This is a genomic window from Nitrosovibrio sp. Nv6 (assembly GCF_900110495.1).
Taxonomy (GTDB): Bacteria; Pseudomonadota; Gammaproteobacteria; order Burkholderiales; family Nitrosomonadaceae; genus Nitrosospira.
On sequence record NZ_FODX01000007.1, the window covers coordinates 57,672 to 113,612 of the forward strand.

Below are 55,941 nucleotides of genomic sequence, written 5' to 3' on the forward strand. Positions count from 1 at the left end.
AATTCCAGAGGCGATGACGCGCGGAAATTTCTGCACACTGCATTCGTGGCTGAAGGAAAACATCTATCAGCACGGCTCAAGTCTTTTCCCGCACGAGCTGATCCGACAGGTGACCGGCGAAGATTTGTCGTCGGAGCCCTTTCTTGCGTACTTGAAGCGGAAATATTTATAGAGACTCCGCCAACGAGGGCGCCGGGCGCACTCAGCTTCATCCCACCTATTCAGTGTGTTGCTCTACGATTTTCTCCGTCGAGTTTAAGAAATCCAAATCGCCCGAAACACGGATACGGATACTGTAGTAGTCCCCGACTGGACGGACAAGGCGACGGCGGTGGGTAGTGCTGAGAAGACGGCTAGACGGAGAATTGCGGCCGGAAGATGGTGGGCGCTCATACGCGCTATTTATTATTGATAACATATTTTATCAACTGCTTCCAACCCCCCATTTTTGTAGCCCCCCAACTACAGCTAGTTCTAGCTTGACTCGGGAACTGGGGAGTCCGAGACAAATGGAAGATTGATCGCGTGTCTACGTCAATCTGAGGTACACCTCAAACGGACAACGCCGCCTGACACTTTTCCCCTCTTTAAATGTCAGCTTAAGATTAAGATTGATATTAATTGACAGCAGGAAGCGAAGGTCATAGAATCTAACCTGACATTAATTGAGGGAAGAGGGCCATGACCAGCCAGAGAATCGGATACATCCGGGTGAGTACCCTTGATCAAAACGCTGAGCGCCAGCTCGACGGGGTTCACCTCAATAAGACGTTCACCGACAAAGCGTCAGGCAAGGATACAAACAGACCGCAACTCCAGGCTGCTCTAAATCACGTCCGTGCAGGGGATACGCTTGTTGTCCATTCGATGGACAGGTTGGCGCGCAATGTCGAGGACATGCTCAGGCTGGTCAGGGAAATGAACGACCGCGGCGTGTCGGTTGAATTCATCAAAGAGAACATGAGCTTTACCGCAGGCAGCGAGGATCCACGCTCCACCCTGATGTTTACCATGTTGAGTGCCTTTGCACAGTTTGAACGCTCGCTCATCAGGGAAAGGCAGCGGGAGGGAATAGCCCTGGCAAAAGCCAAGGGGACGGTCTACAAGGGCAGGAAGCCGGCGCTCAATGCGGAACGAATCGCTCAGCTGCGAGAACAGGCCGCAGCAGGAGCAAACCGGACAAAGCTGGCAAAAGAGTTTGGCATCAGTCGCGAGACCCTTTACCAATACATTCGGTAAACCGTCGGAGCAGTCTGCGTTCGTCTAGAATTTCTCCTGATCCCTTCCATACTCAAGATGATAAGGGCCTGCTGGCAACCCTTTTGGCGGTAGAAATACCTGGTTGTTCGCCTGCCGTGCCAGCGGCTGATAGTCAGTTGCCATGGCGTTCACCGCTGCTGCGATCGCCATGCCTATCAATCCCCCTCCGGCGCCTCCTGAACTCTGTACCACTTTTTCATTGGCCTGCCACAGCACCATCCCGGTGCGCGCGTCTCTCAACTCATAGTCCATCTCAACAGCAACGGTCGAGGCAAGAAGAATGTATTTGCTGCTCCAGTCCTTGATAGTGATATAGAGCGCAGCATCGGCGCCAAACAGTTCATGCAAGCGCTGTGTTGCGAGCAGATGAATGTGTCCCGCCTCCGCCAGTCCGAAATCTTTCAGAACGAGGTCCGTCAAGTAGACGGGAAATACGTAATAGCCGCGTTCGGCCAAAGGCCTCGTGATGGTGGAGACGAAAACCGGGGAGGCGCTGATTTCCGTTGTGTCGTTGAGTACCGGCACCACCACTATCGAACGTGGCTTATGCGCATAAAAAGCAGACATATCCTTCTTCTCGGGTTGTATCGCGCAACCCGAAAGTAGGGTGAGCATACAAACCAGCACTGCTATCGCGGCTCTTGTCATGGCTGAGCCTCCGGTGTTACCGCCGCTTGAGGCAGTGCTTTTTTCGTTGACTCGGCCTCCTTTTGTTTGACCCGCTCAATCAGCTTGGTCATGAACGCACTGGACTCAGGGAAAAGCAGTTTTTCCTTCTCAAAAGACGCGATTGCGCCCTCCCGGTCACCGCGTTTAAACAGAATAAAACCATAATCCGCATAGGCGCCCGGCGGAACCTTAAGCTTCTGTTGCTCCGCCGTGCGGATCGTTTCCAACAAGTAGACGTCAGCTTGTCCGTGGTCCTGCGTGACGTACCGATTATGGAGCCCACTTTCCAAGTCTCCCCAATGGTAAATGGATGGTCCGGCACACCCCGCCAAAGCGGTCGCCATGATTCCAAAGCAGCTTCTGAGAACAACTTGCTTTACTGCGGCCATGCAGCCAGATTGCGTGGTTGTCATGGGTTCCCTATTGTTTGGTATTGCGGCGGCTATCGAGATTCACCGTCACGCTGTTCATCATGTTGACAATCGCGGCATCGATCGCTTTTCCTTCCAGTGTGGAGTCAAAACCGGTAGCCCCGCCAAACCCGAATGTGCTGCTGGACGACAGATCAGCCTCGCCTGAGCCTTCCTGTGTGTAAAACACCTGGCCCGTCTTGGGATCAACCAGTCTTAATACGACGCGGGCACGCGCACGTTGCGTTTTGCTCTTGCCAACCAGCCATGTATTTCCTGTTGTGTCCCGCCCCAGTTCGGCAACGGAACCCATAATTAACGCATCCACGCCTATCATGTTCTGTTTGAACTGCTCCTGGCTCAGCCCCATGAGTTCAGCCTCGGCTGCAAGTTTTCCGACGTCCTGCCGCTCGACAACATTGAAACGCTGGGTTGCCATGAGATGGCGTGCCAACAAGTCAGAGGCCTGTTTGCCAATACGGTCTCCGGATGCGTCCGTGAACAAGCCGCTTCCATAAATGGATTCATTCGTGAAGCGGGCGATCCCTACTGTCAATCGTTGGTTTGCGGGTAACGGATTCACTGTGACGCGCGGCCCGGCATCCTTGACCCCTTCCTGAACGGTGCGACTGGGGCTCGCGCAAGCAGCCAATGTCAATGACGCGAGGAAGATCATTATTTTTTTATTCATAGCGGGACCATAGGTTGTTTGAAAGTGGATTGCGCGGGGGCAATGTGAGTAGCGGTGCTTCTGTAATAAATGGGATTCTGAGAAGGAGACTGTACGACTATCCCGATAGCAGGCATTCAAAGAACAGGGCTGGAAAAGCGCTCAATCAGCGCCTTCTACGAGATAGTTTCAAAATAGGGGATTTATCCTGCCAGCCGATGCCCCTGCTATCAGTTCATTCCAAAAAAAGCTCTTCCTCATCCATTCAACCATTATCTTACGGATTTTGGTATTAATCACCATTGGACTTAGGTACACCTGTCAGTCCGTAGGGGTATTCCTGCATTTGTGAGAATGGCATACAATTGGACTTGTCAGGGGCCGCATTGGTTTGGGGCTGGCGCGAATTGAACGCGCCTGAGTTCTCAAGTCAATCGCGGCCTTTGCGTTTCTTGGAACCACCGTAGAACTCCGCGCGTTAGGGAAATGGCCGTTTCATGCTGCGCGACAACGTGCGCCAGAATGTTTGTGACTTCCCGGTTGGAGCCCTCGCCCGATTGCTCTCACGATCCCCGGATACTGAAGTCCTGACCGATGGGGTGGGCAATATTTCCGCTCGCTTCGTCCCGATGTAGGGGCACATAATGTGTATTAGTTTGGAAATCGGACAGGCAATGTCAGATTCGAACTGCCGCTAAATGTCGGTTTGCGACCTTCGCGATAGACAGAAAAGTACCAATTGCGGTAAATTGCTCATACCGGTCAGATCGGATTTATATCGAGACGAGAGTATTGCCGATCCGGTAGTAAATGCTGTTATCCTTCGTCGATGTCACGGGACCCGAAGGTGGAATGTCGGACGAATCAGTGGGCGAAGGTCCGCCAGCGTCCGGTGAGAAAACTTTCAATTCAAGTTTTCCTCTGAATCCCTTCCCTGATTGCAGATCGATATGGAATAGGTTTTCATTAGAATTAACGCATTCACTGAGGGAGCCCTTTTTTTCGCTCCAGTCCATATCATCAGTCGTATAGCGCAGGGACCAACCGGCTTCTTCTTTTCCCACTGTAACCGTGATGGTGTTGCGGTATAAGTATTCTACATCACTATGCTTATTCCAAAATCCGTTACCAATCACGTAGTCAGTCGCTGATACAACGATATCCACACTGAAAACTAAAGGGAAGTCCTGCTTGGTTTTATTTTCCGTGTCTAGAAAAACGGAGAATAGCTTTGGCGGATTGGCATCTGGATCCAATGTCTCATCACGAGTTCGTAATATGGCACTGCACATATCACGGTGGCGCTCAGACAGCTTAAGCGAAAATGTCCCGCGAGTCGCCACGGTGGATTCGATGTAATAAGAAACATACACTATTTGATTGTCTCGTTCCGCCTTTTTCTTCACCGATGGTGGAAGAGGTAATTCATCCACCTTCAACACACCATCCACCCGAACATTCCCAAATAGGAAACGTATTAGATTCTGATAGCCTTCTTCCGAATTGACAATACCATAGGGGCCGCTGTGGCTCCTATTCACAAACGCACGCGGCGCGCCCTGTACGGTAGCATTTTTTATCAATACCAGCCCGTCGCTCATCTCGCCAGCAAACCGACGCGACCATCCCCAAGCCACGTCATAATCCTTGTAGTTCGTGCCCACTAGACAGAAAAATCGCTCGGGTGTAAATTTCCCATCAAGGGTATCAACGCGCTCGGCGTTGTTTGGCAAGTCAAGATATTTTGCCATTGTCTTGCGATTAAAATTCCCAAGTGGCACGTTTAAACCAGATTGCCAGCCAAGTGAACTAGCAAAACTACTAGATTCAATCCCATTATGGGGTGTGCCATACGTGAACACCTTCCTCACCAACTTACGATCGCTCTCCGTGCTTATGGATTTATTCTGCAGAAAGCAGCGACAGATCAAGCCGCCCATAGAGTGTGCCACTAGATAAACCTGGAACTGCTCCCACAAGTTTTCATCACTACCGCAAACCTGATCACGTATTTTGTGTATTAGATCCTTGAGCCCCCTAGCTGTCTCAATCATGGAAAATGTATTTCCGCTTCCAAAATCTTTCTCTATCGCTTCATAATAGCGATAGATGATGATGCTCTTGGCAGGTATGCGTTCCGAAGTTTCGCTACCGGCCAAATAAATATCACGGTATTTATAGTCTTTCATCAGGCGAATGAGAGGTGACTCAAAAATATGCCGATAGCTCCTTTTTTTGGTTGGGTCGCTCGGGTCTGGCCGTGACTTGGTTGCTCCATCATTAAAACCCATGTAGGGGGTGGAGACGGTTTCAGTAATTTCCCTGTCTGTCATCGCGTAACCACGTACGTAGATTATGGGAAAGTATGGTGGCTTAATGGGCATGAGATTATATTTTTCCGCGATTTATAAAATAACTTATTTATGTATAGCAATTAATAATACTAATGAAACCTTTAAGCCTTAAATTTCGTTATAAACAGGGGAGTTTGTTTCATTGCTACCATTGCTTCTCGATAAGCAGCATAGGTCAAGGCTAGGCGGGGCTTGGCAGACGCTTCATTAAGTGGCTCAATACTCAATACCGCCGGCTGCTACCTTAAGCCTTACATACGTAGCCTTTTCTCTCGCGTCGGCCTGCCGTACGAGACGCGGCCCCGGATATTGAAGCCCTGACCGACAGGATGGGCGCTATTTCCGCTCACTTCGTCCCGATGCAGGGGCACATAATGCTCGTATTTCTCGTTCCAGGCCGCAATCGTCTCAGGGGTCTCTAATCCGGCCTCTGTGATGATTTTCCTCGTTTTGGTGGTTATCCCATCGACCAGTGCCGATACGCGCTCCAGCGCCTTGTCGCGGCCCCTTTTTTTTGCATCGCTGATGATCTTCGCGGATTCGGCGTTACTCATGCCCGAAAGTGCCGTATTGTCGCCCTCGAACGGCTTCACACCCGACAATGCGCGCAGTTTTTCCACCGTGCGAACGTAATCCTTCACGGTTGGGGTCTGGCGCAGCTTGGCTATTTCCTGTTTCAACACGCGCCCGAGCGATTCGTCGGCAATGCCTCGATGTCGGCCTCGGCATCGCGCAGCTCGCGCCGCGTTCGGACGTACGCCTGCACGTCGGCGTCCTTCGCCAGCTTGTCGCGCTGCGCGGTCAGCACATAGGTTTTGCCCTTCAACTGCTGCTCGGTCGGATTGATTTCGCGCATGGCCGCGTTGCGCGATGGGGTATGACGTGCATGCAGGTAGCCCTCGATCTCTTCATATTCCAGCTTCTCATCATGGATGGCCTTGATGAGCGGGTCGCGCATGTCCTGCTCGAAGTCGTCGGTTCGGGCACGGACCATGCCGGAGTACCGTTCCTCGGCCAGTACCGCATCCTGTGTCTCGGGTACCAGCACGGCACGCTTCTGGATATCGCGTAGCGGCATGAAGCGGTCCTGAAAATTGTAGATGAGGGTGTCCACGATGCGGTCCATGCGGTCCCGGAGGGGAGCGGCAGCTTTAGCAGGATTAGCCGCAGTGGAGCGGGAAAATGCGGAACCCGAATCGTCGGGCTTGATCCCGTCCTTGACAATTTGGACCATTTGCGCGAATCTAGGCGTAACGCCAGCGGGCGGAATACTGGTCAGGTTTGGGGAACCAAGCCTCTCCGCTATCCTTTTAGACGCTGGCGTTGCTATTTCCACCGCTTGCAGCGTGTATATCCGGTTGCCGCCACGTTCCGGCGCGTGAAATCCTTCACCAGCATTTCCACATGCAGGATCTCGCCCTTGAACTGCCAGCCGGAATAGCTGGTCTATATTGGCTATTGCCTCATAGTGCGCAGCTCGTGAAACAGAATGGTCCATCGCGGTGGCGTCCAGCATTTTCCCGAGCGATTGCTTGGTCACGCTCGCAACAATACCTGTTTCCGCGTTCTCAAGCGGTTTCCCAATAAAGGACTCAGCGACGACGTTAAAATCGGGACTTCTCCTGGGCACTTACAAACTCGATGATGAAGATCCTGTCGGAAGGCCAATCCTTCAATCCGGCACGTATCCTACCGTCCCCGCAACTCTCGCCTTCCTCTAACAGAACAAGTTTGTACTCTACGTCATCTCTGTTGGGTACCACTGCTTCCAGCATTTCCACCCGTCGAAGAATGTTCATTTCAGGAACTTCCTTTCCATTTGCAGGAGTCGTTTTTCAATGTCCGTTGCCTCAATTAATTTACCGATTCCTGTCAGAATATAGGCTAGCCTTCCCGCTTCGCTGGTATCCATCGCTCCACCTCGTGCTTCACGATACACCCGTGCCATCTCACGGCGTATGTCCTCAAGCTCGTTCAGCCTGATTTTTGAGGGGGTAGGGGTACATGTACCGCTTGTGGCATCAATGGTTACAGCCTGATGTTTTGCACTTTCTATTTGCTGTTTCATTCGGTTTCCAATCGAAAGTTGACCACCGGTCGCCTTCTCGTCAAAAAAACCGGCGTCAGTCTGTTGCTTAGGCGCTATAGCCAGCGCATCTGTAGGCAGCAGTGTCATTCAGGTCGAGGCAATACTCTGCTGCAAATCTTTGCTGTTTTAGTGTCAGCTCGATGAATCAGTACGCTTCGCCGCAGAACCGAACCAGGAGAGCAGTTCGGGGTGCGCAACAACGTCCCCTTTATGGTGGGTACCTAGTTGCGTGCCTTTTCCGACTTGAGTTGCGTGCGTGTTGCACAGCTTGTTGCGCGCTAGATTGAGCAACAATGCGGCTTTGGTGGCGTCCCGTTGCGTGGCAGTTGCGCTACCAGTTGCGCTATTAACTGGCGGTTGTTGCGCAGTTGCGTTGCTAGGAAACGCAACATGCAACAAGCTCTGTTCTGGAGCGACATTCATTCGCCTTTGCTCATCCTCCGATACTCGTTAGCGCTCCTATCTGTATCCTTTTTTTGAATCAGGCCCTTCTCTTTCGCCGTCCACCAAGCGCGCGAAACGGTCGATTTATGAATACCCAGCTCAGCGGCAATGTCTACCTGCGCCAACCCCTCGTTCGCAAGGGCTGCAACTCGGCGGTAAGTGGCCTCTACTAACGATTTCCATTCCCATTTGCTCTTCTTCTCCTCGCTGACCGTCAGTTTAACTTCTATCGGCTCAACGTCGGGACCGGACAGGTGCCTCGCTTTCTCATAGTGGATCTCAAAGCAAGCGCCCTGGGCTGGATCATAGTCTGACGGTCGGCGAAGGGCTATAACTACGTCCAGCAGGTCTTCACGCTTTGAGGTGCCGCGTTGCTGCCCATTTTTGCCGCTGTGATGGATGAAGAGAACGCTTCGACCGAGTTGTCGCTGAAGTAACGCCCACTCAGAAACGCTCACCCAACTTTCGGCGTCGTTCTCGCGTGCGCTGCCGCGCACCAGGCAAGAAAGGTTATCAATTACTATCAGCTCCGCATCCGCCCGGTCAGCAGCGTCACTAATGGCTTGTTGACCTGCATGTGTTGAAAGGTCAGGCATTGAACCTTGCTGCAGGTCAGGGGTGATGATCGTCAGGAACCCCGATTCCGGCTCTGCCTCGTTTGAGGCGACGATGGCGCTGAATCGCTCTTGTAGTGCTGGCCCCGGCATTTCTCCGTCAACCAGTAACACACGCCGCGGCTTATCTGCTTTCCAGCCAAGGAACTCACCGCCACACGCCACCGCATAGCTTACACCCAAGCTGACGTGAGTCTTTCCTACTCCACGCCAGCCGTAAATCATGCTGAGGCTTTGCGTCATCAGCCAGGGGGAGAGGATTGTTTCACGAGTAGGAAGCTCCATAGCAATAAAGTCATGCAGCCCAACCGCGTGTAGTGGCCTATCACACGGGTTCCTGGGTATCTTCACTGCTGCAAACGCAGCCTTGGCCGCAGGTGACGCGTCCACGGCCTCAAGCGGATTTATCTTCATTTATCCCCTCCTACGTCAGCACTTTGCGGCGGCTTGATGAGGGTAACGACGGGTGCGGTGCCAATGAGGTCGAGCGCAAACGTCACGAGCAGGGATGGGTTTGCCAGCAGGATTTCCTGGACAAGAGCATCGACCCGGTGAGCTTCCTGGCTGCCGTAGATTATCTGGACCGGTAGGCCAGCAAGGAACCTGAAATCGAGCTCTGCGGGATTCGCATCTGCGGGAATAATGATTCGAGGATAGGCTCGGCCCAGGTTCCAATCAAACGAGACTATCACTTTTCTGACGGGCACTTTTCCGGCTTCCCGGATCGCCATAAGCTGCTTGCCGTAGGGCGGCAGTCGTTTATAATTACGGTTCAGTTTGGCTTTAAAATCCGCCTCGGTTGCCGCCGGGGCGTTTTCGTTTGTGCGAATCATTTCGGCGCTCATATCTCGCACCCCTTGCCCTCTAGAACGCCACCTAGCCCTCTGACCATTGGACCTGCGTAATCTCGGTCTGCATTAAGCGTCAAATTGCACATCAGTTTGCCTTTCCGTTCACCAATGCACGGATTGCAGAAACCGACCACGCGAGTCGGCCATTTATACGAACAGGGCGGAGAGGCCCGTTTTCCAGGCACGCCCAAACCCTAAGGGTTTGCGGTTTCCGGTTTAAGTAATAGGCGGCGGTGCTAGTTGGTACTGTTGGACGAGTAATTTTTTCTAACGGTGGGAATAGCTCAAGAGGTGGTGGTGTTGCTAGAGATGGCGGGAACCGACCAATTACCGCATGCGGCGCGGGTACTACCTCAAAAGATGGTTCTGTTGCTGGAACTGAAGCCTGCTGAACAACCATCTCTTCCCCAGGTTGAGCTTGATCAAAAGGGGGTTCCGATACTATTGGCGATGGCGAGGGAACCGCCCTATTTTCTAGCGGTGGCACTAGCTCAAATGGTGATAATGCCTCAAAAGGCGCGGGTTGAACGATCAACTCTTCCCTAGGAGAATATTGATCATAGGGAAACGCGGTTCTCAGCAGGGAGGACGGTTGAACAATTACCTTTTTCATTTAGGAACCCTCTTTTCCGTTGAAAGAAGATGCCTATTTTTTCGCTTTTAATTGAGTGGGGAAAATATGGCGGAATTCGAGGGGAATTGGGGGTAATTTGGTGGCAAATCCGCCGGGGCAGTAACAAAGAGTGGGGAAATTTGGCGATTATTCCAAATTGCCATCTAGCAAATATTTCTTCTCTCTTGATCTAGCAGGCAGATTATCAGCTAATTTACGATGGCAGCGGGCCAAATCCCAGTTCGCTATCCCTCGACTCAGAAACCAAATGCCCGCTTTGTATGGATTGAATAGCCTGCGACCAGCCCGAGCTTCTGCGAGCCCGTTCCTTTTGGCGTGATTTGCCCAGCCTTTCCATTTACCGTCGGCTGGAAACATTTTCTCCAGCACTTCCATAGGCACAGAGTCAAACAAGGCGGCTAGTTCTTCCGCAAGATCCTCCTTGAGAGAGTTTGCCGCGCCGGCAGTTCCATTCTCGCCCGTTAGAGTTTTGCCGGGATTGTTTTCACCAATTTTTTGGTCGAGAACGTTTACAGTGGCTAAACCGGCTTCCGGTATGCAGGAGTCCTCATCGAGGACAGGAACGGCAGGCCGCGCGAGAACGCTATTGTTCGGAGCAATACTGATGTCATGACCGGGGAAATGTCGATACTGATACTGCTGCGTTCCAACGGGCATCCCGGTAGAATTTTCAGGCTCGTTTTCAGTGAACCACTGGAACCCTTCCATCACCATGGACCTCGTGTAGGCATCCATCGGTGGGGAGAGAGTCAGTCCATCATTGTCGTGCGGAGGCTCATGGGAAATGATATCTACCCGATCAGCTTGCCATGTCTTCACGAACTCGTCATATATGACGAACCAACCAGCTGGGAGGGCTGCCGTAGCCGCAATGCTCCAAACAGCGTAACTTGCGATAGTAGTCGGAAAAACTTCTGTCACCGCTGCTCGAACGCGCTTAATACGCGTCACAACCTCGTCCCATTCGACTGGATTTACCGGCGACGAAAACGCCCCCCGGACACGGTATGCCTCCAAAGCCCAGTTCCTCCGGAAGACATCAGCGCCGAAGGGATCATCTCGGGTAAAACGCTGGACCAAAATATCCGGCCTAAATCGGGGCGAGTTCGTTACATATGGTATCGCTCTTACCGGAAGCACCTCCCGTCCCTCAACCCAGAGGGTTATTCGTCCGTGAGTCATATTGCTCCTTTTGGCTCCTGTCATAACGCGCCTTAAAACACCAGCTCTAACAACGAAGTGGAGGAAACGGTTTTTCACTTGCTAATACAGAACAAGGATAGGGCGAGGGTGAAATCCTATCCTACTATGCGTAAACCCTCTTTGGCGGGCAACACAGACTCGATCCCCGCCTGTTCTAATATCCACGCTTCAATCTTGACGTGCCACAGGTGGAGCAGGTCAAGTTCTCGCTGTATGTAATGTTTTTCTGCGATTGCACTCGGCTTGTGACCCATTATCTGGGCAACTATGCCGGCGGGAACTTCTACCCACTCGGCTAATGTCCCAAAAGAACGGCGTAAACCGTGCAGGGACAGTGCAGGGAGAGCGGCGGCACGCAACGCCCTGTTGTGAGGATTACGGGGTTCCTCAAGCCTTCCGGACGCGGCCGCAGGGCTACTGAAAACAAATTCATTGCGTCGCGGTAGCGGCGCTATTAAATGCTCCACGTATGGCGTTAACGGTATCGTACGCTCCCCTTCAACCTTATCGCGGATAGTTAAACTCTTCCATTGAAAATCTACATCCTGCCACCGCAGCGCAGCCAGCTCGTTTCGCCTTGCACCCGTCAACAGCAGGGCCTGTAAATATCCGGCGATAATTGGGTTCCCGATTCGTCTCACAGATTCAAACCATGGCCGAATTTGAGCCCTCCTCAAGCTGTCATTTTTCTTGACTTTGGCTACGGGCACCTTCTTTTTTACCTCATCGGATAGGCAGGGGTTGGATTTCACGGAGCGGCGATACTCCTCTTTCTTGGTACACCAGGTAAGGAAAGCACGGAGAACGCTGAATGCCTTAGCGGTTGTAGCAGGGGCATGGGTGGCCTCTTTTTCTAACCAGGCTGCAACGACCTCCGCATCAACATCGGTAAGACGTATCGTCATAAAAGGTACAAGTACACCTGGTCGAGTTATCTCCGGTTCATTCGGTCTGCGACCACGAGTACGTTTTACTCCCCCTTCCTGCAAAAAATATCGCAGGTGCCCTAGGTGCCTTTCGCCCCACTCCGGTTTCCCGTCTTTCATTGATGCGCTACGCTCAGCCATATATGCCTTCCACGCCTCAGCAACAGTTACTGATCGGCTTTCTTTCTCCAATTTCAGTGCGGTTGCTTTAGCTTCTTCCGCCGCACTCCTGTCGGCTTCCACTTGACGTGGGTCATGGCCTTGATCTATGAGCACTTGAAGTCGGCGAGCTTCGGCTTGCGCCTTGGCAATGCTCCAGGCGCTCACATCCCCAATCGTGATGCGGATTGATTGTCCTTTTATCTTCGATTGGAAAACGTAGCGCTTCCGATGCGAGTTGGCCGTTGCACGTACCCCTAGCCCGTGCACTTCCTCGCACCAGAGAAAGGCTTGTGCTGTCCCCATTGGGCATTGAAAGCTTTGAAGCCTTCCCGCTGTAAGTTTTACCTTTGCCATCAACCCGACGTTTGTAACCGATTTGTAACCGCGTTTTCAGTATATAGCGGAATACTTATCAACGCAACGAAGGAGCCGTATAAGTCTAAGTTGCTGTTAAATCGAGGAATATGGTATTGGCAGAATAGAGATCAACAGAGATAAATCCGAGAAACATCCTTCTCCTAAGGGGTAGGTCACACGTTCGATTCGTGTTCAGGGCGCCAAATTGACCCTGTTAAACAAAAAGTTAAAAAATATTTTAATGCGTTAAACTTGGTGAATTGATCTCCGTGCAACTATAGTGCAACCTTACAACTCTTTTAACTAGATGAGGAGTTGTAAGAAAATGACTATTCAATTAACAGCACAGCAAGCAAAAACTGCACGTGTCAACGCCCAATTGTCGCGAGGTCGTGTGGCAAGCGATTTCGGCATCAACCGTTCCTACCTTTGCCAATTCGAGTCAGGCAAGTTACTGTTTGACGATGCAACCCTTAATCGTCTTCGCGATTATTACTCCAAAACTGATGCAGGGCTTGACTCAGGAGCGCATGTATCTTCCACGCAACGAGGTCATGGGTCTCATGGCCAGAAATTACACCATCATTGAAGAGCTCCAAGGTCATGGGGTTGGTCTTGCCAACCACAGCCGAAAAGATAACAAAACTACGGTACGCGACTTCGTGGGACTTCGGTTAAAGCTATTTGTCGTAACCTCCGCTGGTTTTGCTGTTTAGAGCTCGAGTTGGTGTTTTCAGGAGGAATATTCGGGACGTTAGGCATATCCTCTATACACTCAGCTACTTAGCATGTATAAACGTCCATCTCCTTATAGTTTGTACGGGACAAGTAGTGTCCCGTACGGTCCCAGTACCGGCAGTGTGCTTGGAAGCTCCAATGTCGCGTTGTGATTGATGATGCCCCAAACGTCCCGTTGTCCCATAACAAGCTTTAATAAAACCGTCTACCGCTGCAAACCTCGTTTCAGTGTGTAAGCACATTCAATAAAGAAAGTCCGACCCGTAGCGGTAAACTCGTGTAATCCGGCCTAAAACTGAGAAGCTTAGATCAGCCCTGAGTAATTAGCGTGCCATCGCTTTTTATAATCCGTTAAAAGCCCTCCTTGATTCGCGAAGGACACCTAACCGGTTAATGTTTATAATCTTATCTATTTTAGGCCCCGATTAAGAAGGGTTGATTATGGCTATATTTGCCACTAAGTAGTGCTCAGGGAGAGATCGTGAAAATAGATGAGATTGCAAAACAATTAAAAGGAAAAAGAAAGAGTGTTTCAGATCTAGTCCGCTTTATATCTACGCAAACTGAACACAACCCAAATTACACGCTTTTGCTGGGAGCTGGTTGTTCCATAACCTCAGATATAAATTCTGCCATTGACCTTACGCGACAATGGCGCAACGAACTTTGCGGGACGATTACTGATATTGAGGAACAGAGGGCTTACTTAAAACAAGAGCATGGCGATTGGTATGACCCGGCTCGTGAATATGCATCACTCTTTGAAAAGAAATATGATTTGCAACGACAAAGGCGCATGTTTGTAGAAAAAGAGGTATCGGGAAAGATTCCTTCTCTTGGTTATGCTTACTTGACCGCTTTAGTAAATCAAAATTACTTCAACACAATATTTACCACAAATTTTGATGATCTAATTAATGAGGCGTTTTACTTATATTCAGATAAACATAAACGACCGATTGTATGTGCGCATGATTCATCAATAAATAGCATAACAGTTACTTCTAAGCGTCCAAAGGTTATTAAGCTCCATGGGGATTATCTATTTGACGATCTGAAAGCGACTACACGCGAGACGGAGTCGCTAGAGCAAAACATGAAAAGAAAGTTCTCGGAGTTTTCAAAGGATTACGGATTAATTGTCATCGGGTATTCTGGCGGCGACCGCTCAATAATGGACACTTTGACGTCCTTACTTAAGAGTGATGAGTATTTTAAAAGTGGGATTTATTGGTGCATCAGAAAAGATAGCGAAGTTTCGGAGGAGCTAAGAAAATTGTTATGGAAGGAAAAAGTTTATTTTGTCGAAATAGAGGGATTCGATGAATTTTTTGCTGAGTTGTATCAGACGATTAATAAGGGCGAGGAATTACCTTTTTCTACAATTTCCATTTCACGTCGTCCTACAGAAATAGTACATCGCCTGCTGAGCATGCAAGGCAAGTTTCCGACGGAATCACCCATCCTGAAAAAAGCGCATGAACTGCTAATGAAGCAATCTAAAAAAGCCACGCTGATGGAAATGGTGTATCAATCGGAAACGAACGAGTTCAAAGACGATGAAAAATTCTCAGATGATGAGTTAATTACCCAACTTGAGATACAAAATCTGATTGAGTCGGGAAATTATCAAGAGGCTATTCTTAAAGGTCGTGCTGCCCTCCGCAACATTATTAATCCTGCTGCCAAGCGGCGAATGCTGACTTTAATTATTCAAGCCAATCGCTATTTAGGGGAATTAAGTGAGGCTGTTTCTGTGGTCGAGGAATTAATTTTATTCCAGCCTCATAATTCAGCCAACTATCTTCTAAAGTCAGGTCTGTTGTCAGATCGATCACAGAAAATCGCCTCGGTAGAGAAGGCTATCGAGGTAAACCAGTACTTCGCGAGAAGCTATTATGAAAAAGCCGCGCTATATGTCTCGGAAGCGAGGTCGAGCTATGGAGATGATTGTAAGCAAGCAGTTGAGGTAGCTCAGGAAGCGCTAAGAATCGGTCTTTTAAGAGACCCATCAATACATAACCCCTGCTGGGCTTTGAAGTTCAGCTTAATAAAAGAGTTTCAGAAGGATAAACAGGTACGTGATGCTGAATTAAACAAAATAATTCAGCAACTGTGCGAGATGAATCCTAACTCATCCAAGGTCCTGACATTAAGACAACAACTGCTTACAGAAGAAGACAGAGCAGAGTTAAACGTATTGCTTGGTGACATTTCTAGGATTAAACAGCGTAGCGACCCGACTCTGCATGCAGAGCTTGACGTCATTCGCTTGCAAAGCACTGCCACCTGCAATAACACACAGGAAATAGCGCGTGCATTATCATCAGTTGTATCAGAGCATGATCTGATGAAGAATCATGAGTTAGCGCTGGTTGTGGCCGAACTGACACGTGAAAAACTTGGCCGAGACGACGACGCTGTTACATTTAATGGAAAATTGTCTCAAGGCTGGGTTTGATGCGAACGTTGCGCGATGTTTAATTGAAACATTAACTGACCTTGGAAGACGGACAGAAGCCGAAGAGGCATTCAAAAAATGGCGCCATCGCCTATCTCTAAGGGTGTCGGTTCAGTTGCACATTAACATCCTTGAAGAACGGAAAAACTTCGATGGCATGTTAAACGAACTAAGGAAGTCCGCCCCTTTTTTCGACAGTCATAATAACCATCTGATGTACGTGATGCTAAGGATGGGAGCTTATGAAGAAGTCAAAAAATTTGGGAAAGAGATACTCACATCTATTAATTTTTCTCCAGAGGCAGGGGCTGAAATAATAAATTATGAGCTCGCATGCAAGAGATTGGGCTCGAAAGTAAAGGTTGACCGACTTGAAAAAGTATTGCAATTTACTAGTGCTTTTTCAACGAAGGCGGCCGTGTACGCACTTTTGGATAATAAAAAAGAGATGATCGAAAACATAAAAAAAGAAATGAAAAGGGATAAAACATTTAGATTTCTGGCAGCCCGCTGGCCAGTATTTGATACAGTAAGAACGATGCCAGATTTCTCGCAAGCAATAAGTCTGAGTACTCCGACCCCAACAAATGCACCCTTGACCGCAGAAAATGTAATTAAAATAAGTGCGAATGTGTGATACGCAATTTCTAACCCTTACGCTACCTGATCAATAATAAATTTTATTCTATGTAATACTCATTTAATTTCTATATGTTGTTCTCGCATACGCTAATCGGTTTCTAAAATTTCCTCCTTTACCGCATAAAATCTTTGCCGCCTGGATTGTCCCGACAATAGGTGTTTACTTTTAATGCGGTTAGGGTCATCTACTATTAATAGATGCCGTTTTTTCAGTTCCAGTGCCACCTGCTGTGTTTGGAATTCACCGCATGGCTTCCTTGAAGCCGACATCATTGAAAAGAAACAAATCCTTATGTCTATAGCCTGCGCAGTCTCGAATCAGCGAATCGTGACTTCTGCTGGAATCGAATCGTGACATACCGTGTTTTTGTATGAACTCGCGCACGTTTCTTACTCCCCTATCGGCGTCGCTCAGATAGCTAGCATCATCTAGCCATGCCTTCCAAACGCTTAAAATTGCTTCGTCAATCTCTTTTATACTGAAGGGAAGTATTTCAAACTCCACTCCAAGTATTCCCGCACTTTTCACAAGCGCAAAACGTTGTAAAGCACGTTCTTGTAACGCTGTTAATCCTCTTTTCGGGCCTCATTCTCCTTATTTAGGTCAAAATATATTAGTCCTACCTTTAAGAGTCTATCGGCTACGGGGCTATTGGAATTTGGTGCAATGTCCTGTTGACTTGCTATTTCAGACGCCTCTTTAAACAATTCAAGAGGAGTTTTGATACGATCGGGCTTTCTCAAATTATCACTCACTGTCTACTCTGTAACAGGCCTAGTTGCCTTCGGAAACATCGCTAGCGCTGCCGCATTCACGGCTTGACGTACAGGGTCCAGATTCAGCCGTGCATATATCAACGTAGCTTCCTGACTCTTATGCCCAAGGTCTTTCCGATCATTTGAAGGCTTGCGCCCTGTGCTGCCATAAAACTGCCAAACGTACGACGCAAATCATGCATTCGTAGATTCTCGATCTCAGCATGTTTTAACAATGAAGCCCACGCTTTTTTAGGTTCCTCAATGTGTCCGCTTTTACTCGTTCCCGAGAATACCCACTCCCCCTTTTCTACCTTACACCTATGGTTAAGTATCTCTAGAGCAGGGCTAGTAAGTGCCACCTGATAGGGCTCTCCATTTTTTGTATCAGGTACACGCCAAATGGCTGCGCTCAGATTTATATCCGCCCACCGCATTTCCGCAACATTACTCTTTCTGGCACCCGTAGCGAGAAGCATCATAAAAAAATCACGCATTGTTGCACTTTCCAGTTTGTGCAAGGCTGTAAGGAAACGCTCTAGCTCGTCGCCGTATAGAAACCGGTCTCTCGATACCTCTGGATACTTCGGAATGTTGGCTGTGGGATTGGTATCTTTAAATAACTCCCAATCAATGGCGCGGTTGAACATGGCGCGTAACAAAGCAAGCGTGATGTTTGCTGTAGCAGGGCTTATGGTTTTCGCGAGCTTGGCAATATATACCTGTACATCGCTGCGCTTGATTTCGGATAACTTTCGATTGTTCCATTCGGAAAGGTACCTGCGATAGTTGTTTTCGGCATTCTCAGGTTTCCTGTTGCGCGTTCTCGCGTGTCTATCCATATAGATCACGTGCAATTCGCCCAAGGTTAACTCTGAGCGCCGCTGGCGTTTCACATCATTCCGATTCTTCCCGGCATCCAGTTCGCTATTGATCTGGTCTGCTCGATTGTGGTATCAGGATAGCGTCCGATTAAAATGCGTTCAGTCTTCCCTTGATGTTTTCTGAGAACATAGAAGGTCTTGGTACGCGCGGCCACCATGACGCAAAGCCCGCGAGCCTTATGATCGTAGTAGACTACTCGTGGAGCAGATGAGTCATTTGCCAGCGCATCCAGGCTGGCTTTGGTAAATCGAATTCGGTTCATATGCTTCCATTGTTCAGGCGCGGTTGCACAGTTCTAAGCAATTTAGTTAAAACGCCTGAAAGTAAAGAGTTGTTCTTCTGTGCAACCATAGTGCAACCTTTTTGCGGAAACTGAAGCTATTTCCGTGCAACAAGGTGAAACGAAGATTGTCAGTAACTAGCTGTTGTGTATAGCTTGAGGAAGGAAGATATAAAGAGGAAAAATTTGAGGAAAGCGTGCGCCAACTAACTCCTAAGGGGTAGGTCACACGTTCGATTCGTGTTCAGGGCGCCAATCAAGACTCAGCCGGAACCGCGGCTTTCTGAGTTATCTCTACATTCTCTCAAGTGCCGTGTTCTCCAGTTGACGTGCTCTGTGTAAAGATCCTGACCTGGGTCATCTAGTCTGGCCTTAGCAACAATTTAGGGACGATCTCGAGGATGCCGGCAGCCGTCAATACTTCCTCGCGGCTCATGCTCGCCACAGTATGACGCCAGTTTTCCATCCACCGGGATCGCGTAAAGTCGACGGACAAATGACCATTATCGATCAGCCAGACCAGTTTTCGGATAACATCCTGAATCCGTGGCGTCCCACCGGGAATATCAAAATAATGCAGCACCAGCTTCCCACGATTGGCGCAGAAGTGGATTTCCTTGAATGTACGAAGCGCGAGGATCATATAGTCGATTAGCGATTGCCAATAGATGTCGTCGTATTTTTTCCAGGATGGAATCATGAAGCGGTTATAGGCCGAATTGCATTTTCCCTTCTGTGGCAGATCGCGCTCGAGCAGGACCTGCACAGGCAGGAGTTGGTCTTCCGCGATTTGCGACAGAACGACATGCAAGCGTTCCCGCTGCTGGACTCTTACAATTTTTTCGATTTGCTCAAGCAGGCGGCCTTGTCCCGGTTCATGGCTCACCGTTTCCAGAATATCCTGAAAGGTCAAATAAGACCGAGGATGGTCTGCCTGTGCCGCTGAATCAGAATGTGCGTTCATGTGCACCTCCACAATGGTTTGACGAGTCGCGCAGATAGATTGATATTGAATATTAGTATCGTGGATTGCATTACGCAGGGAATCTTGCCGCCCTGCTTACGCGATTACACCAAAGTTGCACAGACAACAGAAAAGCCTTGCCGCCCGGCTGAGGTAACGTTACGGTAACGGGTGACGTAACGGTGACGCTTCCAGATACAGAGGCAGATGAAGATAGGAAGAAAGCTACCGCACCCCCCTGATTTTCACGTCACCAACAAACTCCAGGCCCAGATGGTGCAAAGCTAATTGCATGTCAAGAGTGTCAACCTTGGGTACAATCTTAATACGTCAGAATTTAGGACATTGCCGAAAGCGTGCAACAGAGAGGAACTGGCATGCGCATTTTGCTTGCTGGCCCTACGCGTGAGCAGTCGCGAGCGGAAGAAATCGCGAACAGCATCAGCCACGGTATAGCGCTGGTTGCCGCATTCGTCGGAAGCCCGTTTCTCATAATGCATGCCGCAAGGAACGGGGATACTGCGTTCCTTATCGGGACAGGCCTCTTCTCCGCGACCACGATACTTCTATACCTTTCTTCTACCCTCTACCACGCCTTACCGGCCGGTAAGACCAAGCAAGTTTTTCGGGTTTTCGAGCATTCCGCGATCTTTCTTCTTATCGCTGGCACCTACACGCCATTTACGCTTGGGGTACTGCGTGGCGCATGGGGCTGGACGCTTTTCGGAGTTATTTGGTCTCTTGCCATAGCTGGTGTGGCACTGAAGGTATTCGGCAAGAGGCCACATCCTGTATTTTCGACCAGCCTTTATCTACTGATGGGGTGGCTTGTCCTGATTGCAATCGAACCGTTATCTACCAGGATGCCAGCAGCGGGACTGTCCTGGCTGGTGGCGGGAGGCCTGTCTTATACTGTCGGCGTGGTCTTTTTCGCAACCGATTCTCGGCTACTTTATGGCCACCTGATCTGGCATCTGTTTGTTATAGCAGGTACTGTATGCCATTTCATAGCAGTGCTTTGGTATGGGGCCTGATATCCAGGTCGACTGAATGCACCTAAGCAAAGTGAAAATATGGGCCAGGACATTTTATCGAATTTTCTCGCCACAATGAGGAAGGCCGACTAGCCGATGCGATTTGATAATACCGGCCTCATCTGGCACTCAAATCTACTCCTTGCAACTCTTCACATCCTCAGTAACCGTCTTCCCATCTTTCAGCACAACGGTTTGCCTGATCGTCTTGCATTCACGATCCTCGCTCGTTCCCACGACCTCGGCCTTGCCCTTCACGCCACTATCGGTGTTGCTGAACGTTTGCGTTTGGTTGGTTTCGTACGCCCGCTGCGATGTCTCTGCCATTCGCCGTTGATCGTCCTGGCCAAGGTGGCCTCCAATCTCGGAGCCGAGGTAGTATCCGCCGACACCGCCGGCGACAGCGCCGATGATACGGCCCGCGGTCCCACCGCCCAGATAGCTGCCAAGATAGCTTCCCCCAACAGATCCGGCGACGCCGCCAAGAATACCCCCAAACCGTCTTGTTTCCGCTGACTGGCACGCCGCAAGGAGCATGACCAGCGCTACTACCATCACCCGCTTGAACCATGACATTGAGATTGATGTTCCATCCATGATATTTCCCTCCAAAATTTTATCTGACCTCTGATTCGTTTTTGCCCAAGGTGTCGGGACGTCGGTTCTGACGCCGCATGATCCATCTTTCTTTGGACTCGTGCCGTGTCGGGTTACATACGGGAAACAGGGTGCTGGATGACGCAATTGACAACGCCCTGTCGTACAGGATAAATTCCAAGTTATTTTGTTTTGCCTGTTTTATATTAGAAGAATTGTGATGAGAATAAAGAGAATAATCTCCCTGGGTATGCTTCTGGCCGTGCTCCCGATGCTTTCGGGTTGCTGGTATGTGGTCGCGGGAGGAGCTGGCGCCTATGGGGGATACAAGATGAAAGAAAAAGGCTACACGCTGCAGAACCCGATTGCCAAGGAGAAGCGCAGTACGCAATCGTCCAAGTAGTCCGGCTTCAGGCATATTTGATCTCGCCTTCGATTCTCCCTGACTCCCACTCTTCCTGATCTTCCGGCGGCTATCCTTTCGTGTCCTGTTGCGTAGCCACCTGTTTTTCAGGCGGCTTTCAGGTAGCCTCGCCGCTCGGCGATAAGCCTGTAAGAGTGCATTACTTCTGATGCGCTCTTGCCCACTCTTCCGCTTGCCGCTGGGCATCGGCAATTTGTACCGGCGTCATCAACTTTTCCATCAGCTCGCGGTTCTCTTTCGCATCCTCATAATCCCCCGCGCTGGCAATGTTGAACCACTTATCCGCTTCGATATAGTCTTGTGGAACGCCGGCGCCCTTGTAATATAGCACCCCCAGATTCGTTTGGGCTCCCGGATGACCCTGCTCGGCTGCCTTGCGATACCAGGACAAGGCTTGCGCATAATCCTGGGGCACTCCCTGACCATTGTCATATTTCACGCCCAGGCTGTATTGCGCCCTCGCATATCCCTGTTCCGCCGCCTTGCGATACCACGATAACGCTTGCTGCTCGTCCTTTTCGACGCCGCGGCCTTCGTCGTACCTTACGCCCAGGTTGTATTGGGCATCAGGATCTCCCTGTTCCGCCGCTTTGCGATACCAGGTTACCGCCTGCTGTTCGTCCTGTATGGCGCCTTTGCCCGTAGCATGCATGACGCCGAGATTGAATTGCGCAGGCGCATAACCCTGCTCCCCCGCCTTGCGATACCAGGCTGCGGCTTCATAATCGTCCTGTTCTATCCCCCGGCCTTTGGCATACGCGACGCCAAGCTTGAACTGTGCCCTTGCATATCCCTGATCGGCGGCTTTCCGGTACCAGTGGGCCGCCTGCTTATAGTCCTGCGTAATCCCTTCGCCAGCCGCATACATGACCCCGAGATTGAACTGCGCGTCCACAATGCCCTGCTCGGCGGCTTTGCGATACCAGGACACGGCCTGCTGATCGTTCTGTTCAACGCCGCGGCCTTTCGCGTACAGTACGCCAAGTGCATATTGCGCGTCGGCATATCCCTGCTCGGCAGCCTTGAGATACCAGGATGCGGCTTGCTGATCGTCCTGCCCGACTCCCTGGCCTTTCAGGTACATGAATCCCAGAATAGCCTGGGCGGGCGCGTGCCCCTGCTCGGCGGCTTTGAGATACCAGGAGAGGGCCTGCTCATAGTCCTGGGCCACCCCCTGGCCTTTTGCGTACATGACGCCCAGATTGTACTGTGCTACTGCGTATCCCTTGTCCGCGGCCTTGAAATACCAGAGCATGGCCTGCTGATAGTCCTGCTCGAGCCCCTGGCCTTTGAGGTACATGAAACCCAACATGGACTGCGCCGGAACGTCCCCCTGCTCCGCCGCCTTTCGATACCATTTCGCCGCCTGTTCATGGTCCTGCGGGACGCCGCGGCCTTTTGCGTACAGAACGCCCAGATTGAATTGCGCATCCGCGTTGCCTTTCTCCGCAGCCCTCCTGAAAGATTCCGCGGCTCTGGCGTAGTCCTTGCTTAGAATGAACTGCATTCCATCCTCGAAATCTCCGGCAAAAGCCGCGAGGTTCAGAAATGCCAATATCAGCCCTGTTATTGCCGGTCCCGCTATCGCCAGTGGTATCGATAAGCGCCTCATTTACACACCATTATTCCGCCAACCCCCGTGTTAGAACTGCCATTCCACGCCTCGCGAGCTTTTTTGCTACCAACGCTTTTTGCTCCATCGTCTAAAAACCGAACTTTAACGTGAAAAGCCCTCGACGTGCTGGCCGCTGCAAGAACGCCATTCTAACGCGGAGCCGCCGCCAAAATTGCATGTGCGACTCGGCGAAGTGATTTATCGTGAAAGGAGGCTTTGCTCTGCTAACTTCTGACCGGAGGTCGGAGGCTGCGAAGGTGAAACGAAAGATCCCGCGTATTTTTACGGATTCGAACAGGCTTTCAGCTTCTCCCACGCTATATCGCCCTCGTATTTCTTGCCGTTCAGCGTGGCGAATACGGTTGCATTGTCTGTCCTTTTTATCATCAGGACAAACGAATAATCGGGATTGATATCGCCGCGGGTGTCAGCATTTGGCTTGTATTGCTGAATCTTGGGAGGCGGCGGGCCATGACGGAAAACCGCATCAGGGTTTAAGGGTGAGTTGCGCGCATATGTGCCCGGTAACGAGCCATATTCATAGGCATAAATTTCTGTTGCCTCCAGATCCGGATATCTGCGTACATCATATTGCAGGCCGCGGATTACCCACCGGTTATCCGATTGAAGGTTGCTGATGACACAATGTGCAAGCGCGAGATGATTTCCCGCAAATTTTGCTCCACGAGTTTCGGTTTCCTCTTTTAAGCCGATGCCTGCGCAGGCAGTCAAGAGGCATGCTGATAAAAGCGGGGCTAAAGCTATAATGAGTTTGTTCATGCTTGACGCTCGATCGCGGTCCTGTGTTTGCAGCGAATTAATCACGTTTACCGTCGTCGTTCTCGTGGATGATAGCCGGGTTCAGCAAAGGCTCTTTCCTTGCTAACCGCGTCATGTAAACGTAGGCTAAAAATACCGGGTTGTAAAGATCATTGAACTGTATTTCTGGATAAGTGCATGAGTTCTGTATACGATTTTTCGAAACGGTCCAGCCGATCGGACGCCGATGTTCAACTAAGTGAGCAGGGCGGAGTGCGTTTACTCCATCTGGGCGGAAGCAACGTGCAGAGCGCCATGAGGCTGACCGCGCCGCACGAACTCGAACTCGCTTATACGCAATGCATGATGGGTTTCATGCTGTTCCATCCCAGCCCGGAAAATATTCTGATGATCGGTCTTGGGGGAGGATCGCTGGCCAAATTCATCTATCGCCGGCTGCCCCTGACCAAAACTACCGTGATTGAAATCCATCCCGAGGTGATAACAGTGGCGCGTGGTTATTTCTTTTTGCCAGCCGATGATGAACGCCTGCAGGTGGTGATCGGCGAGGGCGGCGAATATGTCGCCAGTCATCCCTGCAGCGCGGATGTGCTGCTGGTTGACGGTTTCGATGATTGCCGTCAGGTTCCTTCGCTTTGTAGCCAGGATTTCTACAACCGCGCTCGCGAAGCATTGAAAAAAAATGGCGTGCTGATTGTTAATCTTCTCAGCAGAGATAAAGGATTTCAGGATTATATAAGGCGCATAGAGCATGCTTTTCCCGGTTGTGTTGCCACATTGACGGTTGAGGCGCACGGTAATCTGATAGTGTTTGCCTTCAAGCACAGCCCCGGCAAGCAAGTCTGGGAAGACCTGCAAACGCGCGCTACAAAACTGGAAGCAGAACTTGGCCTGCCGTTTACCAGGTTCGTCAGAAAATTACATCAGCGCAAGCCCTTCTGAATCACCGTGTCACCGTTTTTTTGAGAAGTGAATGGAGGTGTTGAGCCGTAACCCATCAGCTGCGGGCGGACCTCGCATCCTCCACTGTATTAACACGGAAGGTTTACCAATTCAACATACGCTGACCCGGCTGCTACAACGCCCTGTTTATGGTAAAGTTTCAGGTTTGCAGTAATAAAGAAAGGAGAGAATCAGAGTATGAAACTGTACGAATCGGACCACACCAAATTCATGCGCGAATTGTTTGAAAAAAACCCGAAACTGGCGGAGGATCAGAAAGAAGCACGCGCCATCTGGTGGGATAAGAAACTGGACCTGGAAGAGCGTAAGCGCTTCAAGGAATCCGCCGTGGCGCAGAAAGCCTACGTCTATTTCGGAAAATAATCATAGCGCTTCGAACACGCCCGCCGCACCCATGCCGGTTCCGACGCACATCGTAACCATGCCATATTTCTTGTGATGCCGGCGCAGACCGTGCAGCAGCGTGGCGACGCGGATCGCGCCGGTTGCGCCCAGGGGATGACCGAGCGCAATCGCGCCGCCCAGCGGATTGACCCTGGCGCGGTCCAACCCCAGGTCGTTGATAACCGCCAGGCTCTGGGCTGCGAAAGCTTCGTTCAATTCGATCCAGTCGAGATCGTCCTGTTTTAAACCAACCTGTTTCAGTGCCTGAGGTATTGCCTTGACCGGCCCTATACCCATGATCTCAGGCGGTACGCCAGCGACCGAATACCCTAAAAAGCGTCCTATAGGCGTGAGATTGAAGCGCTTCAATGCGGCTTCGCTCGCCACGATCACTGCGCCCGCGCCGTCCGACATCTGCGAGCTATTGCCCGCCGTTACCGAACCATTGGATGCGAACACCGGTTTCAGCGTAGCAAGAACCTGCGGACTGGTTCCGGGACGCGGGCCTTCATCCGTGTCCCGTACCACGGATATGTCCCGGACTTCATGCGAAGCCAGATCGGGCCGCTTTTCCTCCACGGTGTATGGCGCGATTTCCTGCGTGAATTCCCCTGTTTCAATAGCTTTGAGCGCTCTTGCATGGCTTGTTACGGCAAATTCATCCTGTGCCTCACGGCTGACTTGCCATCGCTGCGCGACTTTTTCCCCGGTTATACCCATGCCATAGGCGATGGCAACGTTTTCATCCCTCTGAAATATCGCCGGGTCCAAGGCCATCTTGTTACCTGACATCGGTACCATGCTCATGCTCTCGGTGCCCGCCGCGATAATCACGTCAGCGTTCCCCAAGCGAATGCGGTCGGCAGCGAGCGCTACCGTTTGCAGGCCGGATGCACAGAAACGATTGACTGTCATTCCGGGGACGTTATTGGGTAGTCCTGCGAGCAAGAGCGCAATACGGGCGACATTCAAACCCTGTTCCGCCTCCGGCATGGCGCAGCCGGCAATAACATCGTCAATGGCCGCCGGATCGAGCCCTTCACATTGTCCCACCGCAGCTTTCAACACATGTGCCAGCATGTCATCCGGCCGCACGGTTTTGAACATGCCGCGCGGCGCCTTGCCCACCGGCGTTCTCACGGCGGCAACAATATAAGCTTCCTGAGTTTGTCTGGTTGTCATGTCTGTTTCCCTTTAACTCCAATTGGTAAGACCGCGATGGTATCCAGTCGGCTTTAATCCAGAGCAATTAGAGCGCCGGATTGGCGAATCGTGCGATATGCGACCCATTCTTTATCAGAGGCAGCCTTACAAGCTCGAAAATCCCGATGAGGTTGCCTGGGAACTGAGGCGCGAATTTTCATGAATAGCCTAATTCCTCAGCGGCTTCCCGGTTTTGAGCGTGTGTGCCACGCGCGCCTGGGTCTTCTCGGTCGCGAGCAATTCTATGAATGCGGTACGCTCCAGCTCCAGAAACCAGTTCTCGTCGACCACGCTGCCGGGGGTTAGCTCACCTCCGCACATGACATGAGCGAGTTTCGATCCGATCAGATAATCATGCTCCGAGATGAAGTTGCCTTCGCGCATGTTCACAAGCATGCCCTTGATGTTGGCGATACCGGTAGAACCAGCCACGTTAATATTCCGGGCTTTTAGCGGAGGACGATAGCCCGCTTCCGCCAGTGCAAGCGCCTGTGCCTTCGCGACATGAAGCAGTTCGAACCGATTCATCACTATCGTGTCCGCACGGCGCAAATACCCCAGTTCCTTCGCCTGCTCGCCGCTTTTTGCCAATTGTGCGGTTGCCACGCTTTGAAAATAATTTTTCAGTAATGGAAAAGGATCGCCATCTTTTGCATCCTGCGATGCTCTCAGGGCAAGTTCCTTGCAGCCGCTGCCCGCTGGCACTAATCCCACGCCGGTTTCCACCAGGCCGATGTAGCTTTCCAGCGTGGCAACCGCGCGGTCGCAGTGCATCACGAATTCACAGCCGCCGCCCAGGGCAAGCCCATCCACTGCCGCTACAGTTGGGATCATCGAGTACCTGAGGTCCTGGGAGGTTTGCTGGAACTGCGCCACCATTGCTTCCACTTCCGCCAGTTTTCCCGCCATTAGCGCATCGGCAAGATTAAGGCTGCGCGCCGCCTTGAGCACAGCGGATTGAGCTGTTTTCCTGAGTTTTTTTGCCAATACGCTCAAGGCGGAAGGCGGTTCACCGCTTTTCAGGCGCTCAGTTGCCTTTTGGAGATTGGCGCCAGCAGAAAACGGAGGCTCGGTCTGCCAGATCACCAGTGCGCGCCAGTTACGCTCCGCTTCCTCTATGGCCTGCTGTACGCCATCCAGAACGTCGCTGCCAATGGTATGCATCTTGCTCTTGAAGCTGAGAATGGCAACGCCGTCATCGCCCGCTCCGTTATCCCCGGGCTCGGCCGCGGTATGCCACATCCGCACCGCATCGGTTTCGAATATGGTGTGGCCGTAATGCGGCTCCTCGTTCAGCAACCGCTCGGGAAACAACTGCCTGCGATATACGGGCAATGCGGAGCGCGGTCGAAAAGTGTTCGTGGATGGCGCGTAAGAACCTTGCGCCCTGTGGACGCCCTGTATGTCCTGATTTGCGGCTTGACTGAGGCCTTGACCCAGATCCCGCACCCATCGGGGCAGAGGTATATCGCTCATGCTTTTGCCCGCAGCGATATCCTCGTTTATCCACTCCGCAACTTCACCCCATCCCGCTGCCTGCCAGATTTCGAAGGGCCCGAGATTCCAGCCGAAACCCCAGCGTATTGCAAAATCGAGGTCGCGTGCATTATCGGCAATTGCATCGAGATGGATCGCGCAATAGTGAAACAGATCGCGGAATATTGCCCACAGGAATTGCGCTTGGGGATGCGGGTTCAGGCGCAGCGCCGCAAGCTTGTCTGCTGGATTTTTGTATTTGAGCAACTCCCTTATATCATCGTCAGCCGTACCTCCAGAGAGGATATATTCCTTGCTGGCAAGATCCAGCACATGAATCTCCTTGCCTTTCTTCTGATATATCCCGCGCCTTGTTTTCTGTCCCAGGGCTCCTGTTTCTATCAAGCCTTGCAGCCAGACTGGTACGGCGAAGTATCTATGCCACGGATCGTGCGGCAGTGTGTCTCGCATGGTATCGATCACATGCGCGAGGATATCGAGCCCTACCACATCGGCGGTGCGGAAAGTCGCGCTTTTTGGACGGCCGATGAGAGGACCGGTCAACGCATCCACCACATCAAACGCCAGACCGAACTCTCTGGCATGATGCATGGTGGCGAGCATGGAGAATACGCCTATCCGATTGGCGATAAAATTCGGCGTATCCTTTGCCCGGATCACGCCTTTGCCGAGATACGTGACCAGAAAGGCTTCCAGGTCGTCCAGCATCGCGGCATCGCTCTCGGTGCAGGGGATCAACTCTGCCAGATGCATGTAGCGCGGGGGATTGAAAAAATGGATGCCGCAAAAACGGTGACGCAGGTTTTCCGGAAACGCCTTTGCCAGTTGATTGATGGAGAGCCCGGATGTGTTGCTGGCAAAAACGGAATGCTCGCCGAGATACGGCGCTACTTTCTTGTACAACTCGCTTTTCCAGTCCATGCGCTCGGCGATGGCTTCGATCACGATATCGCAATCCCTGAGCAGCTCCAGGTTCTGGCCATAGTTTGACGGCTGAATGAAGGCTGCCTTGGCAGAAATCGATAGCGGAGCGGGGTCCTGTTTTTTCAGATTCTCTACCGCCTTGATCACGTTGGCGTTGGGATTGTCCTGCTCGGCGGGAAGCTCGAATAACAATGTCTCGACATTGGCATTGATCAGATGCGCCGCGATCTGCGCTCCCATTACGCCGGCGCCCAGAACAGCGGCTTTGCGCACGATGAATTTGTGATTATTCAAGTCTGCCTCCAGTTCGATCCCGTTTTATCTTATTCCGGCGGAACGACGCGCGGCCTGCGGTTTTCGTCTACCGCCACGTAAGTCAGCACCGCCTCGGTCACCATGCAGCATATTTCTTCATTGCCATGACGCAATCCCCGCTGGGAGTAAACCACGACATCCACGGTAATGGATGTACGTCCAACCTTGACGATGCTGGCATAGAAACTCACGACATCCCCGACAAACACCGGCTGTTTGAACACGAAGGAATTCACCGCCACCGTCACCACGCGGCCTCGGGCCCGGCGGATTGCCGGAATGCTGCCGGCAATGTCGACCTGTGCCATGATCCAGCCGCCGAATACGTCCCCGGCATAGTTCGTATCCGTCGGCATTGGGACCAGGCGCAGTATCGGATCTCCCCCTTTGGGTAGCGATGTGGGTAGCGATGTTTGAATTTCTGCCTCAGCCTTCACATTTATGCCTCAAGTGTCGCGGTTTCCTGAATGGGGGAGTGAAACGTGACCCATCATCCGGCTAATGTCCCTCGTAGAGCCGTTCCACTTCAGCGCGGTAATGGTTCAGCACATGCCTGCGCCGCAATTTCAGGGTAGGCGTCAGCATATGGTTCTCGATAGTCCACGGCTCCTTCGCCAGCCCCACGCGGTATATTTTCGCATAGCCGGGAAATTCTTTTATCTGCCGGGCGATTCGTTCCAGCAAAATTTCTTCAAGCGAATGATCCCGCACCAGACGCCGCCAATCGCGATCAAGGTTATATTGCCCGGCCATGTTTTCCCAATTGCCGGAATTCAGGACTACCAGCGCGCTTAAATATGAACGGCCTTCGCCAATTACCATCACTTGATCGAATAGCGGATCACGCAAAATCGCCGCTTCCATATTCGCGGGCGGAATTTTCTCGCCGGTAGACATGACGATGATTTCCTTCAGGCGTCCGGTGATGGTTACCCTGCCATGCCCATCGATACGGGCGATGTCGCCGGAGTTGAGCCAGCCGCCAGGCATCATTACTGCCTTGGTGGCCTCCGGATCGTTCCAGTAACCCAGCATTACGTTGGGGCCGCGAATCAGCAGGGCATTGTTTTCACCAAGTTTTACTTCCACTCCCGGAATGGGACGGCCGACACTGGTGGGAACGTTGTCATCAGGCGTGTTGCAGCATACCACCGGGCTACTTTCTGTCATCCCATAGCCTTGCAGAATGGGAAGTCCCAAACCGATAAAAACCCGTGAGACATCGCCGGATAAGGCTGCGCCACCGCTCATTGCCATGCGCAGCCGTCCGCCCAGCTTGTTCATTACCTTCTTCGCCACCAGTTTTTCCAGCAGTGGCCACAACAGATGGGAAAAATGCCGGGGACCACGCCGCTGCTGATACTCAAAGCGACCATAGCCGATATCAACTGCCAGCTCGAACAGTTTTCTGCGCAAGGCAGGCCCTTCCGCGAGCGCGATTTGAATTCCCGAGTAAATCCGCTCATAGATTCGGGGCACCGAAATCAGAATAGTCGGCCGGATGGTCCGCAAATCGTCCTGCAACAGGTGAACAGAACGGGCGTAAGCGACAGTCGCCCCGCGCATAATGGGGACATAGTAGCCGACTGTTCGCTCGAAGGTATGCGATAGCGGCAGAAATGAAAGCAGCAGATCGTCCTGTCTGATAGGCACGACCTGGAGGGAGCTGTAAGCATTGGTAAGGATATTGTAATGGCTCAACATTACGCCCTTGGACCGGCCGGAGGTACCCGAGGTATAGATGATCGTGGCAAGTTCATGTGGATCACGATCAGTACTTTGTACCGCTTCAGCTTCTTCCGGCGGCCGCTCCGGCATCTCTTCCCCCAATCTGTCCGGCAGCCAGTCATGCAGCGCGAGCACGAGGTCGTCGCTGGGTTTTCTGGGACTCGCCTGGATCGTAATGACACGTACCAGACCACCGATCTGATCCCGCACTTCGGAAAATGCTTGCCACTGCGCCAGTTCTTCCAGCAACAATACCTTGACACCCGCATCATGCAGGATATAGGCGGCGTTTTCCGGGCGATCCGCGGTATAAAGGGGTACAAGCACGAGTCCGAGTCTGAGCGCCGCATGCTCGAACATCACCCATTCCGGGCAGTTTCTTAACATCACCGCCACCCGGTCGCCGGGGATAAGCTTCTCCCGGGAAAACGCAGCTTGCCAATGTGCGATGCGTTCATCCATCTGCGCCCAGGTGAGATCACGCCATTTGCCGCTCGACCGGTCGTAATCCCGGTAGGCGACCATTTCGGGCGAACGACGCACCCGTTCGCGGAACAGGCCGTCTAGCGTTCGAGCGGTTTCTACGGGGATAATGTCAGTCAGGTCGGGTTGTCCGGTTTGCATGATGTTTTCCGTATACTGCTATTTTTAACTTGGCGGGATTATTCCGGCTAGCCTTTATCCTGTCCATGCGCCCACTCCATGCGCCACTCATGCAGTTGATTGCGCCGGCGCAGCTTCCGGCACGATGACTGATGCGCCGTCAAAATCCGGAGGAAAATCGTCTACCATAATGACACGGCGGCGCAATGATTTCATTTCCCCCATCAGCTCCAGTTCCGAAGCGGTGATGACTCTCTGCTTGAGAGCAGCCTCAATTCTCTCGTCGCCCTGGGCCGGAATTCGGCCTGTCTTGACCGCGGCGCGCAACTTGGCTTCCACGGCATCGCACACCATTGCGCACTGGAGGGCCTGTTCCAGAATGCCCAGCGGCTCGTCAGCGGAGGCTGGCAGGTAAATGCCCGCCGTTAGCCGGTCGCGCGCTTCCCCTGGGGACAGCATCAGCTTGGCTACTTCATGACCCAGCTTATCCGAAGGCGGTGAAAACGGCTTGCTCCAGGGGAATATCATAAAACGCAGCGCTCGCCCCGCGACAACGCTACCAGGAAAATTATCGAGCAATCCCTCGAATGCCTGCTGCATGCGATAAAGCGCATCTTGCATGGCCCAATGCAGCAGGGGTAAGTCCGCAGCGGGCCGGCCGTCGTCTTTATAACGTTTGAGCGTTGCCGAGCACAAATAAAGCATGCTGAGAATATCGCCAAGACGGGCAGATATTCTTTCCTTCCGCTTCAAGGTTCCCCCCAGGATCAGAAGGGAGATATCGGCGAGAAAAGCGAAAGCGGCGGAGAAACGCATCAGTTGGCTGTAATAACGTTGCGTTTCAGGGCCCTCGCTGCCGGGAGCAATCGCAAGAGTGCCGCCGGTAAGTCCATGCAGCAGGGTGCGCAAGCCATTGCCGAGAGTGAAAGCAACGTGTCCGCTGAATGCCCGGTCAAATTGCACGGAGGCACGTACCGCATCGGCATCGTTGGCAGCCTGTATTTCCTTCAGCAAGTACGGATGGCACCGTATGGCTCCCTGACCGAAAATGATCATATTTCGAGTGAGGATATTGGCGCCTTCCACTGTGATGCTGACGGGGATATGCTGATAGTTGCGTCCCAGATAGTTGCTGGGCCCGAGACAAATACCCTTGCCGCCGTGAACATCCATGGCGTCGTTTATCGCCTGGCGTCCACGTTCAGTAAGATGATATTTGACAATGGCCGAGATGACCGAGGGTTTTTCGCCCAGATCCACCGCCCCCGCCGTCATTATCCGCGCTGCATCCATCATGTAAGTGTTGCCGCCGATTCTTGCCAGCGCTTCTTCAACGCCTTCAAAACGTCCGATTGGCATCTTGAACTGCACTCGTACTCTGCCGTATGCGCCAGTGGTGCGCGCTGCCAGCTTGGCCGCACCGGTGCTGGTGGCAGGCAGGGAAATCGAACGCCCGACTGCCAGGCAGTTCATCAGCATGCGCCAGCCGCTGCCCACCCCTTCGAGCCCCCCGATTACCCATTCCATCGGGATGAATACGTCTTTCCCCGAATTGGGGCCATTCTGAAAAGCGGCATCGAGCGGGAAATGGCGCCGGCCGATGCTTATGCCCGGCGTGCTGGTGGGAATCAGCGCCAGTGTAATCCCCAGGTCCTTCTCGTCGCCCAATAGCCCATCCGGATCATGCAACTTGAAGGCAAGGCCGAGGAGCGTTGCGACCGGCCCCAAGGTAATGTAGCGTTTTTCCCAGTTGATCCGTATGCCCAACACGTGTTCATCGCCATTGAATTCGCCGTGGCAGACAATGCCGGTATCGGGAATTGCGCCCGCGTCAGAGCCTGCATCCGGTCCGGTAAGCGCAAAACAGGGCACTTCCAGCCCTTTTGCCAGGCGTGGCAGATAATGATTTTTTTGCTCTTCCGTACCGTATTGCAACAACAGCTCTGCTGGCCCCAAGGAATTCGGCACCATCACCGACACTGCCGCGGTTCCGCTGCGCGAACTGATTTTCATGACCACCTCGGAATGCGCCAGTGCCGAGAAACCGTGGCCACCATATTGCCGGGGGATGATCATCCCGAAAAAACCATTGTCCTTGATGAATTGCCAGACATGGGGCGGCAGGTCATAAAGTTCACGCGTAATTCGCCACTCGTCCAGCATCGCGCACAATTGCTCGACCGGGCCGGCAAGAAAGGCTTTTTCCTCCGCGCTGAGTTTCGGTTTGGGATAAGTCAGCAACTTGTTCCAGTTCGGCCTGCCGCTGAACAATTCTCCATCCCACCATACCGTTCCCGCATCCAGCGCTTCCTGCTCGGTCTGCGAAACCTGCGGCAGGATTTTGCGGAAAATTTTGAGCATGTGGTTCGAAATGAGCGCGCGACGCACCGGCGGAACGAAAAGAATAACGCCGATAATCAGAACCAGCATCAGAAGCAGAGAAGAAATCAAGATAATTTTCCTGCGTAGTTTTGCGACAGCTGTATCACTACCCTCTACGGGACTTCGGATAAAATCAACTACCCGCTGTGTCTGCTGGCGCAGCCCCGCTTCTTACGCTCATTTTATTGTCTACTTTCTTGACGCCTTCAGCCATCCACGTGAGCATGTTTACCCGCTCCAGCTGGGTTTCGTTGTCCGCAAAACCGCTGAGCATAACCTTGCCATCGTTTGCCTCGACTTTGACATCCAGATGTCTTACCTCGGGGTCGGCCAGTAACGCAGCCTTTATCGTGCTGTTGAGGGTGCTATCGTCTACCTGCCCCTGTGCTGGAGGCTCCACCCAGGATTCATGCACTTTTTCGGATTTTCCGCAACCGGCGACCGACAAGGCGCCGACAAGGGTTACGGCTAGAACAATCAATCCGTATCTATCGTTCATTTTGTTTTTCCTTCAGAATTTATTTAAAGAAATATCAACCGAGCCGTCAAACAAATCATCCCGATTATGAAGCCTCTGCAGGTTTCAAGCCAGTATCCAGGAGGTATCTGCGTATCTGTTGCGGCAAATTTTCTTCCAGGCAATCGAATTCCTGTATTTCTTTCATGGAACGCAACCAGGTGAGCTGGCGCTTGGCCAGTTGCCGTGTGGCGGCCAGTGCCATTTCCTGCAGTCTTTCCGCATCGATTTCTTTTTCCAGATACATCCATGCCTGCCGATAACCGACGCAGCGCATCGAAGGACTCTCATCGTTCAGATCGAATTTATCACGGATTGTGCGGACTTCGTCGATTAATCCCAGTTTGAGCATTTGCTCGAAGCGCTGCGCAATGCGTTGATGCAGCAACCCGCGATTAGAGGGAATTAGGGCGATCTTGGTCACACGATAAGGAAGAGAAACGCGTCTGGGCTTCTTCAGTATTTCCGACATGGGCTTATCGGTGAGATAACACACTTCAAGCGCGCGCTGAATGCGCTGGCTATCCGCCGGCTGAATGCGCGCCGCACTGACGGGATCCAGCCGCGACAACTCCTTGTGCATCGCGATCCAGCCGTGTTCTTCTGCTTTGGCTTCGATCATCGCGCGAACGCCGCTGTCTGCGGAGGGAAGCTCCGAAAGACCGTTTAGCAGAGCCGTGAAATAGAGCATGGTCCCGCCGGTCAGCAGTGGAATATTGCCTTGTTGCGTAATCTCGCGCATCGCGGCAAGTGCGTCAGAGAGGAATTGCGCCGCGGAATAACGCCCATCCGGCTCAATCAGGTCGATGAGATGATGCGGCACCGCAGCCCGGGATTCCGCGTCGGGTTTCGCCGTACCGATATTCATGTGCCGATAGACCTGGGCCGAGTCCACGCTGACGATTTCCACCGGCAAATACCGGGCGATTTCCAGCGCGATACCGCTTTTGCCGCTTGCGGTAGGACCCATCAGAAATATTGCCGGCGGTTGGTCGGCCGGATGCGGATTTTGGACTTTTATGCTCTGCTGTGTCACAGGTAAACGGTGCGGACCGGCTTATGTTGGTAGCGTGACGCCCGCAAGGCCATCTTTTGCTTTTTTAACGAAGCCTTTCAGATCGAGGAATGAATTTCGGGTTCCTATTTATGTAGGAAAAAGTTATTAAACGCCATATTCAATTGAATGGCAAGCATCGGTTTTTTCGGTTAGAATTCCGTTTTTTCGCACGCCATGCCTTCAACGCACTCCGGTTTGCCGATACCCGATACTACCCCATGATCCTTGTTCTGAACCCGGATACTCGTCCGGATAGCCCCGAATATAAGCAGTTATTGGCGCATCTCGCCAATTTACCCGGTATTTCCACGCGCGTGCATACTGAGGTCGGCATCGAGCAGACGCTTACCGAGGTGTATCTGATCGGAAATACCAAGCCACTCCCCGTCGAGGAAATGCAAAACCTGCCTTGTGTCGAGCAGGTTGTCCGAATCTCGGAGGAGTATCGTGTCCTCGGGCGGCACAAGAACGATCACCGGTCCACACACTTCAACTATAACGGCGTGCGCTTTGGCCAGGATACGCTGAACGTGTTCGCCGGGCTATGCGCGGTGGATACGCTGGAGCATGTCGAATCGATGATGCAGGCGTTACGCGACAATGGGCAGGTGTGCACGCGCATGGGAGCCTATAAGCCGCGTACCAGTCCGTACTCGTTCCAGGGCCACGGCAAAGCCTGCTTGCCCTACGTGTTCGAGCTGGCCGGGAAATACGGCATCAAAGTGATAGCCATGGAAATCACTCATGAATCTCATGTGGAAGAAATTTGTGAGGCGCTTTACCGGACAGGCAATTCAACGGGTGTGATGCTGCAAATCGGCACGCGCAACACGCAAAATTTCGAACTGCTGAAAATCGTCGGACGCCAGCAGGAATTTCCGGTACTGCTCAAGCGCGGCTTCGGCATTACATTGGATGAATCGCTGAACGCCGCGGAATACCTGGCTTCCGAGGGCAACCGCAAGGTCGTCTTTGGCCTGCGCGGCATGAAAACCAATATGGCCGATCCTCATCGCAATTTCGTGGATTTTGCCCATGTGCCGGTGGTCAAGCGCCTGACGCGGATGCCGGTTTGCATAGACCCTTCGCATTCCGTGGGCCTGCGCGCTTCTTCGCCCGATAACCTGCTCGATATCATGCACGTGACCGCCCAAGGGGTGATTGCGGGCGCCAATATGGTACTGGTGGATTTTCACCCCGTACCGGGCAAAGCCCTCGTGGACGGCCCGCAGGCGCTGCTGATCAGGGAGTTGCCGTTCTTTCTGGAAGATGTTCGCATCGCGCGTGAAGCTTATGAACAACGCGTCGCTCTGGCTGGACGTTATCAGGAGCCGTAGGCTCCATTATTTTCCATAAAATATTCTTAAAAAACGCGAACTCATAAATATCCGCATTGGGAATGCCCGTCCACCTTGCCATGCTTCTCGATAAGATACGGCGCAGCATTTTAATATTGCTGCTTGTATTTTCCGCATCACTTTGGTCTTCTATGGGCGTTGCGGGCGCTGTTGACGTTGCGGACGAAGCTTCGCCGCTCATTTTTCCCATTAATCTGACCGATGACCGTGGCCGCAGCGTCCGTCTGGAACATTTTGCCGAGCGTATCATTTCCCTTTCTCCGCATATCACTGAACTGGTATTCGCAGCAGGAGCCGGGGACAAACTGGTAGGCGTCAGCCGTTACAGCGATTACCCCGCCGCCGCCAGGTCTATTATGGATGTCGGCGATTCATCCAGCCTTGATCTGGAGAGAATTATTGCCCTCCAGCCTGACTTGGTGATTGCATGGCGAAGCGGCAATGCCTCAATGGATATCGGGAAGCTGGAGAAACTGGGCATCACTGTTTTTGTCACTGAAGCATCCAGGCTGGAAGATGTTCCGCGGTTGCTGCGGGCAACCGGCAAGCTGGCGGGAACCTCAACGCGCGCGGGACCAGCGGCGAAGACCTATGAGGAGGAGTTGCAGCGAATCAAGCTGAACTATGGTGGACGTCATAAAATCAGCGTATTTCAGCTGATCTGGCATCAGCCGTTAATGACGGTGAATGGCAATCATGTTATCAGCGATATCATCAACATTTGTGGAGGCGCCAATATATTCGCGTCCGCGCCTTCCTTGACACCGGTGATATCCGCCGAAAATTTACTGGAAGCCGATCCTCAGGCCGTTATCAGCAGTGTGCAGCTTGAATTGGCTGAAACTGGAACGAAGCAGTTGTTGCGCGGTTTCCCGGACATCAGCGCAGTCAGGAACGACCATTTGTTTTTTGTGCATCCCGATCTCTTGCATCGCCAGGCTGTTCGAATGCTGCAAGCAGCAAAAACAGTCTGTGCGAAGCTGGAAAGCGTTCGGTCAGACCAGGGGAAGAATGTTTTTCAACAAGGCATTTAACCTCGCAACAATAAAAGGGAATTTTGAGGATGCCTCAAGCGGAGCCGATTTCCTTTAAGTCCGACAGGTTGTTAAAATAACGGTCCACGGCTTTTGCCATCGGATTATCGAACCATTGTGCATATGTGGACTCCCACGGAGTGTGCAGTGGTTGCTGAACCGCGAACAGTACCGTGAGCATTATCGGTGCTTGAATGAAGTTTTTATGGAGAATGACCAATGATCAAGGTATTGCTTGCAAATCCTCGCGGTTTTTGTGCCGGAGTGGATCGTGCGATAGAAATTGTCGAGCGAGCGCTGAGTATGCATGGGGCGCCAATTTATGTACGCCACGAGGTGGTGCATAACCGCTTCGTGGTGGAGAATCTGGAGAAAAAGGGAGCTGTATTTGTCGAAAATCTCGATGAAGTGCCCGTTGGCAGCATTCTGATCTTTAGCGCGCATGGGGTTTCCCATGAGGTACGGCGAGAAGCCGAGGCGCAACAGTTCAAGGTGTTCGACGCCACTTGTCCGCTGGTGACCAAAGTCCATATTGAAGTGGCAAAAATGCGGGAGCAGGGAAGGGAAATCATCATGATCGGCCACGCAGGACATCCCGAAGTAGAGGGCACGATGGGACAGGCTGAAGGAGACGGCCCTTGCATGTACCTGGTGGAAACAGAAGAAGATGTTGACAACTTGCAGGTCAAAGACCCGACTCATCTGGCCTATGTTACCCAGACCACGCTTTCGGTGGATGATGCGACGCGGGTGATCAAGGCTTTGAAGAAGCGCTTTCCAAAAATTACCGGGCCAAAAAAGGACGATATTTGCTACGCGACCCAAAACCGGCAGGATGCCGTCAAAATGATGGTCAAGCAGTGTGACCTGGTAATTGTGGTTGGCTCACCCAACAGTTCCAACTCCAACCGGTTATGTGAAGTTGCAAGGAATGCGGGCGTGGACGCATATATGATAGATCGCGCCGAGCAGTTGCAGGAGAGGTGGCTGAAAGGAAAAGACCAGATCGGTATCACCGCCGGCGCTTCCGCACCAGAAGTACTGGTGCAGGAAGTCATTTCGAGACTGAGACAGATAGGAGCAGGACAAGCGGGAAAGGAAGTGGTGGTGGAGGAACTGAGTGGCGTGGTTGAGTCGGTGGTATTTCCGTTGCCCAAAAATTGATCGGCGTCTTGCTCATCGGATATTTTCCATAAGATAGAACCGGAAGCGGTTGGCCGCCATATCAGCGCGCTTGCTCCCGTTATTAGGGGGAGGACCGCCTCTGGTTCTGGTACAATTCCCTGTTGCGCGCCGTCTGCCCATCGCCAGAATATGGCAAGCTACCACCACCGCCGCCGTTGGACTGAATAACCTTACGTTCCCGCGTCTACAGCGCCCTACTATCATGCCAGGTGCCAAGCGCCAAGCGCAGGTGTTGCCTGGGCAAGAAGCCGTCATTCAGATCTTCTTCTCCGCATTCATCTCAACCGCAGTATTGGGCAGAAGTCATACATCACGGGCAGGGAACGGAGGTGAATGCCGCTGCTGATACCGAGGGCGCAAGGCAGCGAGGGCATGAGGGCCGGTTGACCTGTTACACATCCGGAAAATTTAACTATTTATTTGAACCGCGACGAGCAATCAGCCGTTGTTATATCGATGCAATACCTACTGGAAAGAGCCAGGAAGATCCGTACAGTTATCTTCGACGTTGACGGAGTACTTACGGATGGAAGCCTCTATCTCACAGATGGCGGCGAGGAGATCAAGGCATTCAACAGTCACGACGGCCATGGTCTGAAAATGCTCAGGGCGAGCGGAGTCAAAATCGCCCTCATCACGGGCAGGCAATCGCGCTGCGTGGATTTGAAAGCAAAAGACTGGGGCGTCACAACTGTTTATCAAGGCGCGAAAAGCAAACTGCCTGTATTTGAAGCGTTGGTGAAGGAACAGGAACTGGATGCTTCCGCCTGCGCATACGTAGGTGACGACCTGATAGATTTGCCGGTGATGTTGCGCTGCGGTCTTGCCATCACTGTGCCCGCTGCGCCTGCCCTGGTGAAAAAACATGCTCATTATGTCACCCGTCTTGAAGGCGGGCGCGGCGCAGCACGCGAGATCTGCGAAATGATCATGCATGCTCAGGATACGTTGGATACCCATTTGGCGACATATCTTAAATGACCAGCCGCCTCCTTTTCGGGGTCCTTCTCGTCATACTCGTCTTGCTGGCAGCGTTGTCATTATGGCTGAATCAGCCGGCTCGGGCGCCTTCTCCGACACAAGACAACGGATTGCGCCGCACTCCCGATTATGTGGTGGAAAATTTCTCGGCCATTCGCATGGGAAGTGAGGGCATTGCACGCCACACCCTCATAGCGAAAAGAATGACTCATTATCCGGATGACGATACCACAGACGTGGAAAACCCTCATTTTATCGATACCGAGTCCGGCAAGCCGCCGGTGCAAGTGACAGCGGACCAGGCGAAGATGTCTGCCAACGGCGAGGATATTTATTTGACGGGTAACGTTACGGTATTGCGAAATGCAGGTAAAGGCCGAGCCGAGACAACCATGAAGACCAGCTTGCTGCATCTCATACCGGATGATGACATCGCTAAAACCGATAAGCCTGTTGTTATCACCGAAACGAATGCGATTATCAAAGCGGTTGGCATGGAAATGAACAACCGTACCAATGTCACCCGCCTGTTGTCACAGGTAAAGGTTGTCCATGATAAGACACGCAAGCCGCTATAACGCGAGACAGGCATGAAACCGTTTTTTGTCATATTTTTTTTAGGTATGCTGTTTGTGGGCCCGGTACTGGCTGAGCGAGCCGATAAAGACAAACCCGTCCATCTGGAGGCGGATCGGGCCACGGTACAGGATGCCAACAAGCTTGCCACATTTACCGGCAACGTAGTGTTCACGCAGGGTACGCTGGTTATCCGCGCCGACAAGATGACAGTGAAAGAAGACGCGAATGGGTTTCAGCACGCCACTGCTTTCGGTAACCTCGCCAGTTTTCGGCAAAAGCGCGATGGCAAGGATGAGTACGTCGAGGGCTGGAGTGAACGTATGGAATATGACAGCAAGACTGATACAGTGGAGCTTTTCAAGAAAGCGAGATTGAGACGCGGACAGGACGAAGTACATGGCGACTATATTTCGTATGATGCTATCAATGAGTTTTTTCAGGTAACAAGCAACAATGGCGATAACGCGAGTACCCAAACCCATTCCGAGGGGAGAGTGAGAGCGGTCATCCAGCCGAAGAAGAAGGAACCTAAACCGGACACCGGGAGCCCATGAAATGGAACCGCCAACAGTTCCAAAAATGAGCGAGTTCAAAGCCAATAATTTAAAAAAGCGTTATAAGTCCCGGACTGTGGTGCAGGATGTTTCGCTTTCTGTTCGTAGCGGTGAAGTCGTTGGCCTGCTGGGGCCCAACGGTGCGGGCAAAACCACCTGTTTTTACATGATGGTGGGTTTAGTGCCGCTGGATGGGGGTAGCATCTGCCTGGACGATGGTGATCTGAGCCAGATGCCGATGCATCTGCGCGCACGGCTGGGCCTGAGTTATCTGCCGCAGGAGGCTTCAATCTTCAGACGGCTGTCCGTGGCGGATAATATCCGCGCAGTACTGGAATTGAAGAATTACACAGCAGATGAAATTCAGCAGCATCTCGACGATTTGCTGCATGATCTGCATATCAGCCACATACGTGCGAGTCCCGCTATCAGTTTATCCGGGGGAGAGCGCCGCCGCGTGGAAATTGCACGCGCGCTGGCAACGCAGCCACGGTTCATCCTGCTGGATGAACCATTTGCAGGTGTGGATCCCATTGCCGTGCTGGATATTCAGAAGATTATCAGGTTCCTCAAGGAGCGCGATATCGGCGTACTCATTACGGACCATAATGTCCGGGAAACGCTGGGCATTTGTGACCATGCGTACATCATCAGCGACGGGAAAGTGCTGGCTAGCGGTATCCCCGACGAAATCATTTATAATGAAAGTGTGAGAAAAGTATATCTGGGAGAACATTTCCGGCTGTGAAAATAAACATTCAACCCTGAATCTGGTTTTACCGTAGTTTTCCAAATTATGAAGCCTACTCTCCAGTTCAAGCTGTCGCAGCACCTGACGCTTACCCCGCAGTTGCAACACTCCATACGGCTGTTGCAGCTTTCGACAGTCGAACTGAACCAGGAAATAGAACGCATCGTTCAGGAAAATCCGCTTCTGGAGCTGGACGACAATGCGGGAAACGATGCCATAGACTATCGGAACACCTCGCTTGATAGCCTTGCGGAGCCGCTCGCTGACCTGATTGAGATTTCGGACGATGGCGCCAAGCTGCTCCCTATTGAAGATGATCCCTACGAAAAAAAAGCCGCGGATGAGCCGGACTGGTTCTCGGATGACGGGCCGTTTCGCCACACGCGTGATGACGATGATGAGCGTGATTTTCCGCAGCAGGCGGCGGAGCCGCCAAGTCTGCGGGAGCATCTCAACTCGCAGCTAAGTCTTAGCCAGGTCCCGGAGCGCGACAGGAAAATCGTTGGTTTACTGATCGACAGCCTGAACGATGACGGCTATCTTGTCCAGGACCTGGAAGAACTCGTTGATCTGTTGCCGCCCGAGCTTGCGATCGATATTGATGATCTGCACATCGCTCTCGAATATTTGCAACATCTGGATCCCCCCGGCGTCGGCGCGCGTAACTTGAGGGAATGCCTGGTCATGCAATTACATGCACTGCCGGAATGTACCCCTTATCGGGATCAGGCGTTGCAGCTGGTGAACAACCATCTCGACAGCCTGGCGTCACGGGATTTTTGCACGATCAAAAAGCTGTTGCATTGCGACGACGAATGTCTGCGTTCGATCCAGCACACGATTACTCGCCTGAATCCAAGACCGGGTACGGCATTCAGTTCAGCGGTGGCCCGTTACATCATACCGGATGTGATTGTGACAAGGGTCAGCGGCGCCTGGGTAGCCAGTCTTAACCCCGAGGCCATGCCGCGCCTCAAGATCAACCGGCTCTATGCCGACATTCTGAAACGTTGTCATGACGATTCCGCGCGGCGGTTGTCCAGCCAATTACATGAAGCCAAATGGCTCATCAAGAACGTGCACCAGCGTTTCAGCACCATTCTCAAGGTATCTTCGGCCGTTGTCGAACGCCAGCGTCAATTTTTTGAGCATGGGGCGGTTGCCATGCGGCCGATGGTATTACGGGAAATTGCCGATACGCTCGACTTGCATGAATCCACCATTTCACGGGTGACCACACAGAAATTCATGCGGACGCCGCGTGGCATATTCGAATTGAAGTATTTTTTCGGTAGTCACGTGGCAACCGATACCGGCGGCGCCTGTTCCGCCACCGCCATTCGCGCTTTAATCAGGCAAATGATAAGCGCCGAGAATTCGAAGAAACCGCTGAGCGATAGTCAGATTTCAGAAATTCTGGGACAGCAGGGTATTATGGTTGCCCGCCGCACCGTAGCAAAATACCGGGAGTCCATTCAGATTCCTCCCGTTAATCTCCGGAAATCGTTTTAACCCACCCAGGGAGGCACGATGAATCTCAATCTTACCGGCCACAACGTTGAAATCACTCCCGCCTTGCGTGATTACGTGAATTCGAAGCTCGCGAGGATTACACGTCATTTTGACAACGTTATTGATATCAGCATGGTATTGTCGGTCGAAAAACTCAAGCAAAAGGCCGAAGCCAATGTACACATACGTGGCAAGAATATTTTTGTAGAAGCCGCCGACGCGGATATGTATGCTTCCCTCGATAGTTTGGCGGATAAACTTGATCGTCAGTTACTCAGGCACAAGGAGAAGAATGAAAGCTATCGGCATGATGACGCATTGAAGAATCAGGAAGCGGAGCCTGAGTGACGATGACCGATTCAGGATCACCGCTGTCGGGACAATGACCGATTTTCTTTATCTCCTGTTAATTTAGAAGGCAATCCCATCCAGATGTCCGGAATCGACGCTGCACAGCTGTTTGAGGACAAACGGCAAAAACTGAGTCTGACCTGGGACGCCGGTAGAGATGGGGGTGGCAGTCATCTCGATAATGAGTCCATCGCGCAGTCGACGCAGGGGATGATTGGCCACCTCAACTTCATCCATCCCAATTGGATACAAGTACTCAGCGAGACCGAAGCCGAGTATCTCGACGCGCTTGACGCCGCTTCGCTGGAGCAGCATATGCAGCGACTGGCGCAAAGTCGCCTGTTGTGCATTATTGTAGCGGGCGGCGCCTCGATACCAGCCTCGATAAGAAATCTGGCAGACACTACTCATACTCCTCTTTTCTGCTCACCATACTCCAGCCTTGAGGTGATCTGGGTATTACGCCCATATCTGGGGCGCGTCCTCGCTCCTTCCTGTAGCCGACACGGTGTGCTGCTGGATGTTCTGGGACTCGGGGTGATGATTACCGGCGAAAGCAGTGTCGGGAAAAGTGAATTGGCGCTGGAACTTGTGAGCCGGGGCCATGGGCTGGTTGCGGACGATGTGGTGGAACTTTATCGCATTGCGCCGGAAACGCTGGAAGGTTGCTGCCCTCCAATGCTGCGTGATTTTCTTGAAGTGCGCGGACTGGGGATGCTGAACATCCGGACCATTTTTGGCGAGACCGCAGTCCGCCGAAAAAAAAACATGAAGCTCATTGTGCATTTGCAAAAACCCAGCAGCGCTGATCTTAATGCCATGGAAAGGCTGCCGATCAATGATGTTACCGAAAACATTCTGGACGTTAATATCCGAAAGGTAATCATTCCGGTTGCCGCTGGGCGAAATCTGGCGGTCCTGGTAGAAGCGGCGGTGCGTAATTACGTTCTGCAGCTACGCGGTATCGACAGCGCCCAGGAGTTTTTCTCGCGGCATCAACTGGAAATGGAGAATGGGCAAAATAAGCAGCTGCCTGAAAATGAACCGTGAAAAAATTTTGACAAATGCAGTTGATCGTCATCAGCGGCCTTTCCGGCTCCGGGAAGAGTATCGCGCTTACTGTTCTGGAAGATAATGGCTACTATTGTGTGGATAATCTTCCCGCAAACCTGCTGCCTGAGGTAACGGTTTATTTAAAGGAGTCCGGACACGAACGGGTGGCAGTCAGTATCGATGCCAGGAGTCGGGAAACGTTACATCTGTTGCCGCAACAATTGGCTGATCTGAGACGGCAGGGAATGGAAGTGCACCTGCTATTTCTTGAAGCTAAAACCGACACTTTGGTAAAGCGTTTTTCTGAAACCCGTCGTCGCCATCCATTGAGCGACAATCAGTTAACCCTGCCCGAATGCATACAGCTGGAGCGCGAAACGCTGCGTGAAATACACGATCTGGCCAACCGCATCGACACCAGCGACTTGAGCGCCAGCTCCCTGAGGGCATGGATAAGAGATTTCGTCGGGCTCGATCATTCGCGTTTGACGCTCCTGTTCCAGTCGTTTGGCTTCAAACACGGCATTCCTCTGGATTCCGATATGGTATTCGATGTTCGCTGCCTTCCCAACCCGCACTATGAAGCGCTTCTGCGCCCTCTTACCGGAAAGGATGGCGGGGTAATCGAATTCCTTGACGCGAATGTCAGCGTCAATCGAATGTTCGAGGACATCAAACGATTCGTGGATGACTGGCTCCCCTGTTTCATTCGCGACAATCGAAACTACCTCACTGTCGCTATAGGCTGCACCGGCGGGCGCCACCGCTCGGTTTATTTCGTGGAACGGCTGGCACGGTATTTCACAGAGAATAATCAGGTTCTGGTGCGCCATAGGGAGTTGGATGCGTAGAGTCGGGTTGAATACAGAAGAATAAGCGTCTCGATGAATACAACAAAAACAATTACGCTTGCTTATACCGGCGCATCGGGGATGCCGTACGGCGTGCGCCTGCTGGAATTGCTGCTGGCCGGCGGCAATAGGGTTTACCTGCTCTATTCGCAAGCGGCGCAGATTGTCGCGCACCAGGAGATGCAACTGGTGTTGCCGTCTCGTCCGAAAGAAGCAGAGGAATTGTTCAGCCGGCGCTTTAATGCCGCGGAAGGACAGCTGCGGGTATTTGGACGCGAGGACTGGTTTGCACCGGTTGCCTCAGGCTCCAATCCGGCGGATGCCATGGTTGTGTGTCCATGTACAATGGGAACGCTCGCCGCCATCGCTGCCGGACTAAGTCAAAAGCTGATCGAGCGCTCGGCGGACGTGATGCTGAAGGAAAATCGCAAGCTTATTCTAGTGCCGCGTGAAACGCCGTTTTCCTCCATCCACTTGGAAAATATGCTCAAGCTTGCGCGCAGCGGAGCGATAATCATGCCGCCCAACCCTGGCTTTTATCACCATCCGGAAACTGTACAGGATATGGTGGATTTTGTGGTGGCGCGTATACTCGATCATCTTGGAGTAGCGCAGTCTCTCATGCCTCGTTGGGGCGAGTAAAATTAGCTGATTGACGTAACTGAAATCGATATCGGCGTTTGCCCAGCCGAGAAAAATAGTCGTTATGCATTCGCCGCCGCGCACTCCTCGGCAGAAATCAAATCCAGTCCGGTCAACGTTACGCGGTAAATTCCGGCCTCGGTCACGATAAAATCCATAGGCACATCGTACCGGTGGGGATGTACGCTATCCAGCCGCAGAATTTCAAACGCTACACCGATAGCCAGTGGCCGCGGGTCGATTGCAACCAGCGTGCGATCAAAGTAACCCCCACCGTACCCGATCCGGAAGCCCATCTTGTCAAAACCAATCATCGGGATAATCAGCGCGCCGACCGTTACCGCGTCGGTATTGTCGGGAACCGGGATGCCATAAGCACCGATTTTCATCGGCGCATCACGCCACCATTTGCGAAACCGCAGCGGTTCGTATTTGTTCACTACCTCGGGAAGCGCAAGCGTCGCACCTCGCGTCTCAATAAAACTCATCACTGGACGGGGATCATATTCGCCGCGATGAGGCCAGCAGAATCCCACTATTTTTTTTTGTAACGATGGGAAACCTCGTTCGAGTGAACTGGTAATGGCAGTACTCCAGCAGCGGTAATCTTCTACAGCAACGCATTCCCTCATCGCCATCAGTTCAGCTCGCTGATGCTTTCTCCAATCCCTCCAGTCATTCATTTTTTTGGTTTCATGGGACGACATATGGCTAGTTGACTAACTTTGCAGTCCATTTTTTTTTTTGCTAGGACGGGATAATTTGTGGACAGCCATGCTGTATGAGCAGTTTCCTGACCGGTGAGGGAATAGCCGCGTTCAGCGCGTCATCGGGCGTCATCCATATACTTTCGCCTCTGTCTTGTCCTTTGCTCCCGATGGCGGTCGAACATGAAACCACTTGCAGCGGCTGGGGATAGATCCTTAGTTTGAAGTGGGTAAAGATATGATCGAACGGCTGCATCTGCGCCAGCGGCTTTACTTTCATTTCGAAGTTCTGCATACAATATTCGATGGCATTTTTACTCACTGGCATTTCGGGCAGGCACCAAAGACCACCCCATATCCCCGTCGCCGGGCGTTTTTCCAGAAGAATCATTTTTTGCTTCATCAGCACCAACAGGACAGTTTCCTTTTCTGGTAGCGGCTTTCTCAACCGGGGAGCAGGCAACCTGTCCGTGCGGCTATCTCGCAGCGCAATGCAGCCGCTTTGCAGGGGACACGCTGCGCACTTCGGTTTGCCGCGAGTGCAAACAGTTGCCCCGAGATCCATCAACGCCTGAGTATAAGCTTCGATCCGCCCGTTGATCCGGTTTTGATCCGCATCCCGGGGTGAGGGCAGCAGTTCTTCGGCTTTTTGCCACAGCAATATTTCGTTCCCTTTTCCCCCTGGGTAACCCTCAATGCCAAAATAGCGGGCAAAAATACGCTTGACGTTGCCGTCGAGTATTGCGCACCGCTCGCCGTAAGCAAATGCGGCAATTGCGGCAGCGGTAGAGCGTCCTATGCCGGGAAGCTGACGGATTTCTTCAACGTCTCTCGGAAAAATACCCTGATGATTAGCAACGATCAAGCGTGCCGCCCGGTGCAGATTTCTTCCACGGGAGTAATAACCCAGGCCGCTCCATTGTGTCAGCACATCATCGAGTGAGGCCAGGGCAAGGCTGTTGATATCGGGAAAGCGCTGGAGAAATCTCCGGTAATATGGAATCACAGTACTCACCTGCGTCTGCTGCAACATGATTTCGGACAGCCAGATCGCATAAGGGTCGCGCGTATTTTGCCAGGGCAGATGGTGGCGGCCATGCTGTTTTTGCCAGCCGATCAGTTTTGCGGCAAAAGAGTTCAAGTTCGCGCCTCCAGTGCTAGTTAGACTTGATAGCCAGCTTGATCCCGGATGAAGTGGAATTAGCAGCCTTCAATAAACCGATCCGGATTGAGCCCTGGACTTTTTGGTCCTCCAATACGGATAAATCCAGCCCTTGCTCAGATGCCTTCGGCATTTCCACTTTCGCATGTTCTACGTGTTTTTGCTCTTCCAGGGACAGAAAGCGATCTAAATCCAGCTGATCGATGTCCACTTCAAAGTTGAGGCTTGGCTGGGAAAATCCGGTTGCTGCCAGTTTCGCTTCGATATTGCTGTCTGCGAACTTCCCGCTGACGCTCGCCTGCACATTCTGCGATAAGCCATCCAGGGCAGCGCTCCCTCGCAGCGTAACGCCAACGCCGTTGTCACGTAGGCGAGGACCATTGCCATGAATAACGCCCTTCAAGTCCGGCAGATGCAATTGCCGGGTAGTGATGCTGCCAGCAAGTGGCGAGGTAAGCATGGTTTTAACCACCAGATCTCCCCTTTTTGATTCCAGCTCAGCAGTCAGCTCACGGCTCGTGAAATCATTCACGGTGCCTTCTATGTCCGCTAAAATGAGCTGCCCCTTGGTGTTAGCTTCGGGGCTGACGATATTCACTACCGCAATAATCCGTTTGCCGGCCACGTTTTCGCCAGTCAGGCTTAAACGCGGCGCCTCGAATTGGATATCAAAATTATTTCCGCCGCTTATTCCGGTGACGGCGAGAGTAAATTTATCTGCCACGAATTCACTGGCAGCAGAACCTCCAGTCATATTTGCAAACAGGTCACCTGTCGAATTTATCACCAGATGATTGAAACCAGGAATCTGCCCCTCGCTTTTCAGTTTCAGGCCCTCCACCGCGTAATACTGCTTTTCCGCATCCAGCGTTAAACCGAATGTCAGCCTGGTCGCCAGCTTGATCCCGGCTTGTTTGGGTTGATCCAACCTGAAGCCCAGATCTACCTTGCTCCGAACCTCGTTTTCAATCGAGCCAGATTGACCGCCGGTCCTGTCAGCCTCAAGATTAAAATCCGCTAATACAAAATGCCTTCCGCTCGCTTCGTCGCGAAGAGCAAGCGTGCTTTTTTCCACCAGCACATGACCAATATCGAATTTGAATTGTTTGGGCTCTTCGTCCCTGGCGATCAGGTCGTCAATATTCGTGCTGCCATCCGTGAAACGGACCAGATTGGCCGTCAGCCCCGTCATGACGATTTCGTCCAGCTCCAATTGCTTCCTGAGCAATGGCAGGATCGCGAGAGACACGAGAACGCGTTCCGCAGCGGCGAATTCCTGGTCGCTCTTATGTTCGCTAAGAACAAGATTGTTGAACTCGGCGCCGAGGCTGGGGAAAAACGTGAGTTTGATATCGCCATCGAGCCTGAGTTCGCGCTGCTTTTTATCTTTCACCAGCTGGATGATCTGGGACTTGTAGGCATTGGGATCGAAGATGGTGGCGATATAGATGACAAAGCCGAGCAGCAGAATCGTTACGGCGACAAATATGATCGGAACATATCTGGAATAACGTTTCATAGGCGGGGAAGGTTGGAGCGGGTGAAGGGAATCGAACCCTCGTCGTAAGCTTGGGAAGCTTCTGCTCTGCCATTGAGCTACACCCGCTGCGTAGCTGGATTATACGATGGAAACAGCTTTATGGATGTACCGTGATGTGAAGACAAAAACGCTATGGGAAAAGGCCTTGGCTGGCGGCCTGTCCAAGTTAAAGACGGAGCAAGTGTTGGCGGAACATGCGATGCGGCCGTTATCGACTATGAGACCGCTCCGCCGTATAATCAGTGCGGTAATACATGCCTATGATAATGTTATGTGAATGTGTATCCGCACTGTATCCGCTTAAGGCGGTCTTAAAAAATGATACAACTCATCGTTAATGGTCAGTCTCAGCACGTCCCCATCTCGCACGGCGCGGAAACGAGAGCGCAGAGTGCAGCTGATGCAACTTTGAATATCGCGCAATTGCTGGAGCACATGGGATTGCAAGGCAAGCGTATCGCGGTAGAACGCAATGGCGAAATCGTCCCGCGCAGCAAGTTCGACCAGCCGATCCTGACAGATGGCGACCGGCTCGAGATCGTAGTGGCCGTGGGGGGAGGATAAGGATGCCGGATAAGCTCATGGACAACCTCGTCATCGCCGGTACAACTTATTCTTCCCGGCTTCTGATCGGCACCGGCAAATACAAGGATTTTGACGAGACTCGCGCGGCAGTGGACGCGAGCGGCGCGGAGATCGTCACCGTGGCCATTCGCAGAACCAATCTTGGCCAGAACCCCGATGAGCCAAATCTGCTGGATGTGCTGCCGCCCTCGCAATATACGTTGTTACCCAACACGGCCGGATGCTACACGCTGGAGGACGCCGTACGCACCTTGCGCCTCGCGCGTGAATTGCTGGATGGTCACACTCTTGTAAAGCTTGAGGTTCTGGGCGATCCGAGGACACTCTATCCCAATATGGTGGAAACCCTTAAAGCTGCCGAAATTCTGATAAAGGAAGGTTTCCAGGTAATGGTTTATACCTCGGATGATCCTATCGCAGCGAAGCAATTGGAAGAGCTTGGCTGTGTGGCGGTGATGCCGCTCGCTTCGCTGATCGGCTCCGGCATGGGTATTCTCAATCCATGGAATCTGCAGATCATTATCGAAAATGCCACCGTTCCGGTAATCGTGGATGCCGGTGTCGGCACGGCTTCGGATGCAGCTATCGCGATGGAGTTGGGCTGCGACGGTGTGCTCATGAACACTGCCATTGCTGCTGCGCAAAATCCGGTGCTGATGGCTTCAGCCATGAAAAAAGCCGTTGAAGCGGGCCGCGAGGCTTATCTGGCCGGCCGCATGGCAAAGAAATTATACAGTGCAAGCCCCAGTTCGCCAGTAGCCGGGACTATCGGCCGGTTAAAGACGTAAGACAGGGGCAAAGCCTCATAATTTCCTCGTCCTTCCGCTCCTCGCTCCTTTGCGGCACTCGTTAATGGCAGAGCATCGTGCAATCCGCAGCTTTGTCCTTCGTCAGGGGCGAGTCTCAAATGCGCAGCGCCGTGCCCACGAAATGCTGATGCCGAAATATGGCATTCCATTTGCGGGAACATCTTCCGAAAATCTGCTTGATCTTGATCAAGTCTTTGGCAGGAGTGCGCCCCGGTTTCTGGAGATAGGTTTCGGTATGGGCGAAACGACAGCCGCTATCGCAAGGTCGCATCCACAGAACGATTATCTCGCCGTTGAAGTTCACACCCCCGGGGTAGGCAGCCTTCTCAAGCAAATCGAAGAATTTGGATTGACGAATATACGCATTATCCAGCATGACGTGGTAGAGGTGCTGCAACACGCGTTGCCACTCGAGTGTCTGGACGGCGTGCATATTTTTTTCCCCGACCCCTGGCCTAAGGCGCGCCACCATAAGCGCCGGCTGATACAGCCGGAATTTATCAAGCTGCTGTGCCGGCACCTGAAGCGTGACGGCTATATCCATGCTGCCACGGACTGGCAAGATTATGCCGAACAAATACTGAGCGTATTAACCAGCGAATTGCAACTAAGCAACATCGCTGTTGGTTATGCCCCCCGTCCCGAATACCGGCCCTTAACCAAATTTGAGCAGCGAGGTTTGCGGCTGGGGCACGGTGTATGGGATTTGATATTCCGGAAAAAATAGAGGAGCCTTCGGACAGTCGCCCCAGCCGCTATGCCTTGCTTTTCTCCGGAAGAAATATCTGCAGCAAATCGTTCAGAAACCGCCTGCCAGTCAGGGTAGGCTTGATGCGCTGATGATCGCGCGTTATCAGTTGCCGCCGCTCCGCTTCGTCAAGCTGGCGCTGGATGCTGCTGATGGGCAGGCCCGTACGTTCCACGAACATTTCCGTAGCAAAGCCTTCCGTCAGGCGCAGCGCATTCATCATGAATTCAAATCCCCGGTCTTTCCTCCCGACTTCATGCTGTTCCATGACAGGCGGACCGGAATCCGGCGTGCTCAATGCGGCTTTTTCGAGATACTCTCCAGGGTGCTTATAACGCATCTGGCGCAGTATCTTGTCTAAAAAGCTTATTTTGCTATGCGCCCCGGCGCCGATCCCAAGATAGTCGCCGAATAACCAATAATTCATGTTATGGCGCGATTCTCGCCCCGGCCGGGCGAACGCGGAAGTTTCATAGTTCGTGTAACCTGCTTGCGCAAGCGCCTGCTCGATCATTATCTGCATTTCCGCCGTGAGATCATCATCAGGCAGCGCGGGCGGATAGCGATAAAATAATGTGTTGGGCTCCAGCGTCAAGTGATAGGCAGAAATATGCGCAACATCGCAGGCGACTGCGGTTTCGATATCGTTGCGAGCCTCGTCCAGCGTTTGACCCGGCAGACCATACATCAGATCGAGATTCACATTGTCGAAATTTTTCCGGGCGATCTCGATCGCGCGGCGGGCATCGTTGTCGTCATGTATTCGGCCCAGCGATTTAAGATGCCTGGGATTAAAGCTCTGGATGCCGATGGACAGGCGATTGATTCCTGCAGCATGGAAATCGGCAAATTTTTTTGCCTCGAATGTTCCCGGGTTCGCCTCCATCGTGACCTCGGCGAAAAGTTCCAGCGGCAGCAAGGCCCTGACAGCGGCGAGGATGGCGTCTATGGATTGGGCGCTGAACAGGCTGGGGGTGCCGCCGCCGAAAAACACGCTGATCACTTTGCGTCCCCATATCTGCGGCAGCGCCGCTTCGAGATCTCGAATAAGCGCCGCCACATATTCAGCCTCCGGCATGCCACCGCTTTGATCGCGAACTTCATGCGAGTTGAAGTCGCAGTAGGGGCATTTTTTCATGCACCATGGGATATGAACGTAGAGACTGAGCGGCGGCAGCGATGTCAGCCTTGGAGCCTGGGATCCTAATATCGATGCGGGAGAAATGATTGTTGTCATAATCAGTTCGAAAGACAACAACAAACAGTTGGAATTACCGTTTCAATGACGACCAAAACCGATCTTCTATTTTCGCTCATCACCCCACGCATGGGATTGCTCAAACCCATTCTTCCCTGATTCGTTCAACCAGTTGTGCCAGCGCTTTTCCCCGATGGCTGATTCGATTTTTTTGCTCCATTGGAAGTTCCGCTGCTGTTTTGTCAAGATCCGGAAGAAAAAAATAAGGATCATAACCAAATCCGCCCTCGCCACGCGGAGTTAGCGCGATCTCACCGTACCAGGTGCCGTCGACAATAATCGGTTGAGGATCCTGCGCGTGGTGCAGCAGCACGATAACGCAGTAATAGTGCGCTCTGCGGTCGGACTGGTTTTTCAACACATCGATCAGCTTCTGATTATTTCGCTCATCCGACCTCGGTTCGCCCCCATAACGGGCGGATAATATGCCCGGTTTACCCTTCAAGGCGTCCACACAAATGCCGGAATCATCCGCAAGGGATGGCAGGTTAGTGTGTGCGCTGGCGTGTCGCGCTTTGGCAAGCGCGTTTTCAACAAAAGTCTGATAGGGCTCGTCAGCTTCGGGAACATTGAATGCTGATTGCGGCAGTACCTCGATGCCCAGTGGTTCCAACAGATGACCTATTTCCCGCAGCTTGCCGGAATTATTGCTGGCAATGACAAGTTTTTGCTTTTGCATATCGAGCTCTTATCTGGCTAACGCCGTTTTCTGAATCTGAATCAGGTCTCGTATTCCCTGCTGTGCCAGGTCCACCATGGCATTCAGGTCCTGCCGGCTGAACGGAACTCCTTCTGCGGTTCCTTGCATTTCCACCAGGCCAAAGTCGCCAGTCATAACGACGTTCATATCCGTATCGCAACGGGAGTCTTCCAGATAATCCAGATCAAGCACCGGCACCCCCTCGTATATGCCGACGGAGACTGCGGCGACATGAGCGAGTATCGGTGTGGTTTCTATCATTTGCTGATGCAGCAGTTTCTCTACCGCATCGTGCACTGCAACAAACGCGCCGGTAATGCTGGCAGTACGGGTTCCGCCATCCGCCTGAATTACGTCGCAGTCGATCTGGATGGTACGCTCGCCCAGTTTTGTCAAATCCATTACAGAACGCAATGCGCGCCCGATCAGGCGCTGGATTTCCATGGTTCGCCCCGACTGTTTGCCCTTGGCCGCTTCGCGCTGCATGCGCTCGTTAGTGGAGCGGGGCAGCATGCCATATTCAGCAGTAAGCCAGCCTTGCCCTTTGCCCCGTAGAAACGGGGGCACTTTCTCGTCCAGACTGGCCGTGCACAATATGCGGGTGTCGCCACATTCGATCAGCACCGCCCCTTCAGCGTGCTTCGTGTAGTGTCGCGTGATTTGAACCGAGCGGAGTTGATCCGGAGTACGTTTACTGGGGCGCATGAGTAGTGAAGTCTTCAAATGATCCTATGTGGGCAGAGTTCGTAGCGGAGCATTAGTGCTGCGGAGGTTCTATATTTGCCGCTGTTGCTTCTCCACAGGCAACGATTGCATGGCAAGGCCGCGAATTCGTTGTGTAACACGTCCGCGACGATGATATGCGATAATTTGTGACGCTCATATTTTAACGTATTAGGTACCTGTCAGTGGATGAGTTAGCTACGATCTACAGCATGACCGGCTATGCCGTTGTTGCCAAGGAACTGCCGAAAGGGTCATTGAATCTGGAGTTACGCTCTGTTAATAGCCGCTACCTTGATATCCAGTTCCGCCTGCCTGACGAATTCCGTTTGCTGGAGGCGACAATGCGTGAGTTTCTGGCTGCCAGGCTCAAGCGGGGAAAAATTGATTGCCGCGTGAATTTTTCCCGGGTTGCGGGTATGGAAGATCTGCAGCATATCAATGCCGATTTGTTGCAAAAATTGCTGGAATTGGATCGTACCGTCAGAGCGGTGCTCCCCGATGCCCGAGGTCTGGAAGTAGCTGATATTCTTCGCTGGCCGGGGATGCTGGGCTCCGATTCCCTGCACCCCGAGAATTTATTCGGGCCATGTATGGACTTGCTGCGCGGGGCTCTGAATGAGTTGGCGGCGGCACGCGCCCGCGAAGGTCAAAAGCTCAAAGTCATCCTGCTGGACCGCCTCGGCAATATGCGCCGCCTCGCGGCTGAAGTGAGTCCACGTATTCCCGCATTGCTTGTGGCGTTTCAGGAAAAGCTCAAAGCCCGCCTGGGCGAAGCTATGATAAATTGCGACGACGAGCGCATCCGGCAGGAGCTGACCTTGTTTGCCAGCAAGGTCGATGTGGATGAAGAGCTATCCCGCCTGCAGACCCATTTTGACGAAGTAGAGAGGGTTTTGCAAAAGGGCGGTGCAATCGGCAAACGCCTGGATTTCCTGATGCAGGAGCTCAACCGCGAAGCCAACACGATAGGCGCAAAATCGGTGGATGCGGAAGTATCTAAAATTTCCATAGAAATCAAGGTACTGATTGAGCAGATGCGGGAGCAAGTGCAAAATCTTGAATAGCGACTCCTTGCACCTTGTGTGCCCTCACTGCCAGGCCATCAATCGAGTGCCGACTTCAAGGCTCGACCAGCAGCCCAACTGCGGACAATGTCACCGGGCATTATTCACCGGCCAACCGGTGGAGCTGACGGGCACGACCTTTGCACGACACCTTGAACGCAACGATATTCCTCTACTGGTGGATTTCTGGGCGCCGTGGTGCGGACCATGCAAGACAATGGCGCCGGCCTTTGTGCAAGTGGCCGCTATGCTGGAACCGCAGTTCCGTCTTGCCAAGGTAAACACCGATACGGAACAGTCACTGGGTGCGCAATATCACATTCGCAGCATTCCTACCCTGATTCTTTTCAGGGGCGGGCGCGAGGCGGCCAGACAGGCCGGTGCGACGACAGCTCAGGA

The 55,941-nt window shown here is 52.3% G+C and carries 60 protein-coding genes and 1 tRNA gene (2 of these 61 running past the window's edge); 27 read left to right on the forward strand and 34 right to left on the reverse strand.

Annotated elements, in window-relative coordinates; translation table 11 throughout:
• Both BMX66_RS13025 and BMX66_RS13030 read left to right on the forward strand, forming a co-directional pair.
• A protein-coding gene (locus BMX66_RS13025) for a carboxypeptidase M32 (RefSeq protein WP_090882902.1) crosses the window boundary here: on the forward strand, nt 1-172 show its 3' portion. The gene continues 1,328 nt to the left of window position 1, outside the view; only the last 172 of its 1,500 coding nucleotides appear in the window; its start codon lies off the left edge, out of view; its stop codon occupies nt 170-172.
• Nucleotides 173-681: 509 nt separating this feature from the next.
• On the forward strand, nt 682-1,239 hold the full coding sequence (locus BMX66_RS13030) for a recombinase family protein (protein WP_090882904.1): 558 nt from the start codon (nt 682-684) through the stop codon (nt 1,237-1,239).
• A 24-nt stretch (nt 1,240-1,263) separates the two neighbouring features.
• On the opposite strand, the gene BMX66_RS13035 is transcribed toward BMX66_RS13030, so the two are convergent.
• From BMX66_RS13035 to BMX66_RS13090, 12 genes are all read right to left on the reverse strand, one after another.
• Nucleotides 1,264-1,908: a GNA1162 family protein gene (locus BMX66_RS13035; RefSeq protein WP_090882906.1), complete on the reverse strand. Its 645-nt coding sequence runs from the start codon at nt 1,906-1,908 to the stop codon at nt 1,264-1,266.
• Nucleotides 1,905-2,273 (reverse strand): DUF4810 domain-containing protein, encoded by a 369-nt coding sequence (locus BMX66_RS13040; protein ID WP_158593426.1) that lies wholly within the window; start codon nt 2,271-2,273, stop codon nt 1,905-1,907. Before BMX66_RS13040 ends, BMX66_RS13035 begins: the two co-directional genes overlap by 4 nt.
• Nucleotides 2,274-2,349: 76 nt before the next feature.
• On the reverse strand, nt 2,350-3,030 hold the full coding sequence (locus BMX66_RS13045) for a CsgG/HfaB family protein (RefSeq protein ID WP_090882910.1): 681 nt from the start codon (nt 3,028-3,030) through the stop codon (nt 2,350-2,352).
• A gap of 752 nt (nt 3,031-3,782) precedes the next feature.
• Nucleotides 3,783-5,342 (reverse strand): esterase/lipase family protein, encoded by a 1,560-nt coding sequence (locus BMX66_RS13050; RefSeq protein WP_255398957.1) that lies wholly within the window; start codon nt 5,340-5,342, stop codon nt 3,783-3,785.
• Between the two features lie 272 nt (nt 5,343-5,614).
• Nucleotides 5,615-6,046, reverse strand: coding sequence for a hypothetical protein (locus BMX66_RS13055; RefSeq protein ID WP_090882914.1), 432 nt, complete (start codon nt 6,044-6,046; stop codon nt 5,615-5,617).
• Nucleotides 6,040-6,993 carry an LPD3 domain-containing protein gene (locus BMX66_RS13060; protein ID WP_143058241.1) on the reverse strand — a complete coding sequence of 318 codons (954 nt, stop codon included), beginning with the start codon at nt 6,991-6,993 and terminating at the stop codon, nt 6,040-6,042. Before BMX66_RS13060 ends, BMX66_RS13055 begins: the two co-directional genes overlap by 7 nt.
• Nucleotides 6,968-7,162 (reverse strand): hypothetical protein, encoded by a 195-nt coding sequence (locus BMX66_RS13065; RefSeq protein ID WP_090882918.1) that lies wholly within the window; start codon nt 7,160-7,162, stop codon nt 6,968-6,970. Before BMX66_RS13065 ends, BMX66_RS13060 begins: the two co-directional genes overlap by 26 nt.
• Nucleotides 7,159-7,431 carry a hypothetical protein gene (locus tag BMX66_RS13070; protein ID WP_255398958.1) on the reverse strand — a complete coding sequence of 91 codons (273 nt, stop codon included), beginning with the start codon at nt 7,429-7,431 and terminating at the stop codon, nt 7,159-7,161. The genes BMX66_RS13065 and BMX66_RS13070 overlap by 4 nt, the downstream gene beginning before the upstream one ends.
• A gap of 67 nt (nt 7,432-7,498) precedes the next feature.
• A complete protein-coding gene (locus BMX66_RS16165) occupies nt 7,499-7,594 on the reverse strand; it encodes a terminase small subunit (protein WP_090883093.1) in 96 nt (31 codons plus the stop codon).
• The gene (locus BMX66_RS13080; RefSeq protein ID WP_090882920.1) at nt 7,585-7,875 is read right to left on the reverse strand and encodes a hypothetical protein; all 291 of its coding nucleotides are present in this window, start codon (nt 7,873-7,875) and stop codon (nt 7,585-7,587) included. The genes BMX66_RS16165 and BMX66_RS13080 overlap by 10 nt, the downstream gene beginning before the upstream one ends.
• On the reverse strand, nt 7,872-8,924 hold the full coding sequence (locus BMX66_RS13085; protein WP_090882922.1) for an AAA family ATPase: 1,053 nt from the start codon (nt 8,922-8,924) through the stop codon (nt 7,872-7,874). Before BMX66_RS13085 ends, BMX66_RS13080 begins: the two co-directional genes overlap by 4 nt.
• Nucleotides 8,921-9,355 carry a hypothetical protein gene (locus BMX66_RS13090; RefSeq protein WP_090882924.1) on the reverse strand — a complete coding sequence of 145 codons (435 nt, stop codon included), beginning with the start codon at nt 9,353-9,355 and terminating at the stop codon, nt 8,921-8,923. The genes BMX66_RS13085 and BMX66_RS13090 overlap by 4 nt, the downstream gene beginning before the upstream one ends.
• Before the next feature lie 279 nt (nt 9,356-9,634).
• On the opposite strand from BMX66_RS13090, the gene BMX66_RS15715 reads away from it, so the two are divergent.
• On the forward strand, nt 9,635-9,907 hold the full coding sequence (locus tag BMX66_RS15715) for a hypothetical protein (protein WP_158593425.1): 273 nt from the start codon (nt 9,635-9,637) through the stop codon (nt 9,905-9,907).
• Between the two features lie 214 nt (nt 9,908-10,121).
• On the opposite strand, the gene BMX66_RS15420 is transcribed toward BMX66_RS15715, so the two are convergent.
• On the reverse strand, nt 10,122-10,709 hold the full coding sequence (locus tag BMX66_RS15420; protein ID WP_143058242.1) for a hypothetical protein: 588 nt from the start codon (nt 10,707-10,709) through the stop codon (nt 10,122-10,124).
• Between the two features lie 584 nt (nt 10,710-11,293).
• The gene (locus BMX66_RS13105) at nt 11,294-12,589 is read right to left on the reverse strand and encodes a tyrosine-type recombinase/integrase (RefSeq protein ID WP_255398959.1); all 1,296 of its coding nucleotides are present in this window, start codon (nt 12,587-12,589) and stop codon (nt 11,294-11,296) included.
• A gap of 518 nt (nt 12,590-13,107) precedes the next feature.
• Here BMX66_RS13105 and BMX66_RS13110 point away from each other — a divergent pair.
• The 3 genes from BMX66_RS13110 (at nt 13,108) to BMX66_RS13120 (ending at nt 16,479) form a co-directional block, all read left to right on the forward strand.
• Nucleotides 13,108-13,359 (forward strand): hypothetical protein, encoded by a 252-nt coding sequence (locus tag BMX66_RS13110; RefSeq protein WP_090882930.1) that lies wholly within the window; start codon nt 13,108-13,110, stop codon nt 13,357-13,359.
• A gap of 503 nt (nt 13,360-13,862) precedes the next feature.
• Nucleotides 13,863-15,842: an SIR2 family protein gene (locus BMX66_RS13115; RefSeq protein ID WP_199679329.1), complete on the forward strand. Its 1,980-nt coding sequence runs from the start codon at nt 13,863-13,865 to the stop codon at nt 15,840-15,842.
• A complete protein-coding gene (locus BMX66_RS13120) occupies nt 15,814-16,479 on the forward strand; it encodes a hypothetical protein (protein ID WP_090882932.1) in 666 nt (221 codons plus the stop codon). The genes BMX66_RS13115 and BMX66_RS13120 overlap by 29 nt, the downstream gene beginning before the upstream one ends.
• Before the next feature lie 859 nt (nt 16,480-17,338).
• Here the strand turns inward: BMX66_RS13120 and BMX66_RS13130 are convergent.
• The 3 genes from BMX66_RS13130 to BMX66_RS13140 form a co-directional block, all read right to left on the reverse strand.
• Nucleotides 17,339-18,082, reverse strand: a complete 744-nt coding sequence (locus BMX66_RS13130; protein ID WP_143058243.1) for a tyrosine-type recombinase/integrase — start codon at nt 18,080-18,082, stop codon at nt 17,339-17,341.
• A gap of 50 nt (nt 18,083-18,132) precedes the next feature.
• Complete coding sequence (locus tag BMX66_RS13135) at nt 18,133-18,387, reverse strand: integrase arm-type DNA-binding domain-containing protein (protein ID WP_090882938.1); 255 nt, start codon at nt 18,385-18,387, stop codon at nt 18,133-18,135.
• A 379-nt stretch (nt 18,388-18,766) separates the two neighbouring features.
• On the reverse strand, nt 18,767-19,369 hold the full coding sequence (locus BMX66_RS13140) for a hypothetical protein (protein ID WP_090882940.1): 603 nt from the start codon (nt 19,367-19,369) through the stop codon (nt 18,767-18,769).
• A 377-nt stretch (nt 19,370-19,746) separates the two neighbouring features.
• Here BMX66_RS13140 and BMX66_RS13145 point away from each other — a divergent pair, with 377 nt between their 5' ends.
• Nucleotides 19,747-20,403, forward strand: a complete 657-nt coding sequence (locus BMX66_RS13145) for a PAQR family membrane homeostasis protein TrhA (protein ID WP_090882942.1) — start codon at nt 19,747-19,749, stop codon at nt 20,401-20,403.
• Nucleotides 20,404-20,538: 135 nt separating this feature from the next.
• Here the strand turns inward: BMX66_RS13145 and BMX66_RS13150 are convergent, their stop codons facing one another.
• Complete coding sequence (locus BMX66_RS13150; RefSeq protein ID WP_090882943.1) at nt 20,539-21,000, reverse strand: glycine zipper 2TM domain-containing protein; 462 nt, start codon at nt 20,998-21,000, stop codon at nt 20,539-20,541.
• A 220-nt stretch (nt 21,001-21,220) separates the two neighbouring features.
• Between BMX66_RS13150 and BMX66_RS15425 the strand changes: the two genes are divergently transcribed.
• Nucleotides 21,221-21,403, forward strand: a complete 183-nt coding sequence (locus tag BMX66_RS15425) for a hypothetical protein (RefSeq protein WP_143058244.1) — start codon at nt 21,221-21,223, stop codon at nt 21,401-21,403.
• A 160-nt stretch (nt 21,404-21,563) separates the two neighbouring features.
• Here the strand turns inward: BMX66_RS15425 and BMX66_RS13155 are convergent, their stop codons facing one another.
• Together BMX66_RS13155 and BMX66_RS13160 are read right to left on the reverse strand one after the other, a co-directional pair.
• Nucleotides 21,564-23,036 carry a tetratricopeptide repeat protein gene (locus BMX66_RS13155; protein ID WP_090882945.1) on the reverse strand — a complete coding sequence of 491 codons (1,473 nt, stop codon included), beginning with the start codon at nt 23,034-23,036 and terminating at the stop codon, nt 21,564-21,566.
• 285 nt (nt 23,037-23,321) lie between these two features.
• Complete coding sequence (locus tag BMX66_RS13160) at nt 23,322-23,819, reverse strand: hypothetical protein (protein ID WP_090882947.1); 498 nt, start codon at nt 23,817-23,819, stop codon at nt 23,322-23,324.
• 177 nt (nt 23,820-23,996) lie between these two features.
• Between BMX66_RS13160 and BMX66_RS13165 the strand changes: the two genes are divergently transcribed.
• On the forward strand, nt 23,997-24,761 hold the full coding sequence (locus tag BMX66_RS13165; RefSeq protein ID WP_090882949.1) for a polyamine aminopropyltransferase: 765 nt from the start codon (nt 23,997-23,999) through the stop codon (nt 24,759-24,761).
• A 198-nt stretch (nt 24,762-24,959) separates the two neighbouring features.
• Nucleotides 24,960-25,145, forward strand: coding sequence for a DUF3460 family protein (locus tag BMX66_RS13170; protein WP_090882951.1), 186 nt, complete (start codon nt 24,960-24,962; stop codon nt 25,143-25,145).
• On the opposite strand, the gene BMX66_RS13175 is transcribed toward BMX66_RS13170, so the two are convergent.
• The 7 genes from BMX66_RS13175 to miaA form a co-directional block, all read right to left on the reverse strand.
• On the reverse strand, nt 25,146-26,348 hold the full coding sequence (locus tag BMX66_RS13175) for an acetyl-CoA C-acyltransferase (protein WP_090882952.1): 1,203 nt from the start codon (nt 26,346-26,348) through the stop codon (nt 25,146-25,148).
• Between the two features lie 189 nt (nt 26,349-26,537).
• On the reverse strand, nt 26,538-29,084 hold the full coding sequence (locus tag BMX66_RS13180; RefSeq protein ID WP_090882954.1) for a 3-hydroxyacyl-CoA dehydrogenase/enoyl-CoA hydratase family protein: 2,547 nt from the start codon (nt 29,082-29,084) through the stop codon (nt 26,538-26,540).
• A 29-nt stretch (nt 29,085-29,113) separates the two neighbouring features.
• The gene (locus BMX66_RS13185; protein ID WP_090882955.1) at nt 29,114-29,461 is read right to left on the reverse strand and encodes an acyl-CoA thioesterase; all 348 of its coding nucleotides are present in this window, start codon (nt 29,459-29,461) and stop codon (nt 29,114-29,116) included.
• Nucleotides 29,462-29,603: 142 nt separating this feature from the next.
• Nucleotides 29,604-31,457 (reverse strand): AMP-dependent synthetase/ligase, encoded by a 1,854-nt coding sequence (locus BMX66_RS13190; RefSeq protein ID WP_090882957.1) that lies wholly within the window; start codon nt 31,455-31,457, stop codon nt 29,604-29,606.
• 87 nt (nt 31,458-31,544) lie between these two features.
• Nucleotides 31,545-33,887 carry an acyl-CoA dehydrogenase gene (locus BMX66_RS13195; protein WP_090882959.1) on the reverse strand — a complete coding sequence of 781 codons (2,343 nt, stop codon included), beginning with the start codon at nt 33,885-33,887 and terminating at the stop codon, nt 31,545-31,547.
• Nucleotides 33,888-33,951: 64 nt separating this feature from the next.
• Nucleotides 33,952-34,317: a BON domain-containing protein gene (locus BMX66_RS13200; RefSeq protein ID WP_090882961.1), complete on the reverse strand. Its 366-nt coding sequence runs from the start codon at nt 34,315-34,317 to the stop codon at nt 33,952-33,954.
• 64 nt (nt 34,318-34,381) lie between these two features.
• On the reverse strand, nt 34,382-35,305 hold the full coding sequence (gene miaA / locus BMX66_RS13205; RefSeq protein ID WP_218142101.1) for a tRNA (adenosine(37)-N6)-dimethylallyltransferase MiaA: 924 nt from the start codon (nt 35,303-35,305) through the stop codon (nt 34,382-34,384).
• 305 nt (nt 35,306-35,610) lie between these two features.
• Between miaA and BMX66_RS13210 the strand changes: the two genes are divergently transcribed.
• From BMX66_RS13210 to BMX66_RS13270, 12 genes are all read left to right on the forward strand, one after another.
• Nucleotides 35,611-36,729 (forward strand): 3-deoxy-7-phosphoheptulonate synthase, encoded by a 1,119-nt coding sequence (locus BMX66_RS13210; RefSeq protein WP_090883099.1) that lies wholly within the window; start codon nt 35,611-35,613, stop codon nt 36,727-36,729.
• A 62-nt stretch (nt 36,730-36,791) separates the two neighbouring features.
• Complete coding sequence (locus BMX66_RS13215; RefSeq protein WP_255398960.1) at nt 36,792-37,784, forward strand: cobalamin-binding protein; 993 nt, start codon at nt 36,792-36,794, stop codon at nt 37,782-37,784.
• A 219-nt stretch (nt 37,785-38,003) separates the two neighbouring features.
• Nucleotides 38,004-38,948: a 4-hydroxy-3-methylbut-2-enyl diphosphate reductase gene (gene ispH, locus BMX66_RS13225; RefSeq protein WP_090882968.1), complete on the forward strand. Its 945-nt coding sequence runs from the start codon at nt 38,004-38,006 to the stop codon at nt 38,946-38,948.
• A gap of 477 nt (nt 38,949-39,425) precedes the next feature.
• Nucleotides 39,426-39,950, forward strand: coding sequence for a KdsC family phosphatase (locus BMX66_RS13230; RefSeq protein ID WP_090883101.1), 525 nt, complete (start codon nt 39,426-39,428; stop codon nt 39,948-39,950).
• Nucleotides 39,947-40,528, forward strand: coding sequence for an LPS export ABC transporter periplasmic protein LptC (lptC, locus tag BMX66_RS13235; RefSeq protein ID WP_090882970.1), 582 nt, complete (start codon nt 39,947-39,949; stop codon nt 40,526-40,528). The genes BMX66_RS13230 and lptC overlap by 4 nt, the downstream gene beginning before the upstream one ends.
• A 12-nt stretch (nt 40,529-40,540) precedes the next feature.
• Nucleotides 40,541-41,083 (forward strand): lipopolysaccharide transport periplasmic protein LptA, encoded by a 543-nt coding sequence (gene lptA / locus BMX66_RS13240; protein WP_090882973.1) that lies wholly within the window; start codon nt 40,541-40,543, stop codon nt 41,081-41,083.
• Between the two features lie 25 nt (nt 41,084-41,108).
• A complete protein-coding gene (lptB, locus tag BMX66_RS13245) occupies nt 41,109-41,831 on the forward strand; it encodes an LPS export ABC transporter ATP-binding protein (RefSeq protein ID WP_090883103.1) in 723 nt (240 codons plus the stop codon).
• 48 nt (nt 41,832-41,879) lie between these two features.
• Nucleotides 41,880-43,346 carry an RNA polymerase factor sigma-54 gene (locus tag BMX66_RS13250; RefSeq protein ID WP_090882975.1) on the forward strand — a complete coding sequence of 489 codons (1,467 nt, stop codon included), beginning with the start codon at nt 41,880-41,882 and terminating at the stop codon, nt 43,344-43,346.
• Nucleotides 43,347-43,364: 18 nt separating this feature from the next.
• Complete coding sequence (gene hpf, locus BMX66_RS13255; protein ID WP_090882976.1) at nt 43,365-43,694, forward strand: ribosome hibernation-promoting factor, HPF/YfiA family; 330 nt, start codon at nt 43,365-43,367, stop codon at nt 43,692-43,694.
• Nucleotides 43,695-43,778: 84 nt separating this feature from the next.
• Entirely contained in the window at nt 43,779-44,747 is a 969-nt protein-coding gene (hprK, locus tag BMX66_RS13260) for an HPr(Ser) kinase/phosphatase (protein ID WP_090882978.1), read from the forward strand.
• Between the two features lie 14 nt (nt 44,748-44,761).
• Entirely contained in the window at nt 44,762-45,601 is an 840-nt protein-coding gene (rapZ, locus tag BMX66_RS13265; protein WP_090882980.1) for an RNase adapter RapZ, read from the forward strand.
• A 33-nt stretch (nt 45,602-45,634) separates the two neighbouring features.
• Entirely contained in the window at nt 45,635-46,243 is a 609-nt protein-coding gene (locus BMX66_RS13270) for a flavin prenyltransferase UbiX (RefSeq protein WP_090882982.1), read from the forward strand.
• Nucleotides 46,244-46,305: 62 nt separating this feature from the next.
• Here BMX66_RS13270 and BMX66_RS13275 read toward each other — a convergent pair whose 3' ends face one another.
• The 4 genes from BMX66_RS13275 to BMX66_RS13290 form a co-directional block, all read right to left on the reverse strand.
• Nucleotides 46,306-46,926 (reverse strand): 5-formyltetrahydrofolate cyclo-ligase, encoded by a 621-nt coding sequence (locus BMX66_RS13275; RefSeq protein ID WP_090883105.1) that lies wholly within the window; start codon nt 46,924-46,926, stop codon nt 46,306-46,308.
• A 64-nt stretch (nt 46,927-46,990) separates the two neighbouring features.
• On the reverse strand, nt 46,991-48,091 hold the full coding sequence (mutY, locus tag BMX66_RS13280; protein WP_090882984.1) for an A/G-specific adenine glycosylase: 1,101 nt from the start codon (nt 48,089-48,091) through the stop codon (nt 46,991-46,993).
• Nucleotides 48,092-48,107: 16 nt separating this feature from the next.
• On the reverse strand, nt 48,108-49,631 hold the full coding sequence (locus tag BMX66_RS13285; RefSeq protein ID WP_090882986.1) for an AsmA family protein: 1,524 nt from the start codon (nt 49,629-49,631) through the stop codon (nt 48,108-48,110).
• Between the two features lie 13 nt (nt 49,632-49,644).
• A tRNA-Gly gene (locus BMX66_RS13290) sits at nt 49,645-49,718 on the reverse strand.
• Nucleotides 49,719-49,970: 252 nt separating this feature from the next.
• On the opposite strand from BMX66_RS13290, the gene thiS reads away from it, so the two are divergent.
• From thiS to trmB, 3 genes are all read left to right on the forward strand, one after another.
• Nucleotides 49,971-50,216 carry a sulfur carrier protein ThiS gene (gene thiS / locus BMX66_RS13300; protein ID WP_090882990.1) on the forward strand — a complete coding sequence of 82 codons (246 nt, stop codon included), beginning with the start codon at nt 49,971-49,973 and terminating at the stop codon, nt 50,214-50,216.
• 17 nt (nt 50,217-50,233) lie between these two features.
• Complete coding sequence (locus BMX66_RS13305; protein WP_090883107.1) at nt 50,234-51,025, forward strand: thiazole synthase; 792 nt, start codon at nt 50,234-50,236, stop codon at nt 51,023-51,025.
• 64 nt (nt 51,026-51,089) lie between these two features.
• A complete protein-coding gene (gene trmB / locus BMX66_RS13310) occupies nt 51,090-51,773 on the forward strand; it encodes a tRNA (guanosine(46)-N7)-methyltransferase TrmB (RefSeq protein ID WP_090882992.1) in 684 nt (227 codons plus the stop codon).
• 28 nt (nt 51,774-51,801) lie between these two features.
• Here trmB and hemW read toward each other — a convergent pair whose 3' ends face one another.
• From hemW to rph, 3 genes are all read right to left on the reverse strand, one after another.
• Nucleotides 51,802-53,031, reverse strand: coding sequence for a radical SAM family heme chaperone HemW (gene hemW / locus BMX66_RS13315; RefSeq protein WP_090883109.1), 1,230 nt, complete (start codon nt 53,029-53,031; stop codon nt 51,802-51,804).
• A 100-nt stretch (nt 53,032-53,131) separates the two neighbouring features.
• A complete protein-coding gene (gene rdgB, locus BMX66_RS13320; protein ID WP_090882995.1) occupies nt 53,132-53,731 on the reverse strand; it encodes an RdgB/HAM1 family non-canonical purine NTP pyrophosphatase in 600 nt (199 codons plus the stop codon).
• A gap of 9 nt (nt 53,732-53,740) precedes the next feature.
• Nucleotides 53,741-54,457 (reverse strand): ribonuclease PH, encoded by a 717-nt coding sequence (gene rph, locus BMX66_RS13325; protein WP_090882997.1) that lies wholly within the window; start codon nt 54,455-54,457, stop codon nt 53,741-53,743.
• A 230-nt stretch (nt 54,458-54,687) separates the two neighbouring features.
• On the opposite strand from rph, the gene BMX66_RS13330 reads away from it, so the two are divergent.
• The gene (locus tag BMX66_RS13330; RefSeq protein ID WP_090882999.1) at nt 54,688-55,542 is read left to right on the forward strand and encodes a YicC/YloC family endoribonuclease; all 855 of its coding nucleotides are present in this window, start codon (nt 54,688-54,690) and stop codon (nt 55,540-55,542) included.
• On the forward strand, nt 55,535-55,941 hold the 5' portion of the coding sequence (gene trxC, locus BMX66_RS13335; protein ID WP_090883001.1) for a thioredoxin TrxC. 28 nt of this gene lie beyond the right edge of the window; the window shows 407 of its 435 coding nt (coding positions 1-407); the start codon lies at nt 55,535-55,537; its stop codon lies beyond the right edge, outside the window. Before BMX66_RS13330 ends, trxC begins: the two co-directional genes overlap by 8 nt.

Bases quoted from the DNA above. Each gene is read 5' to 3' on its own strand.
- BMX66_RS13030 (WP_090882904.1), top strand. From the start codon at position 682: ATGACCAGCCAGAGAATCGGATACATCCGGGTGAGTACCCTTGATCAA.
- BMX66_RS13035 (WP_090882906.1), bottom strand. From the start codon at position 1,908: ATGACAAGAGCCGCGATAGCAGTGCTGGTTTGTATGCTCACCCTACTT.
- BMX66_RS13040 (WP_158593426.1), bottom strand. From the start codon at position 2,273: ATGGCGACCGCTTTGGCGGGGTGTGCCGGACCATCCATTTACCATTGG.
- BMX66_RS13045 (WP_090882910.1), bottom strand. From the start codon at position 3,030: ATGAATAAAAAAATAATGATCTTCCTCGCGTCATTGACATTGGCTGCT.
- BMX66_RS13050 (WP_255398957.1), bottom strand. From the start codon at position 5,342: ATGACAGACAGGGAAATTACTGAAACCGTCTCCACCCCCTACATGGGT.
- BMX66_RS13065 (WP_090882918.1), bottom strand. From the start codon at position 7,162: ATGAACATTCTTCGACGGGTGGAAATGCTGGAAGCAGTGGTACCCAAC.
- BMX66_RS13070 (WP_255398958.1), bottom strand. From the start codon at position 7,431: ATGAAACAGCAAATAGAAAGTGCAAAACATCAGGCTGTAACCATTGAT.
- BMX66_RS13080 (WP_090882920.1), bottom strand. From the start codon at position 7,875: ATGAATGTCGCTCCAGAACAGAGCTTGTTGCATGTTGCGTTTCCTAGC.
- BMX66_RS13085 (WP_090882922.1), bottom strand. From the start codon at position 8,924: ATGAAGATAAATCCGCTTGAGGCCGTGGACGCGTCACCTGCGGCCAAG.
- BMX66_RS13090 (WP_090882924.1), bottom strand. From the start codon at position 9,355: ATGAGCGCCGAAATGATTCGCACAAACGAAAACGCCCCGGCGGCAACC.
- BMX66_RS15420 (WP_143058242.1), bottom strand. From the start codon at position 10,709: ATGGTGATGGAAGGGTTCCAGTGGTTCACTGAAAACGAGCCTGAAAAT.
- BMX66_RS13105 (WP_255398959.1), bottom strand. From the start codon at position 12,589: ATGGGGACAGCACAAGCCTTTCTCTGGTGCGAGGAAGTGCACGGGCTA.
- BMX66_RS13110 (WP_090882930.1), top strand. From the start codon at position 13,108: ATGCAACCCTTAATCGTCTTCGCGATTATTACTCCAAAACTGATGCAG.
- BMX66_RS13120 (WP_090882932.1), top strand. From the start codon at position 15,814: ATGGAAAATTGTCTCAAGGCTGGGTTTGATGCGAACGTTGCGCGATGT.
- BMX66_RS13130 (WP_143058243.1), bottom strand. From the start codon at position 18,082: ATGGATAGACACGCGAGAACGCGCAACAGGAAACCTGAGAATGCCGAA.
- BMX66_RS13135 (WP_090882938.1), bottom strand. From the start codon at position 18,387: ATGAACCGAATTCGATTTACCAAAGCCAGCCTGGATGCGCTGGCAAAT.
- BMX66_RS13140 (WP_090882940.1), bottom strand. From the start codon at position 19,369: ATGAACGCACATTCTGATTCAGCGGCACAGGCAGACCATCCTCGGTCT.
- BMX66_RS13145 (WP_090882942.1), top strand. From the start codon at position 19,747: ATGCGCATTTTGCTTGCTGGCCCTACGCGTGAGCAGTCGCGAGCGGAA.
- BMX66_RS13150 (WP_090882943.1), bottom strand. From the start codon at position 21,000: ATGGATGGAACATCAATCTCAATGTCATGGTTCAAGCGGGTGATGGTA.
- BMX66_RS15425 (WP_143058244.1), top strand. From the start codon at position 21,221: ATGAGAATAAAGAGAATAATCTCCCTGGGTATGCTTCTGGCCGTGCTC.
- BMX66_RS13155 (WP_090882945.1), bottom strand. From the start codon at position 23,036: ATGAGGCGCTTATCGATACCACTGGCGATAGCGGGACCGGCAATAACA.
- BMX66_RS13160 (WP_090882947.1), bottom strand. From the start codon at position 23,819: ATGAACAAACTCATTATAGCTTTAGCCCCGCTTTTATCAGCATGCCTC.
- BMX66_RS13165 (WP_090882949.1), top strand. From the start codon at position 23,997: ATGAGTTCTGTATACGATTTTTCGAAACGGTCCAGCCGATCGGACGCC.
- BMX66_RS13170 (WP_090882951.1), top strand. From the start codon at position 24,960: ATGAAACTGTACGAATCGGACCACACCAAATTCATGCGCGAATTGTTT.
- BMX66_RS13175 (WP_090882952.1), bottom strand. From the start codon at position 26,348: ATGACAACCAGACAAACTCAGGAAGCTTATATTGTTGCCGCCGTGAGA.
- BMX66_RS13185 (WP_090882955.1), bottom strand. From the start codon at position 29,461: ATGCCGACGGATACGAACTATGCCGGGGACGTATTCGGCGGCTGGATC.
- BMX66_RS13190 (WP_090882957.1), bottom strand. From the start codon at position 31,457: ATGCAAACCGGACAACCCGACCTGACTGACATTATCCCCGTAGAAACC.
- BMX66_RS13200 (WP_090882961.1), bottom strand. From the start codon at position 34,317: ATGAACGATAGATACGGATTGATTGTTCTAGCCGTAACCCTTGTCGGC.
- miaA (WP_218142101.1), bottom strand. From the start codon at position 35,305: ATGGGTCCTACCGCAAGCGGCAAAAGCGGTATCGCGCTGGAAATCGCC.
- BMX66_RS13210 (WP_090883099.1), top strand. From the start codon at position 35,611: ATGATCCTTGTTCTGAACCCGGATACTCGTCCGGATAGCCCCGAATAT.
- BMX66_RS13215 (WP_255398960.1), top strand. From the start codon at position 36,792: ATGCCCGTCCACCTTGCCATGCTTCTCGATAAGATACGGCGCAGCATT.
- ispH (WP_090882968.1), top strand. From the start codon at position 38,004: ATGATCAAGGTATTGCTTGCAAATCCTCGCGGTTTTTGTGCCGGAGTG.
- BMX66_RS13230 (WP_090883101.1), top strand. From the start codon at position 39,426: ATGCAATACCTACTGGAAAGAGCCAGGAAGATCCGTACAGTTATCTTC.
- lptC (WP_090882970.1), top strand. From the start codon at position 39,947: ATGACCAGCCGCCTCCTTTTCGGGGTCCTTCTCGTCATACTCGTCTTG.
- lptA (WP_090882973.1), top strand. From the start codon at position 40,541: ATGAAACCGTTTTTTGTCATATTTTTTTTAGGTATGCTGTTTGTGGGC.
- lptB (WP_090883103.1), top strand. From the start codon at position 41,109: ATGAGCGAGTTCAAAGCCAATAATTTAAAAAAGCGTTATAAGTCCCGG.
- BMX66_RS13250 (WP_090882975.1), top strand. From the start codon at position 41,880: ATGAAGCCTACTCTCCAGTTCAAGCTGTCGCAGCACCTGACGCTTACC.
- hpf (WP_090882976.1), top strand. From the start codon at position 43,365: ATGAATCTCAATCTTACCGGCCACAACGTTGAAATCACTCCCGCCTTG.
- hprK (WP_090882978.1), top strand. From the start codon at position 43,779: ATGTCCGGAATCGACGCTGCACAGCTGTTTGAGGACAAACGGCAAAAA.
- rapZ (WP_090882980.1), top strand. From the start codon at position 44,762: ATGCAGTTGATCGTCATCAGCGGCCTTTCCGGCTCCGGGAAGAGTATC.
- BMX66_RS13270 (WP_090882982.1), top strand. From the start codon at position 45,635: ATGAATACAACAAAAACAATTACGCTTGCTTATACCGGCGCATCGGGG.
- BMX66_RS13275 (WP_090883105.1), bottom strand. From the start codon at position 46,926: ATGAATGACTGGAGGGATTGGAGAAAGCATCAGCGAGCTGAACTGATG.
- BMX66_RS13285 (WP_090882986.1), bottom strand. From the start codon at position 49,631: ATGAAACGTTATTCCAGATATGTTCCGATCATATTTGTCGCCGTAACG.
- thiS (WP_090882990.1), top strand. From the start codon at position 49,971: ATGATACAACTCATCGTTAATGGTCAGTCTCAGCACGTCCCCATCTCG.
- BMX66_RS13305 (WP_090883107.1), top strand. From the start codon at position 50,234: ATGGACAACCTCGTCATCGCCGGTACAACTTATTCTTCCCGGCTTCTG.
- trmB (WP_090882992.1), top strand. From the start codon at position 51,090: ATGGCAGAGCATCGTGCAATCCGCAGCTTTGTCCTTCGTCAGGGGCGA.
- hemW (WP_090883109.1), bottom strand. From the start codon at position 53,031: ATGACAACAATCATTTCTCCCGCATCGATATTAGGATCCCAGGCTCCA.
- rdgB (WP_090882995.1), bottom strand. From the start codon at position 53,731: ATGCAAAAGCAAAAACTTGTCATTGCCAGCAATAATTCCGGCAAGCTG.
- rph (WP_090882997.1), bottom strand. From the start codon at position 54,457: ATGCGCCCCAGTAAACGTACTCCGGATCAACTCCGCTCGGTTCAAATC.
- BMX66_RS13330 (WP_090882999.1), top strand. From the start codon at position 54,688: ATGACCGGCTATGCCGTTGTTGCCAAGGAACTGCCGAAAGGGTCATTG.